62 protein-coding genes and 1 pseudogene (2 of these 63 cut by a window edge) are annotated in these 53,949 nt (G+C 71.5%); 33 read left to right on the forward strand and 30 right to left on the reverse strand.

Features of this window, described 5'->3' with window-relative positions; translation table 11 throughout:
- Positions 1-663: the 3' portion of a Clp protease N-terminal domain-containing protein gene (locus ACLJQE_RS06890; protein ID WP_410638124.1), read on the forward strand. The gene continues 63 nt to the left of window position 1, outside the view; the window shows 663 of its 726 coding nt (coding positions 64-726); its start codon lies off the left edge, out of view; the stop codon is at positions 661-663.
- 120 nt (positions 664-783) lie between these two features.
- Here the strand turns inward: ACLJQE_RS06890 and gndA are convergent, their stop codons facing one another.
- Together gndA and ACLJQE_RS06900 are read right to left on the reverse strand one after the other, a co-directional pair.
- Positions 784-2,223 carry an NADP-dependent phosphogluconate dehydrogenase gene (gene gndA, locus ACLJQE_RS06895; protein ID WP_410638126.1) on the reverse strand — a complete coding sequence of 480 codons (1,440 nt, stop codon included), beginning with the start codon at positions 2,221-2,223 and terminating at the stop codon, positions 784-786.
- Between the two features lie 140 nt (positions 2,224-2,363).
- On the reverse strand, positions 2,364-3,284 hold the full coding sequence (locus ACLJQE_RS06900; RefSeq protein ID WP_410638128.1) for an MBL fold metallo-hydrolase: 921 nt from the start codon (positions 3,282-3,284) through the stop codon (positions 2,364-2,366).
- A 233-nt stretch (positions 3,285-3,517) separates the two neighbouring features.
- Here ACLJQE_RS06900 and ACLJQE_RS06905 point away from each other — a divergent pair, with 233 nt between their 5' ends.
- From ACLJQE_RS06905 to ACLJQE_RS06920, 4 genes are all read left to right on the forward strand, one after another.
- Positions 3,518-4,381 carry a helix-turn-helix domain-containing protein gene (locus ACLJQE_RS06905; protein ID WP_013222333.1) on the forward strand — a complete coding sequence of 288 codons (864 nt, stop codon included), beginning with the start codon at positions 3,518-3,520 and terminating at the stop codon, positions 4,379-4,381.
- Positions 4,382-4,481: 100 nt separating this feature from the next.
- The gene (locus tag ACLJQE_RS06910; protein ID WP_410638130.1) at positions 4,482-5,333 is read left to right on the forward strand and encodes an SAM-dependent methyltransferase; all 852 of its coding nucleotides are present in this window, start codon (positions 4,482-4,484) and stop codon (positions 5,331-5,333) included.
- Positions 5,305-6,153: an SAM-dependent methyltransferase gene (locus tag ACLJQE_RS06915; RefSeq protein ID WP_410638132.1), complete on the forward strand. Its 849-nt coding sequence runs from the start codon at positions 5,305-5,307 to the stop codon at positions 6,151-6,153. The genes ACLJQE_RS06910 and ACLJQE_RS06915 overlap by 29 nt, the downstream gene beginning before the upstream one ends.
- A complete protein-coding gene (locus ACLJQE_RS06920; RefSeq protein WP_410638134.1) occupies positions 6,150-6,758 on the forward strand; it encodes a class I SAM-dependent DNA methyltransferase in 609 nt (202 codons plus the stop codon). Before ACLJQE_RS06915 ends, ACLJQE_RS06920 begins: the two co-directional genes overlap by 4 nt.
- 65 nt (positions 6,759-6,823) lie before the next feature.
- Here ACLJQE_RS06920 and ACLJQE_RS06925 read toward each other — a convergent pair whose 3' ends face one another.
- Both ACLJQE_RS06925 and ACLJQE_RS06930 read right to left on the reverse strand, forming a co-directional pair.
- Positions 6,824-7,078 (reverse strand): hypothetical protein, encoded by a 255-nt coding sequence (locus ACLJQE_RS06925; protein ID WP_410638136.1) that lies wholly within the window; start codon positions 7,076-7,078, stop codon positions 6,824-6,826.
- Between the two features lie 4 nt (positions 7,079-7,082).
- Positions 7,083-7,247: a hypothetical protein gene (locus tag ACLJQE_RS06930; protein ID WP_410638138.1), complete on the reverse strand. Its 165-nt coding sequence runs from the start codon at positions 7,245-7,247 to the stop codon at positions 7,083-7,085.
- 311 nt (positions 7,248-7,558) lie between these two features.
- Between ACLJQE_RS06930 and ACLJQE_RS06935 the strand changes: the two genes are divergently transcribed.
- Positions 7,559-7,813 carry a DUF397 domain-containing protein gene (locus ACLJQE_RS06935; RefSeq protein WP_103341780.1) on the forward strand — a complete coding sequence of 85 codons (255 nt, stop codon included), beginning with the start codon at positions 7,559-7,561 and terminating at the stop codon, positions 7,811-7,813.
- Positions 7,814-7,987: 174 nt separating this feature from the next.
- On the opposite strand, the gene ACLJQE_RS06940 is transcribed toward ACLJQE_RS06935, so the two are convergent.
- The 5 genes from ACLJQE_RS06940 to ACLJQE_RS06960 all read right to left on the reverse strand — a co-directional run bounded on the left by ACLJQE_RS06940 (position 7,988) and on the right by ACLJQE_RS06960 (position 12,451).
- Complete coding sequence (locus ACLJQE_RS06940) at positions 7,988-8,536, reverse strand: hypothetical protein (protein WP_410638141.1); 549 nt, start codon at positions 8,534-8,536, stop codon at positions 7,988-7,990.
- A complete protein-coding gene (locus ACLJQE_RS06945; RefSeq protein ID WP_410638142.1) occupies positions 8,529-9,671 on the reverse strand; it encodes a hypothetical protein in 1,143 nt (380 codons plus the stop codon). The genes ACLJQE_RS06940 and ACLJQE_RS06945 overlap by 8 nt, the downstream gene beginning before the upstream one ends.
- Positions 9,672-9,695: 24 nt before the next feature.
- Positions 9,696-10,088: a FixH family protein gene (locus ACLJQE_RS06950; RefSeq protein ID WP_410638144.1), complete on the reverse strand. Its 393-nt coding sequence runs from the start codon at positions 10,086-10,088 to the stop codon at positions 9,696-9,698.
- Positions 10,085-11,452, reverse strand: a complete 1,368-nt coding sequence (locus ACLJQE_RS06955; protein WP_410638146.1) for a hypothetical protein — start codon at positions 11,450-11,452, stop codon at positions 10,085-10,087. Before ACLJQE_RS06955 ends, ACLJQE_RS06950 begins: the two co-directional genes overlap by 4 nt.
- Before the next feature lie 144 nt (positions 11,453-11,596).
- Positions 11,597-12,451 (reverse strand): alpha/beta fold hydrolase, encoded by an 855-nt coding sequence (locus ACLJQE_RS06960; protein WP_410638148.1) that lies wholly within the window; start codon positions 12,449-12,451, stop codon positions 11,597-11,599.
- A 54-nt stretch (positions 12,452-12,505) separates the two neighbouring features.
- Here ACLJQE_RS06960 and ACLJQE_RS06965 point away from each other — a divergent pair, with 54 nt between their 5' ends.
- A complete protein-coding gene (locus ACLJQE_RS06965; protein ID WP_410638149.1) occupies positions 12,506-13,057 on the forward strand; it encodes a CGNR zinc finger domain-containing protein in 552 nt (183 codons plus the stop codon).
- 8 nt (positions 13,058-13,065) lie between these two features.
- On the opposite strand, the gene ACLJQE_RS06970 is transcribed toward ACLJQE_RS06965, so the two are convergent.
- The 3 genes from ACLJQE_RS06970 to ACLJQE_RS06980 are packed head-to-tail and all read right to left on the reverse strand — an operon-like array spanning position 13,066 to position 15,868.
- Positions 13,066-13,950, reverse strand: coding sequence for an oxygenase MpaB family protein (locus ACLJQE_RS06970; protein ID WP_410638151.1), 885 nt, complete (start codon positions 13,948-13,950; stop codon positions 13,066-13,068).
- Complete coding sequence (locus tag ACLJQE_RS06975) at positions 13,950-14,525, reverse strand: TetR/AcrR family transcriptional regulator (protein WP_410638153.1); 576 nt, start codon at positions 14,523-14,525, stop codon at positions 13,950-13,952. The genes ACLJQE_RS06970 and ACLJQE_RS06975 overlap by 1 nt, the downstream gene beginning before the upstream one ends.
- Positions 14,492-15,868 carry an amidase gene (locus ACLJQE_RS06980; protein ID WP_410638154.1) on the reverse strand — a complete coding sequence of 459 codons (1,377 nt, stop codon included), beginning with the start codon at positions 15,866-15,868 and terminating at the stop codon, positions 14,492-14,494. The genes ACLJQE_RS06975 and ACLJQE_RS06980 overlap by 34 nt, the downstream gene beginning before the upstream one ends.
- Before the next feature lie 244 nt (positions 15,869-16,112).
- Between ACLJQE_RS06980 and ACLJQE_RS06985 the strand changes: the two genes are divergently transcribed.
- Positions 16,113-17,141 carry a D-cysteine desulfhydrase family protein gene (locus tag ACLJQE_RS06985; RefSeq protein WP_410638155.1) on the forward strand — a complete coding sequence of 343 codons (1,029 nt, stop codon included), beginning with the start codon at positions 16,113-16,115 and terminating at the stop codon, positions 17,139-17,141.
- Between the two features lie 78 nt (positions 17,142-17,219).
- Here the strand turns inward: ACLJQE_RS06985 and ACLJQE_RS06990 are convergent.
- A pseudogene (locus tag ACLJQE_RS06990) lies at positions 17,220-17,786 on the reverse strand (DUF998 domain-containing protein); the annotation flags it as partial.
- A 35-nt stretch (positions 17,787-17,821) separates the two neighbouring features.
- The gene (locus ACLJQE_RS06995) at positions 17,822-18,607 is read right to left on the reverse strand and encodes a protein phosphatase 2C domain-containing protein (protein WP_410638157.1); all 786 of its coding nucleotides are present in this window, start codon (positions 18,605-18,607) and stop codon (positions 17,822-17,824) included.
- Positions 18,608-18,698: 91 nt separating this feature from the next.
- Here ACLJQE_RS06995 and ACLJQE_RS07000 point away from each other — a divergent pair, with 91 nt between their 5' ends.
- Together ACLJQE_RS07000 and ACLJQE_RS07005 are read left to right on the forward strand one after the other, a co-directional pair.
- Positions 18,699-18,908, forward strand: a complete 210-nt coding sequence (locus ACLJQE_RS07000; protein ID WP_004559389.1) for a sigma factor-like helix-turn-helix DNA-binding protein — start codon at positions 18,699-18,701, stop codon at positions 18,906-18,908.
- A complete protein-coding gene (locus ACLJQE_RS07005; RefSeq protein WP_410638159.1) occupies positions 18,908-19,435 on the forward strand; it encodes a Clp protease N-terminal domain-containing protein in 528 nt (175 codons plus the stop codon). Before ACLJQE_RS07000 ends, ACLJQE_RS07005 begins: the two co-directional genes overlap by 1 nt.
- On the opposite strand, the gene ACLJQE_RS07010 is transcribed toward ACLJQE_RS07005, so the two are convergent.
- The gene (locus ACLJQE_RS07010; protein WP_410638161.1) at positions 19,432-20,079 is read right to left on the reverse strand and encodes a YczE/YyaS/YitT family protein; all 648 of its coding nucleotides are present in this window, start codon (positions 20,077-20,079) and stop codon (positions 19,432-19,434) included. The genes ACLJQE_RS07005 and ACLJQE_RS07010 overlap by 4 nt on opposite strands.
- Positions 20,080-20,141: 62 nt before the next feature.
- Here ACLJQE_RS07010 and ACLJQE_RS07015 point away from each other — a divergent pair, with 62 nt between their 5' ends.
- Complete coding sequence (locus ACLJQE_RS07015) at positions 20,142-21,596, forward strand: PLP-dependent aminotransferase family protein (RefSeq protein ID WP_410638163.1); 1,455 nt, start codon at positions 20,142-20,144, stop codon at positions 21,594-21,596.
- A gap of 495 nt (positions 21,597-22,091) precedes the next feature.
- Here the strand turns inward: ACLJQE_RS07015 and ACLJQE_RS07020 are convergent, their stop codons facing one another.
- Positions 22,092-23,588: a hypothetical protein gene (locus ACLJQE_RS07020; RefSeq protein WP_410638165.1), complete on the reverse strand. Its 1,497-nt coding sequence runs from the start codon at positions 23,586-23,588 to the stop codon at positions 22,092-22,094.
- Between the two features lie 750 nt (positions 23,589-24,338).
- Entirely contained in the window at positions 24,339-25,505 is a 1,167-nt protein-coding gene (locus ACLJQE_RS07025) for a pyridoxal phosphate-dependent aminotransferase (protein ID WP_410638167.1), read from the reverse strand.
- 29 nt (positions 25,506-25,534) lie between these two features.
- Here ACLJQE_RS07025 and ACLJQE_RS07030 point away from each other — a divergent pair, with 29 nt between their 5' ends.
- Complete coding sequence (locus tag ACLJQE_RS07030) at positions 25,535-26,833, forward strand: DUF445 domain-containing protein (protein WP_410638169.1); 1,299 nt, start codon at positions 25,535-25,537, stop codon at positions 26,831-26,833.
- 213 nt (positions 26,834-27,046) lie between these two features.
- Here ACLJQE_RS07030 and ACLJQE_RS07035 read toward each other — a convergent pair whose 3' ends face one another.
- Positions 27,047-27,517 carry a CGNR zinc finger domain-containing protein gene (locus ACLJQE_RS07035; protein WP_410638170.1) on the reverse strand — a complete coding sequence of 157 codons (471 nt, stop codon included), beginning with the start codon at positions 27,515-27,517 and terminating at the stop codon, positions 27,047-27,049.
- Between the two features lie 90 nt (positions 27,518-27,607).
- Here ACLJQE_RS07035 and ACLJQE_RS07040 point away from each other — a divergent pair, with 90 nt between their 5' ends.
- Genes ACLJQE_RS07040 through ACLJQE_RS07050 form a run of 3 tightly spaced genes read left to right on the forward strand, consistent with a single transcriptional unit; the run spans position 27,608 to position 29,000 of the window.
- Positions 27,608-27,976, forward strand: coding sequence for a VOC family protein (locus ACLJQE_RS07040; protein WP_410638172.1), 369 nt, complete (start codon positions 27,608-27,610; stop codon positions 27,974-27,976).
- A 36-nt stretch (positions 27,977-28,012) separates the two neighbouring features.
- A complete protein-coding gene (locus ACLJQE_RS07045) occupies positions 28,013-28,387 on the forward strand; it encodes a zf-TFIIB domain-containing protein (protein WP_410638173.1) in 375 nt (124 codons plus the stop codon).
- A 1-nt stretch (position 28,388) separates the two neighbouring features.
- Complete coding sequence (locus ACLJQE_RS07050; protein WP_410638175.1) at positions 28,389-29,000, forward strand: AAA family ATPase; 612 nt, start codon at positions 28,389-28,391, stop codon at positions 28,998-29,000.
- Positions 29,001-29,035: 35 nt separating this feature from the next.
- Here ACLJQE_RS07050 and ACLJQE_RS07055 read toward each other — a convergent pair whose 3' ends face one another.
- Entirely contained in the window at positions 29,036-30,184 is a 1,149-nt protein-coding gene (locus ACLJQE_RS07055; RefSeq protein WP_410638177.1) for a methyltransferase domain-containing protein, read from the reverse strand.
- A gap of 144 nt (positions 30,185-30,328) precedes the next feature.
- Here ACLJQE_RS07055 and ACLJQE_RS07060 point away from each other — a divergent pair, with 144 nt between their 5' ends.
- The 6 genes from ACLJQE_RS07060 (at position 30,329) to ACLJQE_RS07085 (ending at position 34,276) form a co-directional block, all read left to right on the forward strand.
- Positions 30,329-30,766 (forward strand): helix-turn-helix domain-containing protein, encoded by a 438-nt coding sequence (locus ACLJQE_RS07060; RefSeq protein WP_410638344.1) that lies wholly within the window; start codon positions 30,329-30,331, stop codon positions 30,764-30,766.
- Positions 30,763-31,452: a hypothetical protein gene (locus ACLJQE_RS07065; RefSeq protein WP_410638179.1), complete on the forward strand. Its 690-nt coding sequence runs from the start codon at positions 30,763-30,765 to the stop codon at positions 31,450-31,452. The genes ACLJQE_RS07060 and ACLJQE_RS07065 overlap by 4 nt, the downstream gene beginning before the upstream one ends.
- A gap of 84 nt (positions 31,453-31,536) precedes the next feature.
- Complete coding sequence (locus ACLJQE_RS07070; protein ID WP_013222364.1) at positions 31,537-31,830, forward strand: DUF2516 family protein; 294 nt, start codon at positions 31,537-31,539, stop codon at positions 31,828-31,830.
- A gap of 123 nt (positions 31,831-31,953) precedes the next feature.
- Complete coding sequence (locus tag ACLJQE_RS07075; RefSeq protein WP_410638181.1) at positions 31,954-32,496, forward strand: YbaK/EbsC family protein; 543 nt, start codon at positions 31,954-31,956, stop codon at positions 32,494-32,496.
- The gene (locus tag ACLJQE_RS07080) at positions 32,493-32,831 is read left to right on the forward strand and encodes a hypothetical protein (protein WP_410638182.1); all 339 of its coding nucleotides are present in this window, start codon (positions 32,493-32,495) and stop codon (positions 32,829-32,831) included. Before ACLJQE_RS07075 ends, ACLJQE_RS07080 begins: the two co-directional genes overlap by 4 nt.
- The gene (locus tag ACLJQE_RS07085) at positions 32,828-34,276 is read left to right on the forward strand and encodes an aromatic amino acid lyase (protein WP_410638184.1); all 1,449 of its coding nucleotides are present in this window, start codon (positions 32,828-32,830) and stop codon (positions 34,274-34,276) included. The genes ACLJQE_RS07080 and ACLJQE_RS07085 overlap by 4 nt, the downstream gene beginning before the upstream one ends.
- A 187-nt stretch (positions 34,277-34,463) precedes the next feature.
- Here the strand turns inward: ACLJQE_RS07085 and ACLJQE_RS07090 are convergent, their stop codons facing one another.
- Positions 34,464-35,399, reverse strand: coding sequence for a GNAT family N-acetyltransferase (locus ACLJQE_RS07090; RefSeq protein WP_410638185.1), 936 nt, complete (start codon positions 35,397-35,399; stop codon positions 34,464-34,466).
- Positions 35,400-35,459: 60 nt separating this feature from the next.
- Here ACLJQE_RS07090 and ACLJQE_RS07095 point away from each other — a divergent pair, with 60 nt between their 5' ends.
- Positions 35,460-36,032 carry a cadmium resistance transporter gene (locus tag ACLJQE_RS07095; RefSeq protein WP_410638186.1) on the forward strand — a complete coding sequence of 191 codons (573 nt, stop codon included), beginning with the start codon at positions 35,460-35,462 and terminating at the stop codon, positions 36,030-36,032.
- Between the two features lie 110 nt (positions 36,033-36,142).
- A complete protein-coding gene (locus ACLJQE_RS07100) occupies positions 36,143-36,835 on the forward strand; it encodes a M15 family metallopeptidase (protein WP_410638188.1) in 693 nt (230 codons plus the stop codon).
- Positions 36,836-36,889: 54 nt separating this feature from the next.
- Here ACLJQE_RS07100 and ACLJQE_RS07105 read toward each other — a convergent pair whose 3' ends face one another.
- Entirely contained in the window at positions 36,890-37,600 is a 711-nt protein-coding gene (locus ACLJQE_RS07105; RefSeq protein ID WP_410638190.1) for an ABC transporter permease, read from the reverse strand.
- A complete protein-coding gene (locus ACLJQE_RS07110) occupies positions 37,597-38,289 on the reverse strand; it encodes an ABC transporter permease (RefSeq protein WP_410638191.1) in 693 nt (230 codons plus the stop codon). Before ACLJQE_RS07110 ends, ACLJQE_RS07105 begins: the two co-directional genes overlap by 4 nt.
- A gap of 138 nt (positions 38,290-38,427) precedes the next feature.
- Here ACLJQE_RS07110 and ACLJQE_RS07115 point away from each other — a divergent pair, with 138 nt between their 5' ends.
- Positions 38,428-39,348 carry an ABC transporter substrate-binding protein gene (locus tag ACLJQE_RS07115; protein WP_410638192.1) on the forward strand — a complete coding sequence of 307 codons (921 nt, stop codon included), beginning with the start codon at positions 38,428-38,430 and terminating at the stop codon, positions 39,346-39,348.
- Positions 39,349-39,396: 48 nt separating this feature from the next.
- On the opposite strand, the gene ACLJQE_RS07120 is transcribed toward ACLJQE_RS07115, so the two are convergent.
- Both ACLJQE_RS07120 and ACLJQE_RS07125 read right to left on the reverse strand, forming a co-directional pair.
- Positions 39,397-40,176: a class I SAM-dependent methyltransferase gene (locus ACLJQE_RS07120; protein WP_410638193.1), complete on the reverse strand. Its 780-nt coding sequence runs from the start codon at positions 40,174-40,176 to the stop codon at positions 39,397-39,399.
- Positions 40,177-40,204: 28 nt separating this feature from the next.
- Positions 40,205-40,675 carry a MarR family transcriptional regulator gene (locus tag ACLJQE_RS07125; protein WP_410638194.1) on the reverse strand — a complete coding sequence of 157 codons (471 nt, stop codon included), beginning with the start codon at positions 40,673-40,675 and terminating at the stop codon, positions 40,205-40,207.
- A 116-nt stretch (positions 40,676-40,791) separates the two neighbouring features.
- On the opposite strand from ACLJQE_RS07125, the gene ACLJQE_RS07130 reads away from it, so the two are divergent.
- The gene (locus ACLJQE_RS07130) at positions 40,792-41,226 is read left to right on the forward strand and encodes an SRPBCC family protein (protein WP_364245534.1); all 435 of its coding nucleotides are present in this window, start codon (positions 40,792-40,794) and stop codon (positions 41,224-41,226) included.
- A gap of 93 nt (positions 41,227-41,319) precedes the next feature.
- A complete protein-coding gene (locus ACLJQE_RS07135) occupies positions 41,320-42,327 on the forward strand; it encodes an NADP-dependent oxidoreductase (protein ID WP_410638195.1) in 1,008 nt (335 codons plus the stop codon).
- A 105-nt stretch (positions 42,328-42,432) separates the two neighbouring features.
- On the opposite strand, the gene ACLJQE_RS07140 is transcribed toward ACLJQE_RS07135, so the two are convergent.
- Both ACLJQE_RS07140 and ACLJQE_RS07145 read right to left on the reverse strand, forming a co-directional pair.
- Positions 42,433-43,062 (reverse strand): pyridoxamine 5'-phosphate oxidase family protein, encoded by a 630-nt coding sequence (locus ACLJQE_RS07140; protein WP_410638196.1) that lies wholly within the window; start codon positions 43,060-43,062, stop codon positions 42,433-42,435.
- A 9-nt stretch (positions 43,063-43,071) separates the two neighbouring features.
- Positions 43,072-43,671 carry a TetR/AcrR family transcriptional regulator gene (locus ACLJQE_RS07145; protein WP_410638197.1) on the reverse strand — a complete coding sequence of 200 codons (600 nt, stop codon included), beginning with the start codon at positions 43,669-43,671 and terminating at the stop codon, positions 43,072-43,074.
- Between the two features lie 102 nt (positions 43,672-43,773).
- On the opposite strand from ACLJQE_RS07145, the gene ACLJQE_RS07150 reads away from it, so the two are divergent.
- Positions 43,774-44,823 carry an NAD(P)-dependent alcohol dehydrogenase gene (locus ACLJQE_RS07150; protein WP_410638198.1) on the forward strand — a complete coding sequence of 350 codons (1,050 nt, stop codon included), beginning with the start codon at positions 43,774-43,776 and terminating at the stop codon, positions 44,821-44,823.
- A 21-nt stretch (positions 44,824-44,844) separates the two neighbouring features.
- On the opposite strand, the gene purU is transcribed toward ACLJQE_RS07150, so the two are convergent.
- The 4 genes from purU to ACLJQE_RS07170 form a co-directional block, all read right to left on the reverse strand.
- Positions 44,845-45,720 carry a formyltetrahydrofolate deformylase gene (purU, locus tag ACLJQE_RS07155; protein ID WP_410638200.1) on the reverse strand — a complete coding sequence of 292 codons (876 nt, stop codon included), beginning with the start codon at positions 45,718-45,720 and terminating at the stop codon, positions 44,845-44,847.
- Positions 45,721-45,790: 70 nt separating this feature from the next.
- Positions 45,791-46,471: a DedA family protein gene (locus tag ACLJQE_RS07160; protein ID WP_410638202.1), complete on the reverse strand. Its 681-nt coding sequence runs from the start codon at positions 46,469-46,471 to the stop codon at positions 45,791-45,793.
- 179 nt (positions 46,472-46,650) lie between these two features.
- On the reverse strand, positions 46,651-47,451 hold the full coding sequence (locus ACLJQE_RS07165) for a class I SAM-dependent methyltransferase (RefSeq protein WP_410638203.1): 801 nt from the start codon (positions 47,449-47,451) through the stop codon (positions 46,651-46,653).
- A complete protein-coding gene (locus tag ACLJQE_RS07170; RefSeq protein WP_410638204.1) occupies positions 47,430-47,936 on the reverse strand; it encodes a DUF2505 domain-containing protein in 507 nt (168 codons plus the stop codon). Before ACLJQE_RS07170 ends, ACLJQE_RS07165 begins: the two co-directional genes overlap by 22 nt.
- Positions 47,937-47,960: 24 nt before the next feature.
- On the opposite strand from ACLJQE_RS07170, the gene ACLJQE_RS07175 reads away from it, so the two are divergent.
- The 6 genes from ACLJQE_RS07175 to ACLJQE_RS07200 form a co-directional block, all read left to right on the forward strand.
- The gene (locus ACLJQE_RS07175) at positions 47,961-49,016 is read left to right on the forward strand and encodes a UDP-N-acetylmuramate dehydrogenase (RefSeq protein ID WP_410638205.1); all 1,056 of its coding nucleotides are present in this window, start codon (positions 47,961-47,963) and stop codon (positions 49,014-49,016) included.
- 159 nt (positions 49,017-49,175) lie between these two features.
- Positions 49,176-50,354, forward strand: a complete 1,179-nt coding sequence (locus tag ACLJQE_RS07180; RefSeq protein ID WP_410638206.1) for a L,D-transpeptidase — start codon at positions 49,176-49,178, stop codon at positions 50,352-50,354.
- A gap of 3 nt (positions 50,355-50,357) precedes the next feature.
- Positions 50,358-51,173 carry an alpha/beta fold hydrolase gene (locus ACLJQE_RS07185; RefSeq protein ID WP_410638207.1) on the forward strand — a complete coding sequence of 272 codons (816 nt, stop codon included), beginning with the start codon at positions 50,358-50,360 and terminating at the stop codon, positions 51,171-51,173.
- 22 nt (positions 51,174-51,195) lie between these two features.
- Positions 51,196-52,500 (forward strand): D-inositol-3-phosphate glycosyltransferase, encoded by a 1,305-nt coding sequence (mshA, locus tag ACLJQE_RS07190; RefSeq protein WP_410638208.1) that lies wholly within the window; start codon positions 51,196-51,198, stop codon positions 52,498-52,500.
- Positions 52,497-53,009 (forward strand): YbjN domain-containing protein, encoded by a 513-nt coding sequence (locus ACLJQE_RS07195; protein WP_410638209.1) that lies wholly within the window; start codon positions 52,497-52,499, stop codon positions 53,007-53,009. Before mshA ends, ACLJQE_RS07195 begins: the two co-directional genes overlap by 4 nt.
- Before the next feature lie 69 nt (positions 53,010-53,078).
- Positions 53,079-53,949, forward strand: partial view of a DUF4349 domain-containing protein gene (locus ACLJQE_RS07200; protein WP_410638210.1) — the 5' portion only. It continues 8 nt past the right edge of the window; 871 of the gene's 879 nt are visible here — the first part of the coding sequence; its start codon is at positions 53,079-53,081; its stop codon lies beyond the right edge, outside the window.

Consider the following 53,949-nt stretch of genomic DNA (forward strand, 5'->3'; position numbering starts at 1 on the left):
AAGGACGTGCTGGCCCAGCTGTCGGACGCCGTCTACGTCGGCGAGAACCTCGGGGAAGTGGCCGACCACCTGATCGGCCACTTCGTCGACCAGGCCCGGCGCTCCGGGGCCTCGTGGACCGAGATCGGCCGCAGCATGGGCGTCACGAAGCAGGCCGCCCAGAAGCGGTTCGTGCCGAAGGGCGAGCCGGGCGGCGGCATCGAACGCGCCTTCGGCCGCTACACCGACCGGGCGAGGCACGTCATCGTCGAGGCCCAGAAGGCAGCCATCGACCACGCCAGCCCGGAGATCGACACCGTGCACGTCCTGCTGGGCCTGCTGACCGAACCCGCGGCGCTCGCCGCCGGAGCGATCGTCGCCCAGGGGGTGACGCTGGACGCCGTCCGAGAGGCCGCCGAGGCACGGTTGCCGGAGCGGGCCGACCCGGCGCCGAACCCGGTGCCGTTCTCCGGCAGCGCCAAGAAGACCCTCGAGCTGACCATGCGCGAAGGCCTGCGGCTCGGGCACAACTACATCGGCACCGAGCACATGCTCTTGGCGCTGCTGGAACAGGGCGAAGGCGCCGGCTTCGAGGTGCTCGACGGCTTGGGCGTCAAGAAGGACAAGGCCGAGGCGAAGATCCTGGAGGTGCTGGCGGAGATCCTCGCCGCACGGGGGCAGTGAAGCCGTTGTGGCTGGCGTTCGTGCTCGCGCTGGTCCTGCTGACGCTGCTCTGACCGGGTGGGACCAGGGGGTCCACCCGGCTGCGCGGGCCCTCCCCGGGGGAGGGCCCGCGCACCTGCGTCAGGCGCCGGACTCCGGGCGGCCGTCGGCGGCCCAGGCCGTGTGGAACGAGCCTTCGCGGTCCACCCGCCGGTAGGTGTGGGCACCGAAGAAGTCCCGCTGACCCTGGACCAGCGCGGCCGGCAGCCGGTCCGCGCGGAGGCCGTCGTAGTAGGCCAGTGCCGTCGAGAAGCCCGGCGTCGGGATGCCGAGCTTGACCGCCGTCGAGATCACCGAGCGCCACGAGTCCTGCGCGTCCTCGACCGCCTTGCGGAACCCACCCGAGGTGAGCAGCGTCGGCAGCTCCGGCTCGTCGGCGTAGGCCGAGGTGATGTCGTTGAGGAACTTCGCGCGGATGATGCAGCCGCCACGCCAGATCGAGGCGACCTTGCCGAGGTCGATGTCCCAGCCGTACTCGGTCGCACCCGCCTGGATCTGGTTGAAGCCCTGCGCGTACGCGACGACCTTCGACGCGTACAGCGCCTGCTCGACGTCGTCGGCGAAGCGGTCCAGCGCGGAACCCGAAAGCGGCGCCGCCGACGGACCGCCGAGCCCGCGGGCCGCCGCACGCAGCGACTTCGACCCGGACAGCGAACGCGCGAAGACGGCTTCGGCGATGCCCGAAATCGGGACACCGAGGTCGAGGCCGATCTGCACCGTCCAGCGGCCGGTGCCCTTCTGCTCGGCGGCGTCCTCGACGATGTCGACGAACGGCTTGCCGGACGCGTGGTCGACGTGCGCCAGCACGTCGGCGGTGATCTCGATCAGGTAGGAGTCCAGCCGCCCGGTGTTCCACGTGCGGAACACGTCGGCGATCTCGGCGGGTGCGTAGCCGCCCGCGTGCCGGAGCAGGTCGAACGACTCCGCGATCAGCTGCATGTCGGCGTACTCGATGCCGTTGTGCACCATCTTGACGAAGTGGCCGGCGCCGTCCGCGCCGATGTGCGTGCAGCACGGCTCGCCGTCGACCTTCGCCGAGATGTCCTCGAACAGCGGGCCGAGCGACTCGTACGACTCCTTCGAGCCGCCGGGCATGATGCTCGGCCCGTGCAGCGCGCCCTCCTCGCCGCCGGAGACGCCGCTGCCGACGAAGTGCAGGCCACGCTCGCGCAGCGCCTTCTCGCGGCGGCGTGTGTCGGCGAAGTGCGCGTTGCCGGCGTCGATGATCACGTCGCCCTCTTCGAGCAGCGGCGCGAACTCCTCGATGACGGCGTCCGTCGGACCGCCCGCCTTGACCATGATCACGACCTGCCGTGGCCGCTCCAGCGCGTCGACGAACTCCCGCGCGGAGTACGCCGGGATGAAGTCGCCCTCGTCGCCGAACTGCTCCACCAGCGCGCGGGTCCGCTCCTCGGACCGGTTGTGCAGGGCCACCGTGTGACCGTGCCGGGCCAGGTTGCGGGCCAGGTTGCGGCCCATGACCGCCAGGCCGGTGACCCCGATGCTCGCCTTCTTGCTCATCCGAATCCTTCCGATGTCTCGCTCGATTCACCCTATGCCACAGTGCGGCGCAGCCGCTCCGTTGAGGGCGGTGGTGGGGGCATGGATGGATAGTCCGATCGACGCCTCTAGGGAGGCCACGGAGGAGCAGCTCACCTAGTTCAGGAGAAGCAGCGGATCGGGCCCTTGTTGAACGCCAGCATGTCGGTGATCGCCGCCACCAGGTCGATCTGCGCGCCCCATTCGGCGCCGTCGAGCTCGGCGTACGCGCGGTGCAGGTTGCCCGGCAGCCGCTCCTGCTCGCTCAGCGACGCGAACTCGCCCAGGTCCGTCTCCTTGGCCAGTTCCAGCGGGGACAGCCCGGCGGCCTTCCCGCGCTCGGCCGTCCGCTGGACGAACCCGAGGTATTCGTCCACCTTGTCCACAATGTCCAGTCCGCACGGCCCGCCGTGGCCGGGCAGGAGCACTTCCGGCTCCAGTTCCCGGATGACGTCGAGGCCCTTGCGCCAGCCGGCCACCGAACCCATCAGCGCGAACGGGCTGCCGCCGTGGAACACCAGGTCACCGGCGTACAGCACGCGCTGCGCCGGCAGCCAGACCAGGACGTCGTTGGTCGTGTGGGCCGCGTGGCCGGGGTGGATCAGCTGGAGCTCGACGTCCCCGGCGTGGACCGTGAGCCGGTCGTCGAACACGACCTCCGGCGGCCGGGACTTGAGCTCACCCCAGTCGCTGCCGACGAAGACGCCCTCGAACGTCTGGATGCCCTCGGCGACCATCAGCTCCCGCGTCTTGCGGTGGCCGAGCACGGCCGCGCCCTCGACCAGGTAGTTGCCGTTGGTGTGGTCGCCGTGGTGGTGGGTGTTCACCAGCGTCGTGACCGGGCTGCCGGTGGTCGCTTCGACCGCCGCGAGCAGCGCGCGCGTGCGGCGCTCGGTGGAGCACGTGTCGATCAGCACGGTGTGGTCGCCGGCGTCGACGAACCCGCAGTTGTTGATGTACCACGAGCCGTCCGGCTGGACGTAGCCGTGGACCTGGTCGGCCAGCCGGGTGACGGCGGCGGCGGAGGGCGAGCGATCGGTCACGGGGTCACTATGCCCGAGGGCGGGCTCCGCCGGTTGGTGGAAAAATTACGAATTCACTGGTCCAGCCGAGTGAAGACACCGGTGACTGGCATTCCACGGCGTTTCCTGGAACGCTGCGCGGTGTCATCATCGAGATCCGCAAGGTGAAGCACTAACCTGGGTGGGTTCGATAGTTCGCGCGCGACGGCGGCCACCGGCCTCGTCGCTTGGTAGTGGTCCGGGAGAGCAGGGCGATGGCCAGCACCGTCACCTCGCGCCGGAAGCAGCTCGGGAACGAGCTCCGGCATGCCCGCACCGCGGCGCGGATGACACAGCAGCAGGTCGCCGAGGTCCTCGGCTGCACCCAGGGCAAGGTCAACAAGATCGAGTCCGGTGCCGTCGGGGTGAAGCTCGGGGATGTGCGATCGATGCTGAACGCGTTCGGGATCAACGGCGAAGAGGCCGACACCCTGATGAACCTGGCGCGGGCCGCCGCCGGGCAGCGCGGCCACTGGTCCGGCTACCGGTCGGTGGTGCCGCACTGGTTCCGCACCTTCACCGACCTGGAGCCCGCGGCCGCGGAGATCCTCACCTGGCACGGTGAACGCATCCCGGGCCCGCTGCAGTCCGAGCACTACATGCTCAAGCAGTTCACCGAGGCCGGCGCGACGGACGTGACGTCGCTGGTCCGCAACCGGCTCGACCGCAAGGCCGTGTTCGAGCAGCAGCAGCCGCCCTACTACCGCTTCATCATCAGCGAAGGCGCGCTGCGCCGGGCACCGGGCGGGTACGCGCCCGCGGTGATGCTCGACCAGGTCGAGCACCTGCTCTCGCTCGAAAAGCACCCGCGGGTCTACGTGCACGTACTGCCGTTCGGTGCGCGGCTGGCCGCGGTGCCCAACGACTTCACGATCATGCGGTTCCCGGACCGCACGCGCGACTTCGTCTACATCGAGCACTCCGCGGGCGGGCTCTACCTCGACGACGTCAAGGACTTCAACATCTTCGTCGACTCGTGGGACAGGCTGCGCGGAGCCGCGCTGGAGCGCCAGGAGACCCGGCAGTTCCTCAAGGAGCTTGCGGAGGGTTACCGCGCCCAGATGCAGCAGCTCCAATAGGGCGAACGGCCGCGTGAGGTGTCCCAGGTCGTGAACAACTGTCGGTAGAGTGGGTTTGTTGCGCTCGAAACCACCGGAAGTGCCGCCCGAAGGGGACATCGTGGACCCCGACTTCCTCCCCGACGTCGTCGACCTCGACCGGCCGAACATCGCGCGCATCTACGACTGGGCCCTCGGCGGCACCGCGAACTGGGCGATCGACCGGCAGTTCGGCGAACAAGCCGTGCAGGCGTTCCCGCTGGCGAAAACCCTCGCGCGGCACAACCGCGGCTTCCTCGGCCGGGCCGTGCGCTACTGCCTCGCCGAAGGCATCACGCAGTTCCTCGACCTCGGTTCCGGCATCCCGACCGCGGGCAACGTGCACGAAGTGGCCGACGACCACGTCGACGACAGCCGGTGCGTGTACGTCGACAACGAGCCCGTGGCCGTCGCGCACGGGCGCATGCTCCTCGAGGAGGCAGGCGACCCCGAACGCCACGCCGTGCTGCACGCCGACCTGCGCGACGCCGGCGAGGTCTGGGAAGCCGCGCTGGCCACCGGCGTGCTCGACCCGGACCGGCCGATCGGCCTGCTGACCGTGGCGGTGCTGCACTTCCTGCCCGACGTCACCGGCGTCCGCGAAGCCATCCGCGCTTACCGGACGCTTCTGCCGCCCGGGTCGGCGTACGTGCTTTCGCACGCGACCGAATCCGGCGTCGAAGGCGACGAGCTGGCGCAGATCCGGAAACTCGTGAAGCTGTCCGAGCGGTCGAGCTCGCCCGCGGTTTCCCGGTCGCTCGCCGAGATCGCCGCGTTCTTCGGTACCTTCGACGTCGTCGAGCCCGGGATCGTGCCTGTGGGAGAGTGGCGCCCCGAGCCCGGCGCCGCCACGGTCCCCCTCGCGAGCGTGGTCGGCGGTGTCGGCCGCAAGCCTGGAGGACGCAATGACGACGCAGGACCCCGAAGCCCCTGAAGGCGTGGACCTGGACCGGCCGAACGCGGCCCGCATCTACGACTGGTTCCTCGGCGGCGACGCCAACTGGGCGATCGACCGCCAGTTCGGCGAGCAGGCGGTCAAGACCTTCCCGATGATCAAGACCGTCGCGCGCGCCGGCCGCGACTTCCTCGGCCGCGGTGTGCGGTACCTGGCGCGCAACGGCATCGACCAGTTCCTCGACCTCGGCTCCGGCGTCCCGACGGTCGGCAACGTCCACGAGGTCGCCACGGCGGTGAACCCGGACGCGCGGTGCGTGTACGTCGACAACGAGCCGGTCGCGGTGGCCCACTCGCAGATCCTGCTGGAGAAGGAGGGCGTCGCGGGGCGGCACGCGGTGCTGCAGGGCGACCTGCGCGACCCGGCCGACATCTGGAAGCGCGCGTTCGACACCGGCGTCCTCGACCCGAACCGCCCGATCGGCCTGATCATGGTCGGCGTCCTGTACTTCCTCGGCCCCGACGAGCCGGTGGCCCAGACCATCCGGAAGTACCTGTCGCTGCTGCCGTCCGGCTCCTGCTTCCTGTCCTCGCACCTGACGAGCGACGGCATGCAGGACATGGCCGACGCGGACAGCCGCGAGACGATCATGAAGCAGTACAACCAGTCGAGCACGCCGCTCCACCTGCGCACCCGCGAAGAGTTCACCTCCTTCTTCGAAGGGCTGGAGCTCGTCGAGCCGGGCATCGTGTTCCTGCCGGAGTGGCACCCGGAGGAGATCCAGTCCAGGGCCACCAAGAGGCTCTCGAACGACCCGTCGTTCGTCGGCCACCTCTGCGGCCTGGGCCGCAAGCCGTGACCGCGGCCGCCTACGACGCGGTCGCCGTCCAGTACGCCGAATTCGCCGCCGAAGTCTGGGACGACCACCCGCTGGAACGGGCGGCGTGGACGGCGTTCGCCGATTCCGTCCGCGGCCGCGGCCCGGTCGCCGACCTGGGCTGCGGTCCCGGTCACCTGACGGCGCACCTGCGTTCGCTGGGGCTCGACGCGTTCGGCGTCGACCTGTCCCCGGCGATGATCTCGCTCGCCAGGGCCGCTCATCCGGACCTGCGGTTCGAAGTGGGCTCGATGGCGGCGCTGGACCGGCCGGACGCGTCGCTCGCCGGGATCCTGTCGTGGTACTCGGTGATCCACACGCCGCCGGTGGACGTGCCCGGGTACTTCGCCGAATTCGCCCGGATGTTGGCCTCCGGCGGTCACGTTCTGTTGGGGTGCTTCGAATCCCGGGGCGGGCCGCTGACGTCGTTCGACCACAAGGTCACGACGGCCTACTGCTGGCCGCTGGACGAACTGGCCGGGATCGCGGCCGAGGCGGGACTCGTCGAGGTGGGGCGCGTGTACCGCGAGCCGGGTCCGGACGAGCGGCCGCTGCGGCACGGCAGCCTGCTGCTCCGGAAACCGTAGCCACACCCGAAAAGAGCCCGGTTCCAGCACGGAACCGGGGCTCTTTTTCGTGGTGGTGCGGCAGTTCAGGCGCGCGAGCCGATCCGGCCGCGCATCAGCGGCGCCAGGTCGATCGCGGCTTCCAGCGGGCGGGTCGTGCGGACCCCGTCGGCGTGGCGCCGCAGCGGGAGGTCCTGGTCCGTCGCCCAGGTCGTGGTCTTGCGCAGCGGCGCCTGGATCAGGCTGAAGCCGAAGCGGTTGCGCAGCTCGGTCCCGATGCCCCGGCGGCCACGGTGGTCTTCGTCCTCGCGGCGGAAGAGCGAGTTCACCCGGACGGCCATTCGTCTACACCCCCAGCTCTCGTCGCGGAGCTTCGGCGTTCCGCGGCGGAAACGCCTCCACATCCCTGGTCCGGACCAGCTCGGTCGCGGCCGCGGCAGCTTCCCGTCCGGAGACGGCGAGCCTGGTCACGGCGAGCGCGCCGGGTGGCGCACTGTCCTCGACGATCACGCTGTTCCTCCCCCATGAGGTCCTGCGGTGGCTTGGCTTGGTTCGTGCACTGGTCTTCCGGCACGGGGCCGTTGAACACTTCGGCCCGTGTCGACGACCGCCCGTCGCGAGCAGGCAGTCATTCACCGACACCAGCGCCCCGACCGATGCGATTAATCCTACTCCTGGAATAATCTTCATGTCGAGGCCGTACCCAGTTGATCACCCGCTTGGCCCTGTGGCTTGCTCCATTGAGACACTGAGTAGCCGGGAGCGGATGCCTTCGACCAGGTCACGACCGCGCCCCCCATCGATCCTCGGAGGTACGACCCATGGCGGATTATCCGTCGTTCGCGGATTACGATCCGAACACGGCCGTGACCCTGTTCGAAGAGGCCGCCTGGGAGAAGTCCTTCGCCAGCGAGCCCAACGGCGGCAGCTGTGTCGAGGTCAACCTGGGCTCCGAAGGCCTGATCGGCGTCCGGGACACCAAGCTCGCGACCAGCCCCGTCTTCGTGTTCGACACCGCCGAGTGGGAAGCGTTCCTGATCGCCGTCAAGGCCGGCCAGTTCGACCTGCCCGCCTGAACCCGGGCCCGTGCCGGTGACCGCGATCACCGGCACGGGCCCGGTTGACCCCGGACCGTGCCCCGGCCGTGCCTCGAGAACCAAAATGGCGAAGGCCCCCTTCTCCGTCCTCTGCGGAAAAGGAGGCCCTCGGCGGCCACCGGAATACGTCCGGGACCGGATGTGAGCCGAATCTCACCCGATTGCCGGAAGCTCCCCGCCACGCAGCCGGCTGCGCGTCCGGCGCCAGGCCACCACGACGAGCACCACCAGCCCGATCAGCGGCAGTGTGCTGATCGCCCAGCTCACCCCCATCGGCGGCCCCGGCTGTTCCAGCACCGGCAGCGCACGCAGCTCGCCGGTACCGGCGCCGGCGGGGCCGTCGACCGCGAAGCGGAGCGTCCACTCCCCGGGCCGCGGCATCGAGCGGACGTCGAGTCCCCACACCTCGAGCTTGCGTGGGTGCCGCACCAGCGGCTGCTTCCGGTTCTGCCCGCCTTCCGGGTTGACCATGGTGAGCGTGCCGGACTTGCCCTCGATCCCGCCGTCGGGGATGAAGGTGAAGTCCAGCGACTGCATGGCTTTCAGCGGCCAGGTGCTGAACCCGACGGTCAACCCGTAGGGCCCGGCCTGCACGCGCTCGGTGTGCACGATGTTGACCGGCTCGTAGGCGTTCGCCGTCCCCGCGGTGGTGGTGAACAGCAGCCCGGCGACCGCGGCCAGGACGAGCAACCTCTTACGCATCGGCGGTTTCCCCCTTCTTCGCGGGCGCCAGCAGGCAGAGCATCCCGCCGAACCGCCACCCGGCGAACCCGCCGAGCAGCCCCAGTGCCGCGCTGAGCACGGCGGTCGTCGTCAGGTACCAGGCCGGCGGCACGTGCGCGCCGGTGTAGAGCAGCGTCCGCTGCAGCGGCAGGCTCAGTCCGAGCAGCAGCCCGGCGATCCCGCCGGCGACCACGGACACCCGGCCCGCGCGCCACCCCCGCCGCCGCCCGGCGAGGTACACCAGCTCCATCAGCGCGGCCACCGGCAGCAGCGCCATCGGCGTCAGCGACGGCATGGCCGGTACCCCGGAAACCGCGTCCCGCAGCGGCAGGCCGACCAGGTCGGCGTACGCCTGCGCGGCCCACGGCGAGAACCACCAGAACACCGCCTGCACGGCCGCGACCAGCGCCGCGGTGCCCACCGCCCCGCCCGGACGGCGGAAGAACCCGGCACCGACGGCGACCAGCAGCACCGCCATCATCGACGTCCCGATCGCGACGGCGTCGGCGTAGTCGTCCGGCACCTGCTGCAACCCGAGCGCCAGCACCGGCCCGAAGGTGAGCAGCACGGCCAGGGACGCCAGCGTGCCGAGCCGGCCCCAGCGGTGCTCCCGCGCCGCGGCGAACACCGCGGTCGTGCCGATGAGCGCCACCGTGATCGACAGCAGCAGCCCGATGTGCGGCGGCGAGTCGATGACCGCGTCGAAGCCGTAGAGCCCGTGCCACCACTGGTCCCACAGCCCGTACAGCAGGAACGCCGCCGCGCCGGCACCGGAGATCAGATAGCCCAGCGGGGCCGCGAACGTCCGGCCGAACACGTTGACCACGCGCCCGCCGATCCGCGGGTCGACCGGCCGTCCCGCCCGCCGTCCCGCCGTCGTCAGCAGCACGACGGCGAGGCTCGCCAGGCCGACGACCGCGCTGCCTGCGTACAGGAACAGGTGCGGCAGGGTGAAGAACGTGTCCGGCCCGACGTCGTCGTGCCACTGGATGTCCCAGGTGAGCCCGATCAGCGACAGCAGCGACCCGCCGAGCACGACGTTCGCCGGCAACAACCCCGTCCGCGCCTGTCTCGGCACCGACGTGGTGCGCACGCCGGATGCGGTGAGATCCATACCCCCTCCTTCTGCTTGCTTGCTTTACTTGACGAGCAACGGAAAGACGACCTGCGCGGGCCCGCCGGGGCCGCGCAGCGAAACGGTGATCTCCCACTGCCCGGCCATCGGCAGCCCGACGTCCGCGGCGCGGAAGCGGCCGGGTCCGTCCGGCGCGGCGGGCACCGGTGGGAGCGCGTGCCCCATCTGCGCCATGACCGGCGCGACCGTGACGGATTCGGGCGCCGGCCCGGTCACCGCCACCGCGAACGTGTTGCCGCCGATGCGCGGCTGTTCCGCGGAGAACTGGACCGTGTACGGACCCGAAACTGCTTGCCGGGCAGCGGGTTTCGGGCCACTGCCGCCCCCCAACAGCCATGCGGCACCGGCCGCGACGAGGAGTGCGACGACGGCGATCGGCCACGTCGGGCGTCTCATCGGCCGGCTCCGGTCGCCGGGACGTCGACCACGGCGGGGATGGTGAGCACGCGGTAGCCGCGTTCGGCCTGCAGCCAGATCCGGTACCGGCCCGGCTGGGCGAAGGTGTAGGTGAACCCGACGTCCGGGCCGTACGCGGCGACTGTCTCATCGGGACGGTCGAGCTGTCCCGCGACCGGCGGGACCATCGCGTGGACGTGCGCCCAGGTCGGTGCCTTCGCGGCGCTTTCGCCGACCGGCCCGGTGATCGGCCCGGTGACGATGAGGTGGCCGAGCATGCCCAGCCACGGCTGGAGGTCCTGGGCGGGGAAGCGCGCGGTGATGGTGGTCGGCGTGCCCGGGCCGACCGTGAGCTCGACCGGGGTGCCGTCGACCGTGCGCGGCCCAGGGCCGGGTGGTTCAGGCGCGGGAGCGGCGGTGCCGTTGAGGTCCACAGTGGACCTGACCAGCTGGACGCCGCCGCCGCGCCGGGCGAGTTCGGCGGCGACGGCGTAGGTGCCCGCTTCCGGATCGGTGACGGTGACGCGGTAGTCGCCGGGGCCGACGCGCACCGGGTGCAGGTGGCCGAGGCGTCCCGACGGCGAGACCAGGACGAGGTGCACGAAGGCGTTGTCGTGGACGAGCAGGTCGTCGACCGGGCGGCCGGTGGCACCGTCGGTGAGCCGCAGCCCGAGCTCGTTGCCTTCGTGGTGGACGGCGAGGTTCACCGGCGGCCGCGAATAATCCACAGTGGACATTTGGGCGTTGGCGTACGGGTCGGTGACGTTGTCGAACGTGGGATCCAGCCGGCTGCCGGGCGCGGGTGGCGGGGGAGTGCTCGCCGACAGCAGTGCGCCGGTGACGGCGACGGCGATCCCGGCGACCACGCCGGCCGCCGGGATCAGCGCGAACGCGGTCCTTTTCGCTCGCACCCCCACGATCAGGGCCAGCAACAGGAACGCGCCCGCGGCGACGAACCCGCCGTAGGTCGCCTTCTCCCACGGCGGAACCACCCGCGCCGGCACGATGAACGGGATCGTGGCCGCCGGTCCGGTGCCGTCGCTCAGCGAAAGCTCCCACGGCCCGGGTTTGTCGACTTGGAGATTTCCCGCGTAGACGCCCGGGGTGGCGCCGAGGACGACGTCGGTGCTCGAATTCGGGACGCCGTCGGCCGCGACGGCGAGGTGCAGCGTGCCGGGCGCGGTGCCCTGGTGCGTCACGACGTCGACCCGCAGCGGCGACGGCGTCGTGTCGACGCGGCGGATGATCACGGTCAGCTCGCGCGCGCCGAGCGTCTGGGCCACTTGGATGTCGGTGCCGCCCGGTGCGCCGTCGGCGTGCGCGGTCCCGCCTCCGGCCGCGATCCCCAGCACGGCCAGCAGCATCAGCAGTGCTGCTTTTGAAAACAGTGCGGCTTTCGATTCGCTCCCCATCGTGAGCCGAACCTAACCGGTGCGGCCGGTGGCGGGCGTCACGGCGGCGAGGGAATCATGGTCCCCGGTTCGGGGGACCCTCGGCCCCGGGGAACCTCAGGGATCGAGGAATTTCCGCAGGTGGGCGACGACTTCATCGGGCTGTTCCTCGGGGAGGAAGTGGCCGCACTCCGCGAGGGCTTCGCCGGTGACGTCGTTCGCGTACTCCTGCCAGATGTCCAGGGTCGGGAGGGTGCCGAGCAGGCCGTTCGCGCCCCAGAGGGCGAGAAGTGGCTGGGTGAGGCGCTTTCCGGCGGCGAAGTCGGCGTCGTCGAGTTCGGCGTCGTCGGGGAAGGAGGCGCGGTAGTCGTCGAAGCCGGCCCTGAGCGCGCCGGGCTGGGAGAAGGCGCGGACGTACTCGGCCTGCGCGTCGGCGTCGAGGGCGTGGCGCTGGTAGGTCCACCGTTCGAAGAAGTAGCCGAGGTAGGCGGCGATGTTTTGCCCGGCCAGGAGTTCCGGCAGGTCGGGCTGGAGGTGGAAGAGCCAGTGCCAGTACGCCTTGGCGGTGCCGGCGTCGAGGCGCTGCCACATCGCGCGGGTCGGCGCGATGTCGAGCACGGCCAGCCGGGTCACCTGGCCCGGGCGGTCGAGGGCCCAGCGGTGGGCGACGCGGCCGCCGCGGTCGTGCCCGGCGACGGCGGTCTTCGCGAAGCCGAGGTGGTCGGCGAGAGCGGCGACGTCGGCGGCCATCGTGCGCTTGTCGTAGCCGGCCTTCGGCTTGTCCGTGCGGCCGTAGCCGCGCAGGTCGGGGGCGATCACGGTGTGCGTCTCGGCGAGTGGCGCCATGACCTTGTGCCAGCAGTGCGACGTCTGCGGCCAGCCGTGCAGCAGGAACAGCGGCGGACCGTCGCCCGCGCGGAGGTAGTGCATGCGGATGCCGTTCACGGTGGCGAGGTTCTCTAACCGGTTCATGGGGTTAGACGGTAGCGCTGCTTCTAACTGTCTTCAAGGGTTAGAGTGGCGGACATGGAGTGGGTCTTCGACGGCGGACGGCCGTGCCTCGACCTCGTCAACACGATGCGCAGCCGGCACGAAGCGGGCGTGGAGCTGCTGACGGGTCCGGACGCGCTGGCCGAGTGGCTTTCGCTGGCCGGGCTCACGACGTGCCCGGTGCCGGTGACGGCGGGCAACGTGCTGGCGGCGAAGGCGCTGCGGGAGGCGATCGATCGGGTGCTGCTGCCGCCCGAGGAGCCGTCGAAGATGGACGTCGAGCTGGTCAACAACGCGGCCGCCGCGGCCCCGGCGCCCCCACCGCGCCTGGCGCTGGTGGGCGGCGTGCTGCGGCGGGAGGTCCCGGCCCCGAAGGACCCGGTGGCGGCGGCGTTCGCGGCACTGGCGGCGGACGCGATCGACCTGGCCACGAGCGACGCGGACGTCCGCATCTGCGCGGCGGACGACTGCGGGCAGCGGTTCTGCGACGCCTCACCCCGCCGCAACCGCCAGTGGTGCTCGATGTCCCGCTGCGGCAACCGCGCCAAGGCCCGAGCCCACTACGCCCGCACCCTCCGCCGCGACTGACCGAGCTTTCACGTGAAAGTGCCCGGTGGGGCGCCCGGGCCGGCTCGGCGGACCAACGCCCGGTACGCCCGCGGGTGCGCGCGGAACCACACGTTGAGCTTGCCGATCCAGCGCATGTGCGCCGTCCGCAGCCCGGGTGGGATCGGTGCCGCGAACAGCCGCACCGCCGCCGCGAAGCGATCGAAGCGCCGCTGGTCCCGTGGAGTCCACTGTAGACCGAGCCGCGTCCGGAACTCGGCGGGCAGGGTCGCCCGGATCAGGAACAGCTGCCCCCGCGCCTGAGCCCGCCGCAGCGGGAACCACCACCGGTCCGGCAGCCATCCGACCGGCTTGCGCACCGTCCGGATCGTCTCGAACAGCTCGGCTGTCGCGGGGTTCGCCGCGAACCCGGCCACCATCGAGTCGTAGTAGCGCTCGAACGCCGCCCAGTCCGGCGGCAGGTCACGCTCCCGCACGCCGAGCAGCCGCCCGACGTCGCACATCTGCGCGTAGTACTCCATGAGCTCCGATGTGGACAGTGGTCGTCCGAAGAACCGCTGCACGTCAACAGGAACCTTCACCAACGTCGCATGGACCCACGCGTACGCCGACGGATCCAGTGCGCTGTACCGCCGTCCGTCCGCGACGCCGGTGAACGTCCGGTGCAGGGCACGCAACCGCTCGGCTTCCACGCGGGCACCGGAAACGCCGCCGTAGACGTAGATCGACAGCGACGCGCCCGTCCGCATCAGCCGCGTCCAGGGATCCGCCGTGTAGTCCGAATGGTCCCGCACGCCCGCCGCGACGACCGGGTGCGCCACCTGCAGCACCAGCACCTGCCCGGCCAGCAGCACGTCGCGGAAGTCGCCGAAGTACTTCCACGCCGCCGTGCCGCGGACGATCGGCCGGGCCATCAGGCCCCGCGGATCAGCATCACCAGCGGCTCCGCCACCGGGGTGTCCGTCTCGCCGGTGGCCAGGCGCCGCAGCTGCAACCCCGCGATCAGCGCCACCACCGGCCCGGCCAGCCGCCGCGGCTCCGGGACCCCCACCGCCGCCAGGATCGTCACCGCCAGTTCGTCGTACGCCGCGAAGCAGCGCGAAGAAGCTTCGTGCAGCTCGGGATCGCGGGCCGACTGGAGGTACAGCTCGTGCGCGCCGAGCTCGTCGGCGCCGAAGGGCAGCTGCGCGATGACGTGCTCGACGACCGAAGCCGCCTGCTCGATGCTCAGCCCGTCCGCGCGGTAGCCGTCGGCGATCGCGCCGAGCTTCGCCGTCTCCTCCTCGACGAACAGCAGCATCGCCTCGCGCAGCAACGCCGTCTGGCTGGGGAAGTGGTAGGTCAGCGTGCCGAGCGAGACACCGGCGGCGGCGACGATCCGGCGGTTCGTCAGCCCGCCGACCCCGTGCTCCCCGACGACGGTCAGTGCGCCGCGCAGGATGGCGTCCCGGGTGCTTACCAGCTTGTCGCGGGATGCCGCTCCGGCCACCGTTCGACCTCTTCCAGTTGCGCGGCAAGGGAAATCAGCCGCTCCTCGGCGTGCGACGGGCCGAGCAGCTGCGCGCCGAGCGGCAGCCCGTCCGCCGTCTGCCCGGCCGGGACGTTGACCCCCGGCCAGCCCAGCACGTTCCACGGCCAAGCGTACGGGCAGGCGGCGATCATGGCCTGGTCGGTCTCCCAGCCGGACAGCCCGTCGAACGTGCCGACCGGCGGCGGCGGGGTCGCGGTGGTCGGGGTCAGCAGCACGTCGACGCGGCCGAACACCGAGCCGATCCGCCGGTGCAGTCCCGGCTCGAGGGCACGGGCCAGCCGCAGCGCGGGCCCGGCCAGCAGCCGGCCGTGGCCGGCGTTGCTGCGCGTGCGCGGGTCGAGCCCGGCCCGGTCGGGCACCCGCAGCGTCCAGTCGCGGACGCCGGTGAGCGAGCGCGGCAGGAACGTCAGCCCGATGAGCCCGTAGTCCGGCTCGACCTCGACGATCTCGTGGCCCAGTCCGGCCAGCGACTCGGCGAGCCGCCGCACGGCGGCCTCGACGACCGGGTCGAGCCGCGTTTTGGTGGCGGTGAAAGGGATCCGCGTCGACAGCCCGATCCGCAGCTTCCCGGGCTCGCGCCCGGCGGCCGCGCGGAACAGGCCGGGGGTCCCCGCGGCGGCGTCGAGCAGCAGGGCGGCGTCTTCGACCGTGCGGGCCAGCGGACCGAGCACGGTGAGGCCGTGGAACAGTTCGCCGTCGGTCGGGATCCGGCCGCGCTGGGTCTTGATGCCGACGAGCCCGGTCCACGCGGCCGGGATGCGCACCGAACCGGCGCCGTCGGACCCGAGCGCGGCCGCGATGACCCCCGACGCCACCGCGGCCGCGCTCCCGCCCGAAGAACCCCCGGGGGTGTGGCCGGGGTGCCACGGGTTGCGCGTCACGCCGAAGGCCGGGCCCTCGGTGAACGGCCACTGGCCCAGCTCGGGGGTGTTCGTCTTGCCGATGATCACAGCTCCGGCCTCGCGCAGCAGCGCGACGGCGGGCGCGTCGGCCGTCGCGCACGGGAATTCGCCGGCGCAGCCGAACGCGGTGGGCAGGCCGGTGAGGTCGACGTCGTCCTTGATCGCGACCGGCACGCCGAGCAGGGGAGCGCGGTCGCCGGCCTGCCGGCGCCGGTCCGCGTCGGCGGCTTCGGCGCGGGCCTCGTCGTCGCGCAGGGAGCGGAACGCGTTGAGGGTGGGCTGGCTCGCGTGCGCGCGTCCGAGGGCGGCCGCGGTGAGCTCGGCGGAGGTGACCTCACCCGCGGCGAGCTGCGCGGCCTGGGCGGCGAGGCCGGTGAAGTCGAGGCTCGTAGCGGTCATGGCGGCCCCCGGAGGTTCTCGTTCGTTCGAACGAACGTTACCGGATACCGCCGGTCTTCCACCACTCCCCAGCGCCCCGAGGTGGCCTCCGTCGAGGGCGATGGCGGGACGCATGGACGGACAACTTTCATAGGGAAAGTGGCGCTTTTTGGGGCTGATGGGGATGGTGGGGTTGATGTTGTGCTACCAGGGCGGCCTTGGGGCGCGCTTTAGAGTTGGGCGGGTAGCCGAGCCTGGAGGGCTGATGACGTTCGACTTCGCCGGATTCCCCGACGCCGCGCTGGCCGCGATCCCCCGCGTCGACCTGGGCGGCTGGCCGACTCCGCTGCACGAGGCGCCGCGGCTCGGCGAAGCCCTCGGCCTGCCGAACCTCCTGCTCAAGCGCGACGACGTGCACCCGCTCGGCGCCGGCGGCAACAAGCTCCGCAAGCTGGAGTACCACCTCGGCGCCGCCCGGGAGGCCGGCGCCGACACCGTGATCACCTTCGGTGCGCTCCAGACCAACCACGGCCGCCAGACCGCCGCCGCGTGCGCGAAGCTCGGGCTGCGCTGCGAACTCGTGCTCACGGCCAAGGTCCCGCGTGACGGCGAGGCGTACGAACGCGGCGGCAACCTCCCCCTCGACCGGCTCTTCGGCGCCACCGTCCACGTCTGCGCGGACGGGGAGGAAACCGGCCGCACCTACGACCGCCTGGTCGCCGAAGCCGCCGCCGACGGCCGGAAGGCCGTCACGATCCCGGTCGGCGGCTCCAACGACCTTGGCGCGCTCGGTTACGTCCGCGCCACCTACGAACTCGCGAAGCAGCTGGAAGAACGTGGCATCGAGCGGGCCCACCTCGTCGTCCCGCACGCCAGCGGCGGCACCGCGGCCGGGGTTGTCCTGGCCGCCGCGCTTCTCAAGAACCTCGGCGTCGGCATCGCGTGCGTCAGCCACCCGCTCGACGAGGCCACGGAGAACCTGCGCGAGCTGACGGCCGGCGCCGCGAAGCTGCTGGGCCTCGAGCCGCCGTCGCTCGCGCACACGAAAATGAGCGACTCCACGCTCGGCCCCGGCTACGGCATCCCGACCGACGCGGTCTGGGACGCCTTACGGCTCTTCGGCCGCACCGAAGGGGTGGTGCTCGATCCGGTCTACACCGGCAAAGTGGCCGCCGCGCTGGTCGAAGGGGCGGGCCACTTCGCCCCGGACGATCACGTGGTGTTCCTGCACACCGGCGGCATGCCCGGCCTGTACGGCTACGCGCCCGAATTCGCGGCGGCCGTCGAAAGCTGATTCCAGCCGGGTCGCGAGCCACAGCATCGTGCCCAGCAGCACGACGTCGGCGAGCAGCAGCAGCCGCTGCGTGACGCCGATCGGGAAGGCGTCGGAGATTTCGCGGAACGGCCCCACCTCGGCTTCGCTCAGCCGCACGAACACGAAGCTCACGGCGAAGAGCGCGAACGCCCCCGCGGTCAGCCGGATCGCCCGGACCAGCGCCACGCGCTCCGGCCGGCCCCGCAGCGGCTCCAGCAGCGAGATCGCCGCGCCGGGCAGGCTGCAGAACGCGACCAGGCACGCGTAGAGGTGGATTTCGCCGCTGACCGGGTCCGGCGCCTCGGGGTAGCTCGCCGGGAAGATCGCGGCCGCGGCCATCCCGAGCGCCCACAGCGCGAGCAGCAACCGGGTCGTCCGCGACAGCGGTACGCCGGCGGCCAGCAGCGCCCCAAGCACGGCGAGCGACCCGATGGCCAGCGAGAGCACGCTCGCCGCGAGCATCCCCTCGCCGCGGTCGGTCACCGTGTAGCTCGACAGCGTGTCGTACACCGGGTTGCGTGAGCTGACCACGTGCAGCACCACGGCGGTGAACAGGCCCCACCCGATCGCGCCCAGCGCGACGAGCCGCCACGGTCTCGTGCGCTTCCCCGCTTCGATCCCCATACCGTCCAGGGTCGCCGGAAACGCGACGCCCGTGATCAGGGAAGACCCTGATTAACCCCCGAATTGAAATCGACGAGGACCAGAGCCTGGTCGTCGTGCCGCTTCGGCCGGGGCCAGCGTTCGCCGTCCGGATCCTGCTTCTCGGCGGCGCGGACGGCGGCCAGCACGGCGTCCGGCCCGTCGGCGCGGGTGACCGCCAGCACCTCGCGCCAGTCGAACAGTTCGTACTGGTCGACGCCGATGGAGACGCCGTCGCTGGCGAGCAGCACCGCGTCGACGTCGGCCCGCCGCCAGCCGCGCCGGACCGCGTGCGCGGCCGCGCCCGGGTCGGCTTCGGCGACCCAGAAACCGTCGTGGGTGTTGCGGCGGCGGCGGACGTCGGCGCCGGTCTGGAGCATCCCGCGCCGCCGCAGCCGGGCCAGCCGGTCGTCCGAGACGATGTCGACGCCGAAGCCGCCGAAGCCGACCACCGGGCTGTCGGCCAGCACGAGCGCGTCGACGCGGTCTTCGAGCCACCGCACGGCCGCGACCGTGCTCGACGGTGAGCGCTGCGGCCGCAGGCGGTGTTCCGCGGTGACGGCGGCGATCGCGCCGGTCAGTACCTCGGCCAGGTCGGCGCGGGGTGCCGCGCGGAGGTCTTCGGCGAGGCGCCGGGCCAGCTGTTCGGCGTACCAGCCGCCCGGGGGGTGCGAGGGGTCCGACGAGGTGGCGCCGTCGAGGACGAGCACCGCGTTGTCCAGCACGACGACGTGGTCCTCGGTGGGGCGCGGGTGGCCGTCGGCGCCCACCCCGGCCCGCTCGGCGATCGCGATCTCGGGCATCACCCGACTGTACGTCGCTCCTCCGGAGGCTTCGCGCTGAGCGTGTCAACGCGAGTTGACAGCCGGGGAATGTCAACGTAGGTTGACAAGCATGACGGAAGCGACGGATTTGGCCGCCCGGGCGGGTGACCGCGATCCCCGGGTGGGGCTGCGCGCGGTCGCCGCGCTCCGGCGGCTGCTGGAACAACTGGAGGCCGTGCAGGTCCGCAGTGCGCGGGTGCACGGCTGGTCGTGGCAGGAGATCGCCGCCGAGCTGGGGGTCAGCCGGCAGGCCGTGCACAAGAAGTACGGGAGGCACTGATGTTCGAGAGGTTCACGGCCGACGCGCGGATGGCGGTCGTCGAGGCGCAGCTCGTGGCGCGGGAGTCCGGCTCGGTGGAGATCGGGCCCGCCCACCTGCTCGCCGCGTTGGTGAAGACCGGCGTCCAGGTGCTCGCCGAGCTGGGCGTGTCCACCGACGACATCGCGGCCGAACTGGCGCGCACCCGGCGCCGCGGCGGCGTGAGCGACGCCGACGCCGAGGCGCTCACCGAGTTCGGCATCGACGTCGAGCAGATCGTCGAACGCGTCGAGCAGACGCACGGCGAAGGCGCACTGGCCGGACGGCTCGGCCCGGCCAAGCGCGGGCACATCCCCTTCACCGCACAGTCGAAGAAAACCCTGGAGCTGAGCCTCCGGGAAGCCGTCCGGCTGGGCGACAGGCACCTCGGCCAGGAGCACATCCTGCTGGCACTGGCCCAGCAGCGCGGCACCGACGACGTGCTCGCCCGGCACGGCACGGACTACGTGACGCTGCGCCGGGCCGTGCAGCAGCGCAAGGCGGGTTAGTGAACGGCCTGCTGCTCTTCGCGCTGCGGTTCGCGCCACACGACCAGCGGCAGCAGCGCCTGGGTCAGCGGGCCGATGGCCAGCGCGTAGAGCACTGTGCCGAACCCGAGCGTGCCGCCGAGCGCGAACCCGGCGGCGACCACGGTGACCTCGATCCCGGTGCGCACCAGCCGGACCGACCGGCCGGTGCGCGCCGCGAGCCCGGTCATCAGGCCGTCGCGGGCCCCGGGGCCGAGCCGCGCGCCGACGTAGGTGGCGGTCGCCAAGCCGTTCAGCGCGACCCCGCCGGCCAGCAGCGCGATCTGCCAGCCGAGTTCGTGCTGCTCCGGCAGTACCGCCCGGACCAGGTCGACGGTCACCGAAATGACCACGACGTTCGCCACCGTGCCGATCCCGGGCCGCTGGCGCAGCGGGATCCACAGCAGCAGCACGGCCACCGAGATCACGCCGGTCACCGTGCCGAAGGTCAGCCCGGTGTGCTTCATGACGCCTTCGGCCAGCACTCCCCAGGGTTCGAGGCCCAGGTGGGCGCGGGTGAGCATGGCGACGCTCGTGCCGTAGAGGGCGAGGCCGGCGAGCAACTGGACGCTGCGGCGGACGGGGTCGCGGGTGATCCGGACGGGCCGGAGATCGATCTGAGCCACGTTGACCACTATTGACCGTAAGTGGCCTGGTAAACCATAGCCAATTCTGAGATATTGGCCTGATGGAACCCGTGATCCCGCTGGGTGGACGCATTTCCGGGCCGCGATTGGCCGTCATGCTGGGCTCGTGGCGGCAAGGTGGCTCCCGCCAGGGGGCCGCGGACCTGGCCGCGGCGCTCGAACTGCAGGTGCTCGACGGCCAGCTCCCGCTCGGCACCCGGCTGCCCGCCGAGCGCGAGCTGGCCGAGGCGCTCGGAGCGAGCCGGACGCTGATCGGCGGGGCCCTGGACCGGTTGCGGGAGAACGGGTTCGTGGCCAGCCGCCGGGGTGCCGGCTCGTGGATCACCGCACCCGGGCGGCGTCGCCGCGATCAGGTCGTCCCGGACGGCGACGACCTGATCGACTTCGCCCACGCCTCACCGGCGGCTCCGCCCGGCATGGTCACGGCCGTCGACGCGGCCCGCTGCGCCCTCGTCGAGCACCTCGGGCAGCACGGCTACTCCGAGCGCGGCCTGCTGACGCTGCGGGAGAAGATCGCCCGGCGGTACACCGAGCGCGGGCTGCCGACCACGGCCGCGCAGATCATGGTCACCAACGGCGCGCACCACGCGTTCGTGCTGGTCCTGCGGATGCTGACCGGGCCGGGCGACCGGGTGCTGGTGGAACAGCCGACCTACCCGAACGCCCTGGAGGCGATCCGGGCCGCGCACGCCATCCCGGTGCCGGTCGCCCTCGACCCCACCGGCACCCGCGGCTGGGACATCGCCGGCGTCGACGCGGCCCTGCGCCAGGCGTCCCCCCGCCTGGCCTACCTCGTGGTCGACTTCCAGAACCCGACCGGCCTGCGCCTGGACGCGGAGGGCCGCGACCGGCTCGGTGCCGTGCTGTCCCGCGCCCGGACGCCGGTGGTGGTGGACGAGACCCTGGTCGAACTGGACCTCGAAGGCGATCCCCTCGACGGGCCGCCGCCGCTGGCCGCGTTCGCGGGCGACCTGGTGATCTGCGTCGGCTCGGCGTCGAAGTCCCACTGGGGTGGCCTGCGCCTGGGCTGGATCCGCGCGTCGGAGGACCTGCTCGGCCGCCTGGTTTCGGCGCGCTACGCGGTCGACCTCGGCTCGCCGGTCTTCGAGCAGGTCGTGTTCTCGGAACTGCTGGAAGCCGACGGCTGGGCGGCGCTGGCCCGCCGTCGCGAAGACCTGCGAGGCAACCGCGACGCGCTGGCGGAGGCGGTGAACGTGCACCTGCCGGACTGGACGTTCACGCTGCCGAAGGGCGGGTTGTCGCTGTGGTGCCGCATGCCGGAGCCGGTGAGTTCGCGCCTGGCGGTGGCGGCGGCGAGTCACGGGATCCAGGTGGCCCCGGGTTCCCGCTTCGGCGTTCACGGCGGCATGGAGCGCTGGATCCGGCTGCCGTTCGCGTTGCCGCCGGAGAAGATCCGCGAAGCGATCCGCCGCCTCGGCGCGGCGGCGGCGTCGGTCCGGGCGACGCCGGCTTCGCTCGACGCGCCCATCGCATGAACGAACCGGTGCGCTGGATGCGAGCCTCCTCCCAGGGATGGGCGGCGTTCATGTGCATCCAGCGCACCGGTTCGTCGTTCCACACACCCCGCTCACGGACGTGACCCCGTTCGCGGGTGCCGCGGCTTCCCGGCACAGCCCCTCGACGTGCCGGGAAGCCGCAGGCTCAGGTGCGCTCGCGGTACTGCGAGTCCTCGCTCGGCGCGGTGAGCAAGGGCTCCCGGAGCGCACCCGGTGTGGGTCCCGGCGCCGCGGGGGCAGCGCGGCGCCGGGACCGGGATCCGACCCGGCCGGGCGCGGTCGGCCGGTCGGAAAGTTCGTGGGTTCGCATGGTTTTCGCCCCTGGGGTACGTCGGACGCGCCACGGCGTCACGAGACGTGAAAGAGCCACGGATTACGTACTGGAGCAGGGGAAACGTCACGCCTCAACGGCGTGCGGGTGCGCCTTGATGATCTTGATTTGGGCGCACTTGTCCCCGGCTGCCCGGTCGGGGGTCAGTCGGGGGAGGTGGTGGGCAGGGCGGCATCCCTGCCTGCGCCGTCGACTTCGTGGTCGCGGCTGGTGCCGATCAGCTTGAGCTGCGTGGTGGTGACGTCGTCGGTGTGGACGGCGAAAGCGTGGCGGGCGCCGCCGGAACCGTCGTGGCCCGGGGCGGCGGTGGGGGCCGGCGCACTCGGCGCGGTGGTGCCGCCGGGCAGGCCGGGCGTGGAATCGCCGCCCCCGCCGGTGGCGTGGGTGCCGGAGTCACGCGGCTGCTCGTGGACCGGCGGCAACGGCTTCGCGTGCCGGACGACGAAGTGCGTGACCGCGACCCGGGAGGTCTGCGGTGTCGTGGTGATCGTGGGGACCGCGGTGGGGCCGGTCTCCGTGGCCGGCGCCTGGGTGACGACGACCGTCACGCCGGGCACGGTCGCGGTGACGCCGCCGGAGTTCGAGCTGCCGCCGAGCACGGGGGCCAGGATGTCGTCGAGGGGCAGCAGCACGGCCGCACCGGGGTGGCCCGCGGGCGGCTGGGTGAGCGGCGCGAGCACGGTGTGGGACAGCGTGTACGTGACGGCACCGAGGGTGTCCGTGACGGTGGAGAGCGTCCCGCCGACCACCTCGAGGATGCTGCCGACGAGGCCGCCGAGCAGGTCGCCGCCGGACGAAGTGGCCTTCGTGGGTGCTTCGGCGGAGTCCGTTGTGGTCGCTCCGGTGACGGTCTTGAGGGTGCTGCCGACGAGGCCGCCGAGCAGGTTCCCGCTCGAGGAGGTGGCCTGCGGCGCCTCGGCCGGCGAGCTGTCGGAGGAGGCCGCCTTCGTGGTGGCGGGTTCGTCGGTGGAAGAGCTTTCAGCGGACGTCGCGGCGGGCTCGCCGGTGGGCGAGCTTTCCGGCGCGGCGGCGGTGGGCTCCGTGGCGGAAACGCTGTCCGGCGTGGCCGTGGGCTCATCGGTGGAGGAGCCGTCCGGCGTGGCGGTGGGTTCGTCGGTGGAGGAGCTGTCCGGCGTGGCCGCGGGCTCGTCGGTGGAAGTGCTTTCCGAAGACGTGGCGGCCGGCGCTCCGGCGGGCGAGCTGTCCTTTGTGGTCTGGTCCGCCTGCGGCCGCGGCTCACCGGCCGGCGGCTCGTCCGCCGCGCGCGAGCCGGCGCTGTCGGTCTTCGGCTGCAGCGCGCAGGTGGCGTCGCCGGTCTCGTGGTGGCTCCTGCGGTGCCTGGCGTGCCAGAACGGCTTTGCGGCATGGTCCGCGGCGGCATGGTCCACAGTGGAAACCGCGGGGGCCTCGGGGCATACCGGCCGGTCGGCCGCCGAGGCGGTGCTGCCGGACAGCGCGGCGCCGAGCAGCCAGCCCGCGAACGTCAGGCCGCCGGCGACCAGGATCTTGGCGGCGGGCCGCTGCAGCGACGCCGTCCACGGGCGCGGCACGCGTACGCGCGCGTGCAAAGCCGCCGGTTCACGCGGGGTGAGCGCAGGCCGCACGGGAGCGTCGCGGCGCGCGTCCGCCGTGCTGCTCACCGCCACCACCACCGTCCGCGCCTGAGGCTCCCGCGGTTTCCCGCTCGAGCCCGTCCTTGCTGGGTCTTTCTCCGGCCAGGTCGCAGTTCCCCCGGGGCTGCACTCTTTCTAGCACCGCTCGCGAGTCTTTCACCTCTCCCGCGTTCGATCCAGTCCGTAAGGCCCAACGGGCCTACCGCGCAAGGTATCTGCGGCCGACAAGTTGATCACTCTCAGTGCCGTTCGGGTGTTCACCTACGGCCATTCGGACGAGTGCTGCAATTTGCACGTCCCGGGTTGACCTGATGTTTCCCGGGCCGCGGACGCGCATGGTGTCGGCTCGGCTCCGCTCGGTGTGCACCTCGCGCTTTCGGCCGGGCGACCGGAATTCGGCCCGGGATGGGGGACCGGGACTGGGCCGAATGGGTTCCGCACGCGGCTTCGCTTGCCCTGCGCCGAAACCACGTGAGGCCGACCGGCGCGGGACCCGGCTGCGGTCCGTGATCACGAAGCCGCCGGCCGGCTGTCCGCGAGGCCTCCGGTGCGGCGGGTGCCCGCCAGGGGGAGCACCGCGCGGCGGCTCTGCTCACGCCCTGCCGCAACCATCGCGGAAGCCGTCGTCGCCGTCGCGGAGCGTGACGACCCGGAGCGGCAAGTGGTGGACGCGCGGCCCGGCCCGGTCGGCCGCCGGAACGCCGGCCGAGCCGGAGCCGCACCCGGTGCCGCGCCGGAACGGCCGCCGAAGACGTCTACTCAGCCGGTGCGCGGTGATCAGACCAGTTTGCGCAACCGGGTGATGGCCTCGTCGATGACTTCGTTGCGCTTGCAGAACGCGAAACGCAGCAGGTGTTTCCACTCGTCCGGGTGATCGGTGAACACCTTCACCGGCACCGCCGCGACCCCGACCCGGCCCGGCAGTTCCCAGGCCAGATCGGCCGCGTCGGTGAAGCCGAGCGGCCGCACGTCGACGCAGACGAAGTAGGTGCCCGCCGTCGGCCGGACGGCGAACCCGGCGTCCGCGAGCCCGGCCGAAAGCCGGTCGCGCTTCTCCTGCAGCGATCCGCGCAGGCCGTCGACCCAGGGCAGCTCGTGGTCGAGCGCGTGCGCGACGGCCGGCTGCAGCGGGCCGCCCGACACGAAGGTGATGAACTGCTTCGCCGCCTTCACCGCCGCGACGAGCTCCGGCGTCGAGCAGACCCAGCCGATCTTCCAGCCCGTGCAGTTGAACGTCTTGCCGGCGCTGGAGATGCTCACCGTCCGCGGCCGCATGCCGGGCAGCGTGACCAGCGGGATGTGCTCGGCGTCATCGAAGACCAGGTGCTCGTACACCTCGTCGCAGACGGCGATGAGGTCGTGGTCGACGCACAGGGCGGCGAGCGCTTCCAGCTCGGCGCGGGTGAACACGGTGCCGGTCGGGTTGTGCGGCGAGTTCACCAGGATCGCCCTGGTCCGCGGCGTGACGGCGGCGCGCAGGCCGTCGACGTCGAGGCCGAACCGGCCGTCCGGGCCCTCGACCAGGCCGACGACCCGGCGTTCGGCGCCCGCCATCGCGACCGCGGCGGCGTAGGAGTCGTAGTACGGCTCGATGACGATGACCTCGTCGCCGGGCTCGGTCAGCGCCAACAGTGCTGCCGCAATGGCCTCGGTGGCGCCCGCGGTGACCAGGATCTCGGTGTCCGGGTCGTACTCGGTGCCGTAGCGCAGCCGGTGCCGCGCGATCGCGGCCCGCAGCTCGGGCCGCCCGGGCCCCGGCGGGTACTGGTTCGCCCCGCCGAACAGGGCGTTCTTCGCCGCTTCGAGCATGCTGTCCGGGCCGTCGGTGTCCGGGAAGCCCTGGCCGAGGTTGACGGCGTCGTGCCGGACGGCCAGGGCCGTCATCTCGGCGAAGATGGTCGACGTGAACGGCCGGAGCCGGGGGACGAGAGCAGGTTCGCGCACGATCAGCCATCCTCACGGACAATGGCGATGTGGAGCAACTGACCCCCGCGAAGGTGACGCCCGCCGACCCACCGGGCGGCGCGGCCGGTGAAGAGGAAAAGCGGCGTTCGCTGCGCAAGATGAAGCTCGTCGCGCTGTCGTTCCTGCTCGGCGCCACGCTCTTGTTCCTGCTGGCCAGCTGGGCGCAGGCGAGCGGCTGGCCGGGCTGGGTCGGGTACGTGCGCGCCGCGGCCGAGGCCGGCATGGTCGGCGCGCTGGCCGACTGGTTCGCCGTCACGGCGCTGTTCCGGCACCCGCTCGGGCTGAAGATCCCGCACACGGCGATCATCCCGAACAAGAAGGACGCGCTGGGCAGCAGCCTCGGCGACTTCGTCGGGTCGAACTTCCTCTCCGAGGAGGTCATCCGCGACAAGCTCAAGCGCGTCGAGATCGCTCGCCGCCTGGGTGCGTGGCTCGCCGAGCCCGACAACGCCGAGCGCGTGACGTCCGAGCTGGCCACGGTGGTCCGCGCCGCCGTGAAGGTGCTCCGCGACGAGGACGTCCAGGCGATCATGGAGCAGGCCGTCGCGCGCCGGATCATCGACAAGCCGTGGGGCCCGCCGCTGGGCAAGCTCCTGCAGGGCGTGTTCGCCGACGGCGCGCACCACAAGCTCGTGGACCTGATGTGCGACCGCGGCTACGAGTGGGTGCGCGACAACCACACGACGATGCTGCGCGTGGTGTCGGACCGGGCGCCGAGCTGGTCGCCGAAGTTCGTCGACGAGATGCTGGCGGACAAGGTCTACGGCGAGGTGCTGTCCTTCGCGTGGGCGGTGAAGACCGACGTCAACCACCCGATGCGGCTGGCGCTGGACAAGTTCCTGGGCGAATTCGCCCAGGACCTGCAGACCAACCCGGACGTGATGGCCCGCGCCGAGCAGGTGAAGGGCCAGATCGTGCACCACGAGGAGGTCCAGCGGCTGATCGGCTCGGCGTGGAGCACGGCGAAGGAGATGCTGCTGACCGCGGCCGAGGACCCGTCGAGCGAGCTGCGCCGGCGCGTCCGGCTCGGGCTCACGTCGCTCGGGCAGCGGCTGATCACCGACGACCACCTGCGCGCGAAGGCCGACGGCTGGGTCGAGGGGGCCGCGGCGTACCTCGTGAAGAACTACTCACGGGAGATCACCACGATCATCACCGACACGGTCGAGCGGTGGGACGCCGAGGAGACGTCCCGCAAGATCGAGCTCCAGGTGGGCCGCGACCTGCAGTTCATCCGGATCAACGGCACGGTGGTGGGCGCGCTCGCCGGGCTCGTCATCTACGCCGTCGCGGAGCTGCTGTTCTGACGGCCACTGCCTATACCACACCCGGGGGACCTTCAAACCAGTTGTCCACAGGAAGCTGAGTTATCCCCCGGGTTATCCACAGCTTTTCACGGTGATGGCCTAATGGCTGTCCACAACGTGTGGGGGCCGGGCGGCCCGGGGCGTGGATATGTGGTGCATCGTCCCCCAGTTGTCCACAGCCGTTCGAGGGTCCGCCGCTCGGATGAGGACGGCTCAGCCCGCGCCGGCGCGGGCGCGCCAGCCTCGCGCCTTCTCGCGGTTGCCGCAGACGCGCATCGAGCACCACGTGCGCGAGCGGTTGCGCGACTCGTCGTAGAACGCCCAGAGACAGGTGTCGGCGGGGCAGATCTTCAGCCGGACCCAGTCGCCGCGCACGACCAGCCGCGCGCAGGCCGCGAACACCGCGCCGACGACGTCGTCCGCGACGAGCGCGGGGCCGTCGGCGGTGAGCGAGATCCGGGTGTCGACGTTGACGACGGCGCCGCTGCCGCCGCGCAGCCGCGGGTCGCCGATCGCCGCGCGCAAGGCGTCCCGCGCCGCGCGGGCCTCGGCGGCCGGATTCGCCGCCAAGGCGTGCGCGGCCGCCCACTCGTGCCACTGCCCGGGATCTTCGAGCAGGTCAGTGCCCTCTTCGACGTTGACCGTGTTGAGGAACTCCACCACCAGGGAGGCGTCGGTGTGCACCTGCCGAGTGTACGGCGGCCGGTGGTTGCCCCTCGGCCCACTAACCCACATAATCAGTTCACTGGTTACTCACGATCGAAGGGAGCGACGATGAGTGCGGTACCGACCCTGGGTGTGGTGGCCCTCGACTGCCCTGACCCGGTGGCGCTGGCCGGGTTCTACCGAGCGGTGCTGGAGTGGGAGGCGCCCGACGTGGCCGAGGACGGGCACTGGGTGACGCTGGCCAACCCCGCGGGTGGCGCGGGCATCGCGTTCCAGCGGGTGCCCGACTACCGGCCGCCGGCGTGGCCGTCCGCGGAGAACCCGCAGCAGGTGCACCTGGACCTGAACGTCACGGATCTGGAAGCGGCGCACGAACGCGTGCTCGGGCTGGGGGCGAAACTGCTGGACGACGCGCCGGAGACGTTCCGCGTCTACGCAGATCCGGTGGGGCACCCGTTCTGTCTCTGCGCGTGCTGAAGGACAGCGCTGTCGTTTATGCGTAGGCTCTGATATGTGATTTGTCCGAAGTGCCAGAACCAGATGCGGACCGTTGACAAGAACGGCGTCCACATCGACCAGTGCGAGGGCTGCCGCGGGATCTTCCTGGACCGCGGCGAACTCGAGGCCATCTCCGGCGCGGAGAGCTCGTTCTACGGGCACCAGCCGCCGCCCTACCAGGGAGGTCCGGCGCCGACGGCGCACTACGGCCGTCCCGACTCGCCACGCCCGTACCGCGGGGGTGGCGGCCACCCGGATTCGCCCAAGGGCTACCGGGGTGGCTACGCGGACTCCCCCAAGGGGTACCGCGGTCATTCGGATTCGCCGCGCCCGTACGGGCACGGCGGCGGCCACCGCAAGCGCGGCTTCCTCGAGAACCTCTTCGACTGAGGTGGGGCTCGACCTGCGGATCTGCCCGTCGTGCGGCGACCGGGCAGACCGCCCGGTCGTCGCGGGCTCCGTCGTCACCTGCGGGAAGTGTGGACACGAGTGGCCGTTCCGGAAGCTGCCGCTGTTCGCGCTGACGGGGCCGAGCGGCGCCGGGAAGTCGACGATGGGGCCGCTGCTGGCCGAGCGCTTCGCCGGCGACGTCGTCGTGCTGGAGCAGGACATCCTTTGGCTCAGCGGCCTGCGCGACGACGTCGCGGCGTTCCGCTCGGCCTGGCTGCGGATGGCGGCGGTGCTGCACCAGAACGGCCGCCCGGTCGTGCTGTGCGGCACCGTCGCGCCGCCGGAGTTCGAGCCGTTGCCGGAGCGCGCGTTCTTCAGCCACATCCACTACCTGGCCCTCGTCGGCTCACCCGAGTCGTTGCGGGCCCGGCTGCGGGCGCGTCCGGCGTGGCGCGAGTGGGACGAGCCCCGGATCGAGGAGATGCTGGAGTTCAACGACTGGCTGCAGAAGTCGGCGTCCGAACTCGGCGTGGACCTCTTCGACACGACGGACGTCCCCGTGGCGGCGACCGCCGACCACGTCGAGAAGTGGATCCGCGCGCGGCTGCCCTGACCCCGGGGGGCACTTTCACGTGAAAGTGCCCCGCGTCAGAGGAGGGGCCAGGTGCGGCCGCCGGGGGAGTCGAGCCAGAACTCCTGACGGTCGCCGGTCACGGTGACCCCGAACCGGTCGCGGTCCGGCTTGTCCAGCTCGCACCACTCGACGTAGGCGGCCTCGGCGAGCTCCCACAGCGCCCGCGGGCCGCCCTGGGCGACCTCGTCGGCGCCGCCGCGCTTGCGGTGGCGCACCCACGAGCCGTCCGGGTGGACCAGCGCGACGCCCGGTGCTTCGTCGTCGTCGCCTTCGCGCACCGGACGGACGCCGGGCAGCGCCAGCCCGGCGAAGAACTCGAACTGCCTGCGCGGCTGGAGCACGGTCGACATCGGCAGCCGTGTCTGCTCCCAATCGCCGCGCGAGGGCATCGGCAGCGGGCCGGTCTCCGGTAGCCGGTGCGCACGCAGCGGCATGAACCGGCCGTCGCGCGCGAGGACGCGGCCCTGCGCGGTGCCGTCTTCACCGGCGACGAGCCGGACCAGCCCGGCGCCGATCGGGCGGTTGAGCGTCGTCACGATCAGCCCGCCCGGTGCGGTCTGCGCCGGCCAGGCCGGCGGGATCGACGTCACCGAAGCCGTGCACAGCACCCGGTCGAAGACCTTGCCCGCCGGGAAGCCGAGCGCGCCGTCGCCCACCGCGCACGCCGGGTGGTAGCCCGCCGCGGCCAGCCGCTCGCGCGCCGCCGTGACGATCACCGGGTCGATGTCCACTGTGGACACCTGACCGGCGCCGCAGCGGTGGCTGAGCAGCGCGGCGTTGTACCCGGTGCCGGTGCCGATCTCGAGCACGCAGTGCCCGTCGCGCACCCGCAGCTCTTCGAGCATGATCGCCATGATCGAGGGCATGCTCGACGAGCTCGTCGGCGTGCCCGTGACCGGGCCGGTGCGCCGGGCGAGCTCCCAGCGGCCGGGGTCGTCGTCGAGCTGCGTCACCAGCACGTCGCGGGAGTAGACGGTCTCCAGCCAGCCCGGGTCGCCGCGGTCGACCGCCGCCCACAGCCCGCCCGCCGGCACGAAGAACCGCGGCAGGAAGACGTGGCGGGGAACCGCGCGGAAGGCGGCGATCCACTCCGGCGCGTGCAGGACGTCCTCGTCGAGGAGGTGCTCGACGAGGCGTCGCCGCAGCCGGGCCGAGCGCGTCATGGGACCACGGTAGCGGTGAGCGTCACACCCGATGGTTGCAAGCAGAGTGCTTGCAATAGCTAGCACTCGCGCGTACCGTCGAAAGTGTCGCGAGGAGGTGACCGGATGGCAGAGACCGGTGGGACGTCAGGATCCGGCAGTCCCATGGAGAAGGTCGCGGACATCGCTTCCGACATCGGCGAGTACATCCGCCAGCAGCGCAACACCGCGAAGATCTCGTTGCGCCAGCTGTCGAAGCTCGCCGGCGTGTCCAACCCGTACCTGAGCCAGATCGAGCGCGGGGTGCGCAAGCCCAGCGCGGAGATCCTGCAGCAGATCGCCAAGGGCCTGCGCATTTCGGCGGAAGCGCTGTACGTGCAGGCCGGGATCCTCGACCTGCCGACGGGCGGGCCGGTGGGCGACGCGATCCGCGCCGACGCCGAGCTGACCGAACGGCAGAAACAGGTCCTGCTCGACGTCTACGAGTCCTTCCGCCGGGAGAACGCCGCGGCACGGCCGGCCGCCGGAGCTTCTCCCGCCCCGGAGACCCCCAGCACCACGGACACCCCAGACACCGCCGCGAACACCAAGGAGTCAGCATGACCACCCCCAAGACCGAAGACGTCAAGAAGGCCGTCAACACTGCCCTCGACCAGGTCCGCACCCCGCTGCTCGCCGCGCTCGGCGCCGGCAACCTGGCCACCCACGCCGTCACCGACGCCGTGGCGAAGGCCAAGGAGAACGTGACCAAGAGCGGCGAGGTCGCCCGCAAGAACCTGCAGGAGCTGCCGACCGACGTCGAGAGCATCCGCGAGAAGCTGGACCCGGCCGAGCTGCGCAAGGTCATCGACGAGTACACCGAGGCCGCGCTCAAGCTGTACAACAAGCTGGCCGAGTCGGGCGAGCAGGCGTGGGACAAGATCGCCGCGCAGCCGCAGGTCAAGAAGGCCATCGAGCAGCTCGAAGAGGCGCTGACCACCGCGCAGGGCCAGGTCGAGGACGTGACCACCGAGGTCCGCGAGCGCGTCGACGGCGTGCTGGCCAAGGTCACCAAGCGCACCCGTTCGGCCGGCGAGAAGACCGCCCGCAAGGTGACCGAGGTCGCCGGCGACGCGGCCGACGCCATCGAGGAGCTGGGTGACGACGTCGCCCACGAGACCCGTTCGGCCAGCCGCCGCGTCGCGAACAAGACGGCCCCGAAGACGGCCGCCCCGGCCCGCCGCACGACCACGACGACCACCACCAGCGCCGCCGCCAAGAAGCCGGCCGCGCCGAAGACCGACAAGTGACATCGCCGTGAACTCCCGGCCCCGTCACCGGACCTCCGGTGGCGGGGCCGGGGTCGTTCGGGTGGTTTGCCGTAAGCTGTCGCTGTGCTAGTCGCCATCTGGATCCTCAATGTCATCCACTGGGGCAGCGCGCTGGTCGGGCTCTTCGCCTTCGTGCACGCGCTGCTCCAGCGCGCCGACGCGTACTCCGCGGCCGACCGCAAGACCAAGCCCATCTGGATGCTCATCACCGGCGGCGCGACACTCGCCATGGTGCTGTTCCCCGTGATGGGCCCCGGGATGATCTTCTATGTGCCCGCCATGGCCGCGGCCTTGGTCTACATCGTGGACGTCCGCCCGAAGCTGATCGAGGTCCAGCGCGGCGGCTCAAGCTGGTGAACCGGGCCGCGCACGCCGGGTAGCGCCGCGCCGCCTTCGATGCGCCGCACCGCCCCCGCCCCCCGTCGGCTGTGCCTCCTTCCCGCCCCGGCCGCTCCGGCGGGGCGCTGTTTTAATGGGGTCGTGACCTGGACGATCGCCGGGAGCCTCACCGTCGTTCCCGCCCCCACGCGTACTGACCTGCTTGCCGAGCCCGTGGCCAAGGCGCTGGCCGCGCTCGCCGATCCGGACGCCGTCGGCGTCGCGGAGATCGATCCGTCGCTCGCCGACACCGCCGCCTTCTGCGAGGCCTACGGCTCGCCGCTCGAGGCGTCCGCGAACTGCGTCGTCGTCGTCGGCAAGCGCGCAGGCGAAGTCCGCTTCGCGGCTGCGCTCGTGCTCGCGACCACCCGTGCCGACGTCAACGGCGTCATCAAGCGCCGCCTCGACGTCCGCAAGGCGTCGTTCGCGCCGATGGACGAAGCCGTCTCGCTGACCGGGATGGAGTACGGCGGCATCACGCCGGTCGGCCTGCCCGCCGAATGGCCCATCCTGCTCGACCGCCGCGTCGCCGACGCAGCCGAGCTCGTCATCGGCAGCGGGATCCGCGGCAGCAAGCTGCTGATCTCCGGCGCCGCGCTGGCCGCACTGCCCGGCGCGGAGGTCGTCGAGGACCTCGCCCGGTGACGTCCGTCTGGCTCCGGTACCTGACCGGGGCCGACATCGACGCGCTCGGTGTCACGGACGCCGACATCGTCGGCGCGGTCGAGGACGTGCTCGCCGACCACGGCCGCGGCCAGGTCGTCTTCGAGCCGCGTACGCACCTCGTGCCGGACAACGGCGGCAAGGGCCACTTCAACATCCTTCGCGGTCACCTGTCCGCGATGCAGGTGAGTGGCGTGAAGGTCGTCGGTGACTTCGTGGGGAATTTCGAACGGGCCACAACGGACATTGCGGTGGCGAACCTGATCCTCGCTCGTGCCGAGGCTTCCGGCGTCGGCACCAGGTTGCCCTACCGATGATCGTCTCCGACAGCGAGTTCGCCGAGAGTGAACGGTTGATTCTGGACAAACCGCTGGTAGAGGCCCTGAAGCGGCGCCGGGACGAGGTCTTGACGGCGCTTGCGGAGCCCGGAAAGCCGGTCTACGGGGTCACCACGGGAATGGGCCGGCTCGCGGGTGTCGCGCTCGACGCGGACCAGCAGGCCGAACACCAGCGGAACCTGCTGATCGGCCGCGCCGTCGGCGGGCCGCCGTGGCTGCCGCCCGAAGACGTCCGCGCGCTGCTCGTCGTCCGGCTGCGCGACTTCCTGCGGCCGTGGTCGGGGGTGAGCCCCGAGCTGGTGCAGTTCCTGGTGGACCGGGTGAACGACGGTTTCACGCCCGCTGTCCCGCGCTTCGGGCTCGGCAGTTCGGGCGAGATCATCGCGCTGTCGCACGCGTTCCAGACGTTCCTGGGCATCGGCACGGTATTGGAGGACGGCGTCGAAGTGCCGGCCGCTTCGGCGCTTGCCGCACGGGGTGCTGCGCCTTATGCGCTTGGGCCGAAGGAAGGTGCCTCGCTACTGCAGGGTTCGCCGCTGGCGGTGATGCACGCCGCGCGCGGCTGGACCGAAACCGGGCAGCTCATCGACCTGCAGACGCTCACCGCGGCGATGGCGATCGACGTGCTCGGCGCGCCGCGTGCGGTGTTTTCCCCGGTCATGGCGGGCGGCGACGAACACCTGCGGACGTTGCTGGACGAGCTGACCGGGCTGGTGGGCATCGGCCCGGTGCGGCCCGGCCTGGTGCAGGCCCCGCTTTCGGTGCGGGTCGCGCCGCGGGCGCTGGCGCACGCCTCCCGCGTCAACGGCGACTTGCACGAGACGCGGCGGCGCTGGGAGACGACGCCGGGCGATTCGCCGTCCTTCGTCGACGGTGAGTTCGTTCCGGGGACGGGGTACCACGCGGTGGACCTGGGGTTGCGGATGGACGCGGTGACGGCCGCGCTGGTGCACCTCGGCGAAATCTCGGTGCAGCGGACGCACCGGCTGCTGGACGAGCGGTTCAGCGGGTTGCCGCCGCAGCTCACGGCCGATCCGGGGCCGCGGGCGGGGCTGGCCCCGCTGCACAAGCGGGCGGCCGGCGAACTGCACGCACTGCGCCGGCTCGCGGCACCGGCGACCCTCGGTTCGATCGACACGTCGGCAGGCCAGGAGGACGTGCAAGCGTTTGCGGCGGCGGCCGGCGAGCAATTGCGCGCGGCGGCTTCGCACCTTTTCGCGATCACGGCGTGCGAACTGATCACGGCGTCCCAGGCCCGGCACTTGGCCGGCGGCGACGGTGCGCCGGGACTTCGCGCGGCTTACGGGTGGGTGCGGTCGGTCGTGCCGCCGCTGGACGAAGACCGCCCGTTGGGGCCCGAAGCCGAGCGGCTGATCGCGGCTTGCCGGTCGGCCTTCTTCAACGACCTGGCGACGCTTACCTGAATCCGCCCCGCTTTCGACGCCGGCCACCTCGGCCCGCGGGGGCGCCCCCCGTCTCGACACTATCGCGCGGCGCCCACGATTTCGGGGCTCCGGCAGCGAAATCCACCGGGTTGTCCACAGTCTTGCCCGGATGTGGACAACCGGCCGCCGGAGAGCCCCGAAACGGACAGCCGGCGCGGACGGGGAGCTACGTTCGTCGGTGAGCGCCCTCCGGGGACGCGGACCCCGGGAAAGGAGGGATACGACGGCGGGTCCGCGTGAAGGTGAGGGTGCGGGCATACGGGCGGAAGCCGAGATCGCGATACAACGGGAGGGCACCTGCGGACTTCGGATGATTGATCACCGGGTACACGACGGCTTCGCGAGCGCCGGCGTGGTGGGCCGCGTGCAGCGCGGCGAGGCACACCGCGCGGGCGAGCCCCGTGCGACGGAACTCCGGCAAGGTTCCGACGGGCTCCAGCTCGCCGACGGCATTGCGCTCGTCGAGCCAGATCAGGCACTGGGCGGCGAACCGGCCGTCGGGTGCCTCGACGACCCAGTCCAGCTCGGCCCGGTACGGCCAGGCGGCCGTGACGGTCCGGTAGCTCGGTTCCGTCACCCTCGACGGGTGCCAGACCGCGCGGTGCACGGCCACCCGGCGGGCCAGATCGCCGGGGCCGACCGGCCGGAGCGTGAACCCGGCGGGGACGACCGGCTCGGGCAGAGCCACGAGGAGGCGAGACAGATACGACTGGAAAACCGAACTCTCCTGCAGCGCGTAACCGCCACGCTCCAAAGCGGCGACGACATGCTTCTCGGCGTCGAGCACGGTGACAGCGAGCTCGGCCGCGGGGGCGGTGTCTTCGAACCAGGCGAGCACCTCGGCCGCGAGTCCGGGGCACGCGGGATCCACGAGCAGCGCCAGTTCACCGGGTAGCGAAATCCAGCCCCACGCGACGACTTCGCCGCCCGCTTCCCACAGCACGGTCGGCCACTCGGCTTCCCGGCCGCCGTGCTGGAACCGCTGCCACGCGAGATCCCCGACGTGCAGCGAACTCGCCTTCGACCAGATCCGCTGGGCCAGGCTCTGCATGGCGCGCAGGTCGGCCGGACCGGCGTAGCTGCGGCGCGTGACGGCGGGCATGGGCAGAATCGTCCTGTGCCGCACCGGTTTTCGCCAAGCGGTTTACCCGGGGAGGTGGGGGTGGACGCCGGACTGCTCGGTCGCGCGGCCGCGATGTTCGCGGTGACGAACGTCGACGACCTGGTGCTGCTCGCGGTGTTCTTCGGTCAGGCGGCCGGCCGCCGCGGCGAGCTCAAGGTCGTGGTGGGGCAGTTCCTCGGTTTCGCGGCGATCTTGGCCGTGTCGGTGGCGGGTGCGCTCGGAGCCGGGCTGCTGCCGGACGGCGCAGTCCGCTGGCTGGGCGTGCTGCCGGTGCTGCTGGGGCTGCGCGCGGCGTGGCAGGCGTGGCGGGCGCGGGACCAGGACGACGACGAGCCACCGACGGCGGCCGGCGTGCTCGGGATCGCGATGGTGTGCTTCGCCAACGGCGGCGACAACGTCGGCGTGTACGTGCCGGCGTTCGCCGCGACCGGGCCGGCGGGCCTGGTGGGCTTCGCGGTGGTGTTCCTGGCGGGCGTGGCGGTGTGGTGCGCCGCGGGGCGGTTCCTGGCGACCCGGCCGGGCGTTGCCCGCGTACTCGCCCGGTGGGGCCACGTGGTGCTGCCGGCCGTGCTGATCGCGTTGGGCGTGCTGATCCTGATCGGCGCGTTCTGACGGCTCGCTGAGCTGCGACCGGCGGAGTTCGCCGGTGTGGGCGAGGTTGCCCGGCTGTGGCGTATCCGACTTGGTCGCAGCCGGATGGCGGGGCAACGCGTGACGTGATCATGAATCTGAGAACCAGAGTCCTTGCCGTCATCACGCTCACGCTGTCCGCGGGCCTGGCCGTGGCCGCGCCGGCGACGGCGGCCACCGCGCCGCAGACCGTGGAACTCGCTGCGCCGGCCGGCAGCGGGCCGGCGCCCTACGTCGCCGTCATCAAGCCGGTCACCGCCGAGCGGCTCGGGAACAGCTGGCGCGCGGGGTGCCCCGTCGGGCCCGATCAGCTGCGGCTGATCACCCTGAGCTTCCTCGGCTTCGACGGTGCCGTGCACCGGGGCGAACTGATCGTCAACGCCGACCGGGCCACCGAGGTCGCGCGCGCCTTCGGTGACCTCTACTTCGGACGGTTCCCCATCGAGCGGATGGAGACCGTGGAGAAGTACGACTCCGACGACGACGCTTCGATGGCGGCGAACAACACCTCGGCGTTCAACTGCCGGGCGATCACCGGCGGCACCGCGTGGTCCAACCACTCCTTCGGCCGCGCGATCGACATCAACACCGTGCAGAACCCGTACATCTCCGGCAGCGGCACCGTCTACCCGCCCAACGGCGCGCCCTACGCCGACCGCACGCGCCACGCGCCCGGCATGATCCACGCCGGCGACATCTCCGAGCGGGCCTTCACCTCCCGCGGCTGGACCTGGGGCGGCTCGTGGGACACCCCGATCGACTACCAGCACTTCGAGAAGCCCTGACACCGACCGGAAACCATCGTCGCCGGCGGCTCGGCCGCCGCCGTGCGGGGCGGCCTAGTCTCGGCGGGCGTTCTGCAGCGCGAGGCCGCGGGGCGTCGCCGCGCGGGTGATCAACGCGAAGGCGCCGTCGCACAGGAGGGCCAGCACCACCGCGGCCAGGCCGCCGGCGAAGATCGCTCCGTAGCCCTGTGCTCCCACCGCGAAGCCGTCGACTATGTAGCGGCCGAGGCCGCCGCCGTCGTTGACGATGGCTCCGATGGCCACCGTCGCGATCAGCTGGAGGAACGCCACCCTGGCACCCGCCAGGATCACCGGGGACGCCAACGGCAGCTCGAGGCGCAGCATGATCTGCCACTCGCGGTAACCCGTTCCGCGGGCGGCGTCGATCGTGTCCTGCTCCAACGTCACGACGCCCGCGTACGTGTTCGTGAACAACGGGGGCATCGCCAGCGCGACCAGCGCCAGCAGCAACGGCCAGAACGTCGTGTCCAGCTCCCAATGACTGGCCAGGAACCAGAACAGGATGATCAGCCCGAAACTCGGGATCGCGCGGCCGATGTTCACCGCGCTGCTCGCGAGGAACGCGCCGCGGCGGTAGTGGGCCAGCCACAGCGCCACCGGGATCGTCAGCGCCGCCGCGATCAGCAGGGCCAGCAGGGAAAACCGGAGGTGCTCCAGCGTCCGGTACGGGACACCCGCGCGGTCGGTCCAGCTCCAGCGGTCCGGGTCCGAGAGCCACGCGTTCAGCTGGTCGAAGAAGCTCATCGCACCCTCCGGGTCCAGGGCGTCAGCAGCCGCTCGCCGAGCCACAGGACCAGGTCGACGGCCACCGCCAGGACCACCGACAACGCCATGCCGACGATGATCTCCGTCGAATTGGGCGTCGCGTTCTGGATGCCGTGGCGGATGAAGTAGCCGAGGCCGCCCAGGCCGAGCATCGACGTCACCGTGACCAGGCCGATCGTCGTCACCGCGGCGACACGCAGACCCGCCATCACCACCGGGAGCGCCAGCGGCAGCTCCACCTGCCACAGCATCCGGCGGCGGGTGAAGCCCATGCCGGTCGCCGCCTCACGGACCTCCTTGGGCACCTGGTCGATGCCGGTGACGATGTTGCGGACCAGGATGAGCAGCGTGTACGTCGCAAGGGGGATCACCGCCGTCGTGAACGTCAGCCCGAAGAACGGCCGCAGGACGGCGAACGCGCCCAGGCTGGGGATGACGTACAACGCACCCGTCGTGCTCAGGATGAACCCGTACGTGCGGCGGAAGCGCAGCGACACCAGCGCCAGTCCGACCGAGACCACCAGTCCGATGCCGAGCGCGGTGGCCGTCAGCGAGATGTGCTCGACGAGGCGCTGGACGATGGCGTCGGCGTTGCGGTCCACCCACTTCCACTGGAAGATCGGGGGCCCGCTGTCGGCGGCCAGCGGCGTCACCGTGGTCACGTGCACTGGCCGACCCTACCCCGATCGGACGATAAAATTCCGCGGACTGGGAATTCTGTGGACCTTCTCCCACGATGTGGATTGTTGTCGGGGGTCGAGACTAGGGTCCTTGCGTCTGTTCGAGTGACGAAGGAGTGGGGATTCGTGCGCTGGTTCCGGAACGCGTCCGTGGTGGCGGTGGCCGTCGCGGCGACGCTCGGTTTGGCCGCCTGCGGCGGCAGCGACAGTGGTGACAAGCCCGCCGCGCAGAGCAAGGGTGGCGCGCCGATCGTCGTCGCGTCCTTCAACTTCACCGACAGCCAGATCCTCGCCGAGATCTACGCGCAGGCGCTGGAGGCCAAGGGCTACCCGGTGACGCGCAAGCCGAACCTCGGGTCGCGGGAGCTGGTCTACCCGTCGCTGAAGTCCGGTGAGCTGCAGTTCATCCCGGAGTACCAGGGCGCGGCGATCACCACCGGCTTCGGCCAGGAGGCGGGCAAGACCGCGCAGGAGGAGCACGAGCAGCTGGCGAAGCTGTTCGAGCCCAGTGGTATCGGCCTGCTGAACTTCGCCGGCGCCGAGAACAAGAACACCTACATCATCAAGTCCGACCTGGCCAAGGAAAAGGGCATCGCGTCGATCAGCGACCTGAAGAAGCTCGACAAGGTCGTCATGGCGGGCCCGCCGGAGTGCGAAAAGCGCCTTCCGTGCTTCCTCGGCTTCAAGGACGTCTACAAGCTGACGAACACCACGTTCCAGACCATCCAGGAAGCCGGGCCGCGCGTCGAGCAGCTCAAGTCCGGGGCCGTCACGGTCATCCCGGTCGACTCGGTCAGCCCGCTGACCGGTGACCCGAAGTACACCGTCCTGAAGGACGACCTCAACATCGTGCCGACCGAGAACGTCGTGCCCGCGGTGAACAAGAAGGTGCTCGACGAGCGCGGTGCCGACTTCGCCAACGCCGTGAACGCGGTCAGCGCGAAGCTGACGACCGAGGTCATGCGGGACCTGAACAAGCGCGTCGACTCCGACGGCGAACGCGCCGAAGACGTCGCGAAGGACTGGCTGGGCCAGGCCGGCGTCTGACCCGGAACCGCAGGCCGCCCCACTCCGGGGCGGTCTGCGGCCGGGGAGTCAGGCGGTTCCGCGCACGACCCACGCGCGGGCGGAGAGCGGGATGGAGCCGTCCGGATTCGACGGCAGGCGGCTGCGCAGCAGCTCGCGGATCCGGGTCCGGCCGGCCTCCGGCAGTGTGGCCAGGTACGACGGCGCCGGACCCTGCGCGCCGAGGAACGGCTGCCAGTAGTCGTCGAAGTCCGCGAACACCGTCGGGATCCGGATTTCGCCGACGGACACCGCCGTGAAGCCCGCGTCCGTCCACAACCGGCCCAGCGGCTCCGGGCGGCACAGCGTGAACCGGCGCCCCTCGTCGAGATCCGCGACCGTCTCCGGGTCGAACTCGGCGGCCGCGTCCCAGAACCGGCGGATCAGCTCCATGCCCTCGGTCAGGTCCCACAGGTAGGCCGCGGCCGGCCCGCCCGGTGCGGTCACCCGTGCGATCTCGGCCGCCGCGCGGGCCGGGTCGGGGACGAAGTTCAGGACCAGGCCCGACACCACCACGTCGAACCGGGCATCCGGGAACGGCAGCGAGCGCGCGTCGGCGAGCGTGAAGGTCGCCCGCGGATCGGTCACGCCCGCGCGAGCCGTCTTGAGGAACCCCTCGGCCGGGTCGGCGCCGACGACTTCGGCCGGGTCGGCCGCCGTCAGCACCGCCGAGGTCAGCGCGCCCGTGCCGCAGCCGACGTCGAGCCAGCGCCGGCTGGCCGGGACGTCGAGCCGGCGGACGAACGTCTCCGCGATGCGACGGCTCCACCGCCCGATGTAGGCCTCGTAAGCGTCGCCTGACTGCCACATGCCCCGAGTACAGCACAGAAACCGCTGCTCAGCCGCCGGTGAGCGCTCCGGTCGCGTCCTGCCCCGCCGACGTCGCGCGGCGGAGGAACCCGGCGATCAGCGCCAGCTCGTCCTCGCTGTAGCCGGCGCAGAGCTCGTCCATCGCGGTGTTCATCCCCGCGTAGAGCCGGAACAGCTCTCCGTTGCGGCCGCGGACCGCGCGCACCGCGACCGAGCGCCGGTCGGCCGCGTCCGGGTCGCGTTCGCGGACGATCCAGCCGCCCTTCTGCAGCCGGTCGAGGATGCCGGTCAGCGTCGCCGGGTGCAGCCCGGCCCGGCGAGCGACCGCGCTCGGGCTGAGCGGGCCGTGCCGGGCGATCAGCTCGAGGCACTCCAGGTCGACGTCCTTGAGCGCCAGCTGGGCGCTGACCTGGTGGTTCAACAGCGCGAGCTGGTTGCGCAGCTCCCGCAGCGCGTCCTTGACCGCCACGGTCGACCGGCGGTGCGCTCCCGAACTCATATGACCCTCGTATCAGTTGGCTGGGGAGCAGCCTAACCGCCGAGAGGGCACTCGCCGGTGGTGCGCCGCGCGGTGACATCGTGGACTCTGATCTGTACGCCGGGAGAAGGAGAGAAATGGGAAAGGTCACGGCCACCGCGGAGCGCACCATCGATGCCCCGGCCGACAAGGTCCGCGCGCTCGTCGCCGACTACGCCGAGACGCGGCCGAAGCTGCTCACCGAGCACTACCGGGACTACCAGGTGACCGAAGGCGGCGTCGGTGCCGGGACCAAGGCCGGCTGGAAGCTGCAGGCGACCTCGAAGCGCGTCCGCGACGTCAAGGCGACGGTCACCGAGCCCCGGCCGGGGACGCTGGTCGAGACCGACGCGAACTCGAGCATGGTCACCACTTGGACGGTCACCGAGGCGGGTGAACGCAGTGTCGTGAAGATCGAGACCACGTGGGACGGTGCGGGTGGCATCGGCGGCTTCTTCGAGAAGACCTTCGCGCCCGGTGGGCTGAAGAAGATCTACGACGGCGTGCTTGAGAAGCTCGCCGAGATCGTGTGACGCCTCACAATCGGAATCTACGCCCCGGTTAGCTGGTTACATCGAGAGGAATCCGGGGCGTCTGCCCCGCTTCGAGATTTGAGGAGTTCGACGATGAGCACGGCGACCGAAATCCGGCTGGCTTCGCGGCCGGAAGGCGTTCCGACGCACGACAACTTCGAGATCGTCGACACCGAGGTGCCGACGGCGGGTGACGGCCAGATCCTGGTGCGCAACCTGGTCATGAGTGTCGACCCCGCGATGCGCGGCCGCATGAAGGACGTCAAGTCCTACGCGCCGCCGTTCCAGGTCGGCGAGGTCATGTCCGGCGGGGCGGTCGGCGAGGTCGTCGAGTCGAACGTCGACGACGTCAAGCCGGGTGACCACGTGCTGCACCAGGCCGGCTGGCGCACCCACGCCGTGCTCGACGCGGGCCGGTACGTCAAGGTCGACGCAGCTGCGGCGCCGCTGTCGACGTACCTCGGCGTGCTCGGCATGCCGGGCCTGACCGCGTACGCGGGCCTGCTGGAGTCGGCCGAGTTCAAGCCGGGTGACACGGTGTTCGTCTCGGGCGCGGCCGGCGCCGTCGGCTCGCTGGTCGGGCAGCTCGCGAAGCTGAAGGGCGCCAAGCGCGTCATCGGCTCGGCGGGTTCGGCGGAGAAGGTCCGCCACCTGATCGACGACCTCGGCTTCGACGCCGCGTTCAACTACAAGGACGGCCCGGTCGCCGCGCAGCTCCACGAAGCGGCGCCGGAGGGGATCGACGTCTACTTCGACAACGTCGGCGGCGAGCACCTCGAAGCGGCGATCGACGCGATCACCCTGCACGGCCGGATCGCCATCTGCGGGATGATCTCCCAGTACAACGCCACCGAGCCGACCCCGGCGCCGCGCAACCTCGCGCAGGTCATCGCCAAGCGGCTCACCATCCGCGGCCTGCTCGTGCTCGACCACTGGGGCCTGCAGCAGCAGTTCGTCAGTGAGGTCGCGCCGCTGGTGAACTCCGGCGAGATCAAGTACTCGGAGACCTTCGTCGACGGCATCCGGAACGCGCCCGAGGCGTTCCTCGGCCTGCTGTCGGGCGCCAACACCGGCAAGATGCTGGTCCGCATCGCGGACTGATCGGGCTCACTTTCCCTATGAAAGTGATCCGGAGAGGACCTCTCCGCCTCACTTTCATAGGGAAAGTTCCAGTCGTGTGCCGCGTCGAGGACGCACGGCACCCGATCAGTACTGCTCTTTCAGCGCCCGTTCGTTGAGGCGTGCGTCCAGTTCCGCCGCGGACACCGCGAGGGACATCTGGTCGCGCATGACCGTGCCCATCGACGGGAGGGTCGAGCGGTCCGGCCACGTTTCCGGCTTCCACAGCGACGAGCGCAGGAACGCCTTCGCGCAGTGCATGTACAGCTCTTCGACCTCGACGACCACCGCGAGCTTCGGCCGCTTGCCCTGCACCACCAGCGAATCGAAGAACGGTGCCTCCGACACCAGTGTCGCGCGGCCGTTGACCCGCAGCGTTTCGTTCATGCCCGGCACCAGGAACAACAGTCCCGCGTGCGGGTTGTCGACGATGTTGCGGAAGCTGTCGATCAGCTTGTTGCCCGGCCGGTCCGCCAGGACCAGCGTCTTGTCGTCGAGCACCAGCACCGATCCCGCCGGGTCGCCGCGGGGTGAAACGTCGCAGCTGCCGTCCGGGGCCGACGTGGCCAGCAGGACGAACGGCGAGTGCTCGATCAGCGTGCGGGCGTGCTCGTCGATCCGGTCGATGACCTTCTGCTGCGTCAGCTCGGCGACCTCGCCGATCACCGCCCGCAGGGCCTCGTGTGAATCGACGACTGTCCCCTGGATGATCCCCATGCCTTCAACCTAGCGGTCGCCACCGGCGATCCGGCCCGCGATCACGATCCGCGCGGCCTCTGTGGACTTTCGCACGACCAGGTCCACCGAGTAGCCGTGCTTCACGAAGACGCCGTCGAGGTGGAACGTGCCGTAGCCGTGGGCCTGGGTGAACAGCTGCTCCATCAGCTCCAGCGCCGTCGCCGGGTCCGGGGCGAGCGCCAGGCAGCGCAGGAGGAACTCGTCGGTCAGCCGCCGGGTCTGCTCGTGCAGGCCGACGTGGGCCGGGCCGTGCAGGCCGTCCGCGTAGAGGACGTTCATCCCGGCCCGCCGCTCGATCAGGTACCGCGTGTAGGCGCCCGCGGCCGCGGCCAGTGCGTCCGCCGGGTCGTCGTGCTCGGCGGCCGCCGCGGTGACGCGCTCTGCCAGCCGGCAGGCGATGTGACAGGCGACCTCGGCCAGCAGGGTCTCGCGGTCGGCGAAGTGCCGGTACGGCGCGCCCGGACTGACCTTCGCCCGCCGCGCGACCTCCGCCACCGAGAAGCCGGCGAGCCCCTGCTCGGCGATCAGGTCGAGCGAGACGCGCACGAGCTCGCCGCGGAGGTCGCCGTGGTGGTACTTCCCGCCCATGACCCGGATCACATCTCCCGTTCGAAATATGTAAGACCACTCTTACGTAGCTATGTAAGAGACCTCTTACGAGATCTACGGTACTTGAACTTGGAGGGTTCCATGAGCACGACCACGCACGCCATCGCCGCCCCGGCGCCGGGCGCGCCGCTGGCGCCGACCACGATCGAGCGCCGCGACCTGCGTCCCGACGACGTGCTGATCGACATCGCCTACGCCGGCATCTGCCACAGCGACATCCACCAGGCCAAGGAGGACTGGGGCCAAGCGATCTTCCCGATGGTCCCGGGCCACGAGATCGCCGGCGTGGTCGCCGCGGTCGGCTCGGACGTCACGAAGTACCAGGTCGGCGACCGCGTCGGCGTCGGCTGCATGGTCGACTCCTGCGGCGAGTGCGAATACTGCCTGGCCGGCACCGAGCAGTTCTGCGTCAAGGGCAACATCCAGACGTACAACGGCGTCGGCTTCGACGGCGAGAACACCTACGGCGGCTACAGCAACCAGATCGTCGTGAAGGACGCCTTCGTCTGCCGCATCCCCGAGGGCATCGACCTCGACGTCGCCGCGCCGCTGCTGTGCGCGGGCATCACCACCTACTCGCCGCTGCACCACTGGGGGGCCGGCCCCGGCAAGAAGGTCGCCGTGATCGGCCTCGGCGGGCTCGGGCACATGGGCGTGAAGATCGCCGCCGCGATGGGTGCCGAGGTGACCGTGCTGAGCCAGAGCCTCAAGAAGCAGGAGGACGGCCTGAAGCTCGGCGCTTCCGAGTACTACGCCACCAGCGACGAGGGGACGTTCGACGTCCTGCGCGGCAAGTTCGACATCATCCTCAACACCGTGTCGGCCAAGCTGCCGGTGGACGCCTACCTCGGCCTGCTGCGGGTCGGCGGCGCGATGGTCAACGTCGGCGCGCCCGGCGAGCCGCTGGCCTACAACGCCTTCTCGCTGCTCGGCGGCAACAAGGTGCTGGCCGGTTCGATGATCGGCGGCATCGCCGAGACCCAGGAAATGCTGGACTTCTGCGCGAAGCACGGCATCGGCGCGGAGATCGAGACGATCCCGGCCGACAAGGTCAACGAGGCCTACGAGCGCGTCCAGAACTCCGACGTGCGCTACCGGTTCGTCATCGACGCCAAGACCATCGGCGCCTGACCCCCGGGCACGGCAACCGCGTCAGAACACCACGGTGCGGTTGCCGTGCACCAGCACGCGGTTCTCCAGGTGCCACCGGAGGCCGCGGGCCAGCGTGACCTTCTCGATGTCCCGGCCCTTGCGGACCATGTCTTCCACCGAGTCGCCGTGGCCGACGCGGATGACGTCCTGTTCGATGATCGGGCCGGCGTCGAGGTCCGCCGTCACGTAGTGGCAGGTCGCACCGACCAGCTTCACCCCGCGCGTGTGCGCCTGGTGGTACGGCTTCGCGCCGATGAACGACGGCAGGAAGCTGTGGTGGATGTTGATCGCCCGCCCGGCCCACTCGCGGCACAGGTCCGCGGGCAGGATCTGCATGAACCGGGCCAGCACCACCGCGTGCGGGTCGTGCTCGTCGACCAGCTTGCGGACCTGCTCGAACGCCGCCGCCTTGTCGCCTGCCGGGAACGGCACGTGGTGGAACGGGATCCCGTGCGCGCGGGTGATGTCGGCCAGCGAGTCGTGGTTGCCGATCACCGCGGCGACGTCGACGTCGAGTTCTCCGGAGGCGACGCGGCCGAGCAGGTCGTACAGGCAGTGCCCGGCCTTGGAGACGAGGATCACCGCGCGGCGCCGCTCGCCGGTGTCGCTGACCCGCCAGTTCGACTCGGCGGACAGCTCCGCGGCCACCTCGCCGAAGCGGGCACGCAGCTCGTGGGCGTCGAAGGGCAGTGAGTCGGCCCGGACCACCTGGCGGGTGAAGAACCAGCCCGTGTCCGGGTCGGTGTGGTAGGCCGCCTCGACGATCCAGCCGCCGTGCTCGGCGAGGAACCCGGAGATCCGGGCGATGATGCCGGTGCGGTCGGGGCAGCCGAAGGTGATGACGTAGCGGTGTTCGGGAGCGGTCACGACGGGCATTCTCCCCGCGCTGGTCAGCGGGCCGGGAGCCGGGCGGGGTCCCCGGTGCCGGGAAGCCGTCCCGGACCGGTCACGGACAGTCCACTTCGGACAACTCGGGACCCGGGCCGGGCGCTTCGGCCCGGCCGCGTGGACGTCGATCGCTCCGCGCACGGGCCGACCGCAGCCGTCGCCCGGCCTCGATCGCGAAGACCAGGCCCAGGCCGAGGCCGAAGGACAGCAGCAGGCCCTTGACCGGCTCGTCCGCGAAGGCGGCTCCACCGGCGAAACCGATCAGCACGCTGTACACCGCCCAGATCGCCGCGCCGGCGGCGTCGAGCGGCACGAACCGGCGCAGCGGGTAGCCGAGGCTGCCGTTGGCGAGCGCGCTGGCGACCCGCCCGCCCGGCAGGTAGCGGGCCGCGATGATCAGCAGCCCGCCGTGGTGGCGCACCTGATCGCGCGCCCACGCGTAGCGACGGCGCCCGTCGGACCCGCGCTGCAGCCGGGCGATCACCCGCGGCCCGGCGGACCGGCCGACCGCGTACCCGAGGCAGTCGCCCGCCCAGGCGCCCCCGGCCGCGACCACGGCGAGCAGGACGAGCCCCGCCGGGTCGGGCCCGAGCAGGACGGCGACCGTGACGACCGTGGTCTCGCTGGGCATGAACGGCACCAGCGCGTCCAGCCCGGACACGGCGAAGACGAGCACCCACAGCCACGGCGAGCCGAGCGCGTCGCGCAGCAGCTCGGTGACCTGCCCCAGGAGTTCCACGGCTCAATGGTGATCACCACAGGTCACCGCCGGGTGACGCCGCGAGGGTGGCCGGGTGAACATGCGCCCCAAGGCCACCTTGGGTGCGTTGGACGCACCGAAGGCCACCTTGGGTGCGTTGGACGCACCGAAGGCCACCTTGGGTGCGTTGAGCGCACCGAAGGCCACATTGGGGCGCTTCAAGCGGGGGCGACTGCGGACCAGGGGACCGTCAGCTCGCCGAGGCGGATCCGGGACGGGGGGCCCAGTACCGGCCAGCCCCGGGCGGCCAGCAGCCGGATCGCCGCCAGCCAGCGGGAACGCACGCCGAAGGCCTGGTGCGGTGCCGCCGTGGCCCAGCAGGCGTCGAGGGTGGACAACAGCGAGTGGACCCGCTCGCCCGGCACGTTCCGGTGGATCAGCGCCTTCGGCAGCCGCTCGGCCACGGTCGACGGGCGGTCCAGCCCGGCCAGCCGCATCGACAACGTCAGGGAGACCGGCCCGGACCGGGCGACCAGTACCCACGCCGACAGCCGCCCGATCTCGTCGCACGTGCCCTCGACCAGCAGGCCATCGGCGGGCATCGAGTCCAGCATCAGGCCCCACGCGCCCGCGACCTCGTCCTCCGCGTACTGCCGGAGCACGTTGAACGCCCGCACCAGCACCGGCCGGGTGCCGGCCAGCTCGAACCCGCCGCGCCGGAAGTCCAGCAACGGCGGCGACGCGGCGGCCTGCGCCACCGCCACCCGCACCGGGTCCAGTTCCAGGCCCAGCACGCGGACGTCCGGGCGGACCCGGCGCAGCCACCGGGCCAGCTCGACCGTCGTCACCGGGGAAGCCCCGTACCCCAGGTCGACGACCAGCGGCGAGCCGGCCGAGCGCAGCAGCCGGGACGTGGCCGGTGCGGCCGCGATCCAGCGGTCGACCCGGCGCAGGCGGTTCGGGTTGGTCGTCCCGCGGGTCGGCGCGCCGACCGGGGTCAGGTTGCGTCGGTGAGCCACTTCGCGGCGAATTCGGCTTCGCGCTCCAGCAGCTTCGTGACCTGCTCGGCGATCACGCTCTCCAGCTTCCCGCCGAACAGCGGGATGCGGACGGTGACCTCGCCGCTGATCCGCAGCACGGTCTGGTCCTCGTTGGCCAGCAACGCGGTCCGGGCGACGATCTCGCCCGGGACGCCGCCGACCTCGACCGAGGCGTTGCCCTGGTGGCCGGTGCCGTCCTTGCTCACCCGCCAGGTCTGCGTGCGCGTCACCAGCAGGTCGCCCTTGTGCAGCGTCCGGACGGCCTGCGGCAGCTTGTCGGCGCTGATGCCCTGCCGCAGCTGGTACCGCAGGCCCGCGTCGGACACCTCGTACGCCAGCAGCGCCGCGTCGTGGCCGCCGAGCTCCTCCAGGCGCGCCCGCAGTGCCTCTTCGCCGGCGACGGCCGCGTACGTGGACGCGACGTCCGCGGCGAACACAGTGCGGTGCTCGATCCGGGATCCCATGAGCCGGACAGTACCGTCAGACGCGTGAACTCCGCCCGAACTCCCGCTCTCCCGAGGCTCGCCGCGTACACCACACTGCGTCTCGGCGGCCCGGCCCGCCACTTCGTCAGCGCTGTGACCAGCGAAGACCTCGTCGCGGCGGTTCGCGAGGCGGACGCGGCGGGCGAGCCGGTGCTGCTGCTCGGGGGCGGCTCCAACCTGGTGGTCGGCGACGCGGGGTTCGACGGCACGCTCGTCGAGGTGGCGAACACCGGCTGGCGGCGCGACGGCGACATCGTCGAGGTTCAGGCCGGCCAGAACTGGGACGCGTTCGTCGCCGCACTGGTCGAGGCCGGGCTGGGCGGGCTCGAATGCCTCTCCGGCATCCCCGGCAGCGTCGGGGCGACGCCGATCCAGAACGTCGGCGCGTACGGCTGCGAAGTCGCCGAGTCGATCGTCTCGGTGGAGCTCTACGACCGCGGAACGCGCGAATTGCGCACGCTGAAGGCCGACGAGCTCGGCTTCGCCTACCGCACCAGCGTCCTCAAGGGCACGGATACTGGCGTCGTCCTCTCCGTCCGCTTCGAGGTCCGCGAGGACGGCCTGTCCGCGCCCATCCGCTACGCCGAGCTGGCCCGCACGCTCGGCGTCGAGATCGGCGCCCGCGTCCCGGCCGCCGATGCGCGCGAAGCCGTCCTCAAGCTGCGTCGCGGCAAGGGCATGGTGCTCGACCCGGCCGACCACGACACGTGGAGCGCCGGCTCGTTCTTCACCAACCCGATCGTGCCGGACGCCGAGGCCGAAGCGGTCCTCGAGCGGATCACCGCGCTCGTCGGCTCGGCGGTGCCGCAGTACCCGGCCGACGGCGGCGTCAAGCTGTCCGCGGCCTGGCTGATCGAGCGGGCCGGCTTCGCCAAGGGGTACCCCGGTCCGGGGAACCGCGTTTCCCTGTCGACGAAACACACCCTGGCGCTGACGAACCGCGGCGACGCGACGACGGAGGACCTGCTCGCACTGGCCCGCGAGGTCCGCGACGGCGTCCAGGAGCGCTTCGGCGTCCGGTTGCACCCCGAACCGCTGCTGATCAACTGCGTGATTTGACCCGAACCGGGCAACCCGTACGTGTGTAAGGACGTCTTGTCGACAAAGAGGCGGCCCACCTGATCGGTTGGTCTTTTCCTTTCGGCGGGTAACGTCGAGCGGGTCACCAGCGCTAAGGGCGTGTGCCCGCTGGTCGGCGGGGGATTTCAGGAGGTTTCGGTGATCGAACGGCGTACGGTCTTCAAGGCTGCTCTGGCGGCTGGGGCCGCACTGGTCGCCGCCGCTTGTTCGAGTGAGAACGGCGGTACCGCGCTGCCCACCGGCGCGGCCGGTGCCGACGGCGAGGGCGGCGGGCAGCCCGTGGCGAAGATCACGGCCGAGCCCGCGGCCGACGCCAAGAACGTGCCGGTGCTCAAGCCCGCCGTGCTCAAGGTCGCCGACGGCAAGCTCACCGAGTGCAAGCTGAGCGCCGAGGGCGGCAAGGACGTCAAGGGCGACCTCTCGCCCGACGGTCTCACCTGGACCAGTTCCGAGCCGCTCGGCTACGGCAAGACCTACACCTACTCGGCCAAGGCCACCGGCTCCGACGGCAAGCCGGTCGACTTCAAGGGCAGCTTCACCACGATCGCCCCGGCCAAGCAGGTCCGCGCCACGCTCAACCCGGCCGACGACCAGACCGTCGGCGTGGCCATGCCGATCAGCGTCAAGTTCGCGTCGCCGGTGAAGAACCGCGCCGCGGTCGAAAAGGCCCTGTCCGTGAAGACGGACAAGGACGTCGAAGGCGCGTGGGGCTGGCTGTCCGACAGCCAGGTCGACTACCGGCCGAAGGAGTACTGGCCGCAGAACATCACCGTGAACGTCGAAGCGAAGCTGTACGGCGTCGACCTGGGCGGCGGCGCGTACGGCAAGGCCGACGTCACCACGAAGTTCAAGATCGGCCGCAACCAGGTCGTCAAGATCAACACGCCGGAACACCAGATGCACGTCTACCGCGGTGGCGCCAAGGCCAAGAGCTACCCCTGCGCGAACGGCCTGGACGGCGAGGTCGACCGCAACACCCCGAACGGCACCTACATCATCATGAGCAAGGAGCCGTCGGCGATCTTCGACAACGCCCGCTACGGCTACACGAACGTCAACAAGAAGTGGGCCTGCCGGTTCTCCAACCACGGCGAGTTCATCCACGAGAACCAGGACAACGCGGCCAACATCGGGAAGACCAACAACTCCCACGGCTGCGTCAACCTCCTCGAATCCGACGCCAAGGACTACTTCGACTCGGCGATCATCGGCGACCCGGTCGAGATCACCGGTTCGAAGCTGTCCCCGCCGATGAACTCGGACGTCAAGGACTGGAACTACAGCTGGGCGGCCTGGCAAGGGCTGGGTGCGAAGTAAGCCGTGCGCACCGAAGTCGTCGGGCACGGCGGGGTCCGGCTCGGCCTGCGGGTCGAGGGCACCGGAAACAGCAGGCCGATCGTGTTCGTGCACGGCTGGGCGCAGTCGGCCGGGTGCTGGGCCGCGCAGCTCGCCGACCCGGCCCTGACCGAACGGTTCCGCCTGGTCGCGGTGGACCTGCGGGGCCACGGCGCCTCCGACGTCCCGGTCACCGGGTATGACAACCCGCAGGTCTGGGCGGACGACCTCGCCGCGGTGCTCGACTTCGCCGGCCCGGACGCGATCGTCGTCGCCTGGTCCTACGGCGGCCTGGTGCTGACCGACCACATCCGCGTGCACGGCACCGCACGGCTGCGCGGGCTCGTGCTCGTCGGCGCCATCACCGAGATCGGCCGCGACCGGCCGGGCGGGCGCGTCGGCGCGCTGATGCGGGAGCACATGCGGGCGATGCTTTCGGACGATCCGGACATCGCGGTCCCGGCGCTCACCGCGTTCAGCCGTGAGATGACCGCGAGGCCGGTACCCGGCGCCCAGGCCCAGGCCCTGCTCGGCGCTTCTCTCAGCGTGCCGCCTTCGGTCCGCTCGGCCCTGTTCCACCGGGACATCGGCAGCGAAGAAGTGCTGGCCGGCATCGACAAACCCACCCTGGTGGTGCACGGTTCGCACGACCGCGTGATCGACTCCGCGGCGGCGAAGCACGCCATCGGGAAGATTCCGGGTGCCGTCGGACGTTGGTTCCTTGGCGGGGGGCATGCGCCCTTCGCCGAGTCCGCGGCCGAGTTCGACGCGGTGCTCCGGCAGTTCGCCGACGAATGCTGACGTACGCAGGAGACGTGACCAGGTGACCAGCAACCTCCGGAGGTTCCGGGCTGCGCCGCGCCGGATCGCGGTGCTATCCGTGCACACATCCCCGCTCGAGCAGCCCGGGACGGGCGACGCCGGCGGGATGAACGTCTACGTGAGCCAGACGGCGATCGAGATGGCCCGCCGCGGCGTCGAGGTCGAGGTCTTCACCCGCGCGACCGCGTCCGACCAGCCGCCGGTGGCCGAGCTGGCGCCCGGCGTGACCGTGCGGCACGTGCAGGCCGGCCCGTTCGAGCCGCTGGGCCGCGACGAGCTGCCCGCCCAGCTGTGCGCGTTCACCTCCGGCGTGCTGCGGACCGAGGCCTTCCACGAGCCCGGCTACTACGACCTCATCCACTCCCACTACTGGCTGTCGGGCCAGGTCGGCTGGCTCGCCCGCGACCGGTGGTCCGTGCCGCTCGTGCACACCGCGCACACGCTGGCGAAGGTGAAGAACGCCGCGCTCGCCGAAGGGGACAAACCCGAGCCGCGCACCCGCGTGATCGGCGAGGAGCAGGTGGTCGCCGAGGCCGACCGGCTGGTCGCCAACACCGCGGTCGAGGCGCGCCAGCTCATCGAGCTCTACGACGCCGAACCGGACGCGGTGCACGCCGTGCCGCCGGGTGTCGACCTCGAACGCTTCACCCCCGGGCCGAAGCAGGCCGCGCGTGACGAGCTGGGCTTGGCGCCCGACGACGTCGTGCTGGCCTTCGCGGGCCGGATCCAGCCGCTGAAGGCGCCGGACGTGCTGCTGCACGCCGCGGCCGCGATGCTGCGGCGCCGTCCCGAGCTGGCCGCCCGGCTGGTCGTGCTGATCGTCGGCGGGCCGTCGGGGACCGGGCTGGAGCAGCCGCAGGCCCTGCGCGAGCTGGCCGGTTCGCTCGGCATCGAGGCGCAGGTCCGGTTCCTGCCGCCGCAGCCGGGCGAACGCCTCGCCCGCGTCTTCCGCGCCGCCGACGTCGTCGCGGTGCCCAGCTACAACGAGTCGTTCGGCCTGGTCGCCCTCGAGGCCCAGGCCTGCGGGACGCCGGTGGTCGCGGCCGAGGTCGGCGGGCTGCCGGTGGCGGTGCCGCACGGCGTCTCCGGGCTGCTGGTGCCCGGGCACGGCGCCGACGAGTGGGCGGACGCGCTGGCCGCGGTCGCGCTGCGCCCGGACCGGCGAGCCGAACTGGGCGCCAACGCCGTCCTGCACGCGCGCCGGTTCTCCTGGCGCCGGACGACGGACGCGCTCCTGGACATTTATGCTCAGGCCACCAGCGCGTTCTCCCACGCGCTGGACCTGCGCACGGAGGTGGCGGTGTGAGCCTGGACGAGCTGATCCGGTCTACTTTGGACTCGGCAGAGCTGAAGTACGACCGGCGCGGTCCCGGCAGGTACTTCGTCACGTTGCCGGGCACCAAGAAGCTGCAGACCAACGCGTGGCTGGTCGACGGCGACCACGCGTTCTCCGTGGAAGCCTTCGTCTGCCGCCGCCCCGACGAGTCCCATGAGGACGTTTACCGGTTCCTGCTGCAGCGCAACGCGAAGCTCTACGGTGTTCACTACACAGTGGACAGTCTCGGCGACATCTACCTGGTCGGCCGGTTCGGCAAGGAGACGATGTCCGCCGACGAGCTCGACAAGGTGCTCGGCCAGGTGCTGGAGGCGGCCGACGGCGACTTCAACACGCTGCTCGAAATCGGCTTCGCGACGTCGATCAAGCGCGAGTGGGACTGGCGCGTCTCCCGCGGTGAATCCCTGGCCAACCTCCAGGCGTTCAAGCACCTCGTCGCGCCGGAGAAGCCGCACGAACCGGGCTTGACCGAGTCGTGACCCTGGCCGTGCAACGGTCCTGAACCGGACATCCGTCCCCTCGCCAGGCAAACTGGAGGGAGACGCAGGATGCGGACTCGTTGGAGAGCCGGGCTCGCGGTCGTGGGCGTGGCGTTCGTGCTGGCCGGCTGCTCGGCAGCCCAGGAAAAGTCGGCCTCCACGGCGGACAGCGCCGGTGCCGGGCCGGTGCCGGCCGCGCCGCCGCAGCAGGGCAGCGGCAAGACCCAGCCGGAGAAGGGGAAGGTGGCCCCGCCGCAGCCGGGTGCCACCGATCGCAAGCTTTCGCGCAGTGCCCGGCTGGAACTGACCGCGCCCAAGGTGGCCGACGTCGTCGCGCAGGCCCGCGGGATCGCGCAGGGCGCCGGCGGCTACACCGGCCAGGAGAGCACCGGCGAGGAGCTGGCGACGCTCAGCCTCGCGGTGCCCGCGGACCGGCTCGACGGCGTGCTCGACCAGCTTTCGCACCTGGGCAGCCGCCTGGTGAAGCGGGAGCTGACCACTCAGGACGTGACCGAGCAGGTCGTCGACGTCGAAGCGCGGCTGGCGACGCAGCGGGCGTCCGTCGAGCGGATCCGCGCGTTGCTGGCGAGGGCGACTTCGGTGTCCGAGATCGCGTCGGTCGAGAGCGAGCTGACGAGCCGCGAGGCGACCCTCGAATCGCTCCAGCAGCAGCGGAACTCCCTGGCCGGCAGCGTCGCGATGGCGACCGTGGCGATGACCATCCGCAACGTCGCCACGCCGCCGCCGCCGTCCGAAGACCGCAGCGGGTTCCTCGGCGGGCTGGCCGCCGGCTGGGACGCGTTCCTCGTGTTCGGCGGCGGCCTGCTGACCGTGCTGGGCGCGCTCGCGCCGTTCCTGCTGTTCCTCGTGCCGCTGGGCTGGGTCGGCTGGTGGCTGTACCGCCGCCGTCGTCCGGCGGTGCCGTCGCCGGAACCGGGCG

Source organism: Amycolatopsis sp. lyj-346 (assembly GCF_046548975.1).
Lineage (GTDB): Bacteria > Actinomycetota > Actinomycetes > Mycobacteriales > Pseudonocardiaceae > Amycolatopsis.

Coding starts and splice junctions, on each gene's coding strand:
- ACLJQE_RS07060 (WP_410638344.1), top strand. CDS start 30,329: ATGGAGAAGGTCGCGGACATCGCTTCCGACATCGGCGAGTACATCCGC.
- ACLJQE_RS07140 (WP_410638196.1), bottom strand. CDS start 43,062: ATGGGGATCATCCAGGGGACAGTCGTCGATTCACACGAGGCCCTGCGG.
- purU (WP_410638200.1), bottom strand. CDS start 45,720: ATGCCCGTCGTGACCGCTCCCGAACACCGCTACGTCATCACCTTCGGC.
- ACLJQE_RS07130 (WP_364245534.1), top strand. CDS start 40,792: ATGGGAAAGGTCACGGCCACCGCGGAGCGCACCATCGATGCCCCGGCC.
- ACLJQE_RS06915 (WP_410638132.1), top strand. CDS start 5,305: ATGACGACGCAGGACCCCGAAGCCCCTGAAGGCGTGGACCTGGACCGG.
- ACLJQE_RS07000 (WP_004559389.1), top strand. CDS start 18,699: ATGACGGAAGCGACGGATTTGGCCGCCCGGGCGGGTGACCGCGATCCC.
- ACLJQE_RS06935 (WP_103341780.1), top strand. CDS start 7,559: ATGGCGGATTATCCGTCGTTCGCGGATTACGATCCGAACACGGCCGTG.
- ACLJQE_RS06980 (WP_410638154.1), bottom strand. CDS start 15,868: ATGACCGCTACGAGCCTCGACTTCACCGGCCTCGCCGCCCAGGCCGCG.
- ACLJQE_RS06955 (WP_410638146.1), bottom strand. CDS start 11,452: ATGCTGCTGGCCGTGCTGGGGATCGCGGCCGGAGGCGGGACCGCGCAC.
- ACLJQE_RS07065 (WP_410638179.1), top strand. CDS start 30,763: ATGACCACCCCCAAGACCGAAGACGTCAAGAAGGCCGTCAACACTGCC.
- ACLJQE_RS07125 (WP_410638194.1), bottom strand. CDS start 40,675: ATGAGTTCGGGAGCGCACCGCCGGTCGACCGTGGCGGTCAAGGACGCG.
- ACLJQE_RS07145 (WP_410638197.1), bottom strand. CDS start 43,671: ATGGGCGGGAAGTACCACCACGGCGACCTCCGCGGCGAGCTCGTGCGC.
- ACLJQE_RS06965 (WP_410638149.1), top strand. CDS start 12,506: ATGGAGTGGGTCTTCGACGGCGGACGGCCGTGCCTCGACCTCGTCAAC.
- ACLJQE_RS07085 (WP_410638184.1), top strand. CDS start 32,828: ATGATCGTCTCCGACAGCGAGTTCGCCGAGAGTGAACGGTTGATTCTG.
- ACLJQE_RS06970 (WP_410638151.1), bottom strand. CDS start 13,950: ATGGCCCGGCCGATCGTCCGCGGCACGGCGGCGTGGAAGTACTTCGGC.
- ACLJQE_RS06950 (WP_410638144.1), bottom strand. CDS start 10,088: ATGAGACGCCCGACGTGGCCGATCGCCGTCGTCGCACTCCTCGTCGCG.
- ACLJQE_RS07090 (WP_410638185.1), bottom strand. CDS start 35,399: ATGCCCGCCGTCACGCGCCGCAGCTACGCCGGTCCGGCCGACCTGCGC.
- ACLJQE_RS06905 (WP_013222333.1), top strand. CDS start 3,518: ATGGCCAGCACCGTCACCTCGCGCCGGAAGCAGCTCGGGAACGAGCTC.
- ACLJQE_RS06945 (WP_410638142.1), bottom strand. CDS start 9,671: ATGGATCTCACCGCATCCGGCGTGCGCACCACGTCGGTGCCGAGACAG.
- ACLJQE_RS07040 (WP_410638172.1), top strand. CDS start 27,608: ATGAGTGCGGTACCGACCCTGGGTGTGGTGGCCCTCGACTGCCCTGAC.
- ACLJQE_RS07015 (WP_410638163.1), top strand. CDS start 20,142: ATGGAACCCGTGATCCCGCTGGGTGGACGCATTTCCGGGCCGCGATTG.
- ACLJQE_RS06925 (WP_410638136.1), bottom strand. CDS start 7,078: ATGGCCGTCCGGGTGAACTCGCTCTTCCGCCGCGAGGACGAAGACCAC.
- ACLJQE_RS06995 (WP_410638157.1), bottom strand. CDS start 18,607: ATGCCCGAGATCGCGATCGCCGAGCGGGCCGGGGTGGGCGCCGACGGC.
- ACLJQE_RS07005 (WP_410638159.1), top strand. CDS start 18,908: ATGTTCGAGAGGTTCACGGCCGACGCGCGGATGGCGGTCGTCGAGGCG.
- ACLJQE_RS06940 (WP_410638141.1), bottom strand. CDS start 8,536: ATGCGTAAGAGGTTGCTCGTCCTGGCCGCGGTCGCCGGGCTGCTGTTC.
- ACLJQE_RS07055 (WP_410638177.1), bottom strand. CDS start 30,184: ATGACGCGCTCGGCCCGGCTGCGGCGACGCCTCGTCGAGCACCTCCTC.
- ACLJQE_RS07170 (WP_410638204.1), bottom strand. CDS start 47,936: ATGGGATCCCGGATCGAGCACCGCACTGTGTTCGCCGCGGACGTCGCG.
- ACLJQE_RS06985 (WP_410638155.1), top strand. CDS start 16,113: ATGACGTTCGACTTCGCCGGATTCCCCGACGCCGCGCTGGCCGCGATC.
- ACLJQE_RS07100 (WP_410638188.1), top strand. CDS start 36,143: ATGAATCTGAGAACCAGAGTCCTTGCCGTCATCACGCTCACGCTGTCC.
- ACLJQE_RS07105 (WP_410638190.1), bottom strand. CDS start 37,600: ATGAGCTTCTTCGACCAGCTGAACGCGTGGCTCTCGGACCCGGACCGC.
- gndA (WP_410638126.1), bottom strand. CDS start 2,223: ATGAGCAAGAAGGCGAGCATCGGGGTCACCGGCCTGGCGGTCATGGGC.
- ACLJQE_RS07135 (WP_410638195.1), top strand. CDS start 41,320: ATGAGCACGGCGACCGAAATCCGGCTGGCTTCGCGGCCGGAAGGCGTT.
- ACLJQE_RS07120 (WP_410638193.1), bottom strand. CDS start 40,176: ATGTGGCAGTCAGGCGACGCTTACGAGGCCTACATCGGGCGGTGGAGC.
- ACLJQE_RS06960 (WP_410638148.1), bottom strand. CDS start 12,451: ATGAACCGGTTAGAGAACCTCGCCACCGTGAACGGCATCCGCATGCAC.
- ACLJQE_RS07150 (WP_410638198.1), top strand. CDS start 43,774: ATGAGCACGACCACGCACGCCATCGCCGCCCCGGCGCCGGGCGCGCCG.